This window comes from Streptomyces sp. NPDC048257 (genome assembly GCF_043201855.1).
Classification (GTDB): domain Bacteria; phylum Actinomycetota; class Actinomycetes; order Streptomycetales; family Streptomycetaceae; genus Streptomyces.
In genome coordinates, this window is sequence record NZ_JBICZI010000010.1 from 132,181 (window position 1) to 187,417 (window position 55,237).

A 55,237-nucleotide genomic window follows, 5' to 3' on the forward strand; every position below is an offset into this window, starting at 1 on the left:
GTTCGAGTTGGCGCCGGCCGCGACGGCCGGGCGGCCCTGCGCCGGATCGAGGCCCGCCGCGCTGACCGCGGTCCGGATCACCTCGTCCACGGCGTCCCGTGTGAGGGGCGGTGACGTCGACTCCGGTGTGGGCGCCCCCGTGGATGGGGACGGCATGGGCGCGGGCGCGCCCAGGTGGATGCGCCCGTCGTCGTCTATCTGTATGCGGTCCGGCACGACCACGGCGGCCAGACTCACGATCAAGGCCGCGGCCAGCCCGATCCACACCCTCTTCAACAGCGCGTTCAATGCGAAACTCCCCCCGAGTGATCAATCAGAGGGAGTCTCACACATACTGCTCGGCGCCCGGCAACCCTTACCCGCTGCTGAGCCGTGCATGACAAGCGGCGTGCGGCGGTGGGGGGTCTGGGCGACGAAAACCGGTGGACAGTCTGCCGGCCGGCCCATGATTTCGATCTTGACCATCCGTCACCCGACGGAGACACCATGGCAGAACCCGGGAGCGGGCGACCGAGCTCGAGGAACTCGGGATCGTCGGGGCACCGCCGACCACGGGTTCGAGCAGACCCTCGCTGCCGCACGGGCCTACTACGAGCTCCACGGGACGCTCGCGGCCCCACGGGGCGCCTTCGCGCTGGACTGGCGGTCGGGCAGTGGCTGACGAACGTCCGCCGACCCGACGGGCTGGGCAAGGACCCCGACCGGGTGCAGCGGCGGCCCGCTGCGCTCGCCGCGATCGATCCCGACTGCAAGGGATCAGGAACATCCGCCCTCACCTCGCCTGCCCGACCCGTGTTCCCGAACCCCGAGCCCGTTGACATGGTGAGGGAGAAGGTCCTGCATACCCTCGCCGGCACCCCGAGCCTGGGTTCGGGAGCGTTGGGTCCGGCGGGGGGACCCAGCCCGGCTTCGCTGTCATGAGTGAGAAGGGGCCGGACCCCATCGAAGGCTGAGTGCGCCGAAGGCTTGAGGTGCCTGGTCAGAGCATGGGTGGAAACCGCTCGGGGCCATTGCGTCCCTTGGTGATCCGGCGGGTCATGAAGGTGATGGCCGCCCAGGTGATGAGGGTTTCGGAGTGCCGGACGAGTCGTCGTAGTCCCGTGCATGTCTGCGGGCGCACCACCCTTCTGCCACCGCTGGGCACATCAGTGGGAACCACAGACAGGAGGCCATATGGTGCGCTTCGGGTCAACGGTGCCGTTGTCGTTCCGCAGTTGATGGTCCGCTGCCAACCCGTTGCACCGGCTGGTGACTCTGAACCTCACGGATTGGAGCCGGCAACGCACCGTCTGCGGCTGCTGCGCGTGGCTGAGACCGTGGCGATGGCCCAGGCCGTCACCCACACGGCTCCGACAAGCAATGCCGCGAGCGCTGTGGGCATGTGGGGAGGGGTGGCACCCAGGCTCGGTGCCAGGCCCGCCGCGCGGGCGCCGAAGCCGAGAACGCCCGCTCCCACCATCGCGATGCCCGCCCAGGAGACGACGAGCGCCGGCCAACGGACGAGCGGGGTCCCCGGCAGGCGGACGAGGAGCAGTGCAACGACGGCCATCAGCAGGCCGAGGGCCGCGTTGGCCAGTTGGGCGGTCTCGACGTTGGCAACGGCGGCGTAGGCCTCGGTCGGCGCGGGGAAGCCCGGCATGCCCAGCTCGCCCTCCCCCGCCAGGTCCACCTTGCTGAATGTGTAGGCGAGGGCGCCGAGGCAGGCGGTGAGGGCTGCGGCCAGGTGCTTCTTGTGGGATCGGGGCATGGGTTCATCCTGCGGCGAGCAGCGGCCGGGCCACCTCCTCCGCTCGTACCGACTCCCTCCCCCGTCCGGGGGAGGGAGTCTGGCTCTGACCCACCTGGCCGACCGCCCCCACGCTCCCACGCTCCCGGGTGCCGCCCTCTCTCGGTTCTGGCTCAAATCCCGGTGGCGCGAATGCACCGGCGGTCAGTCCGCCGCCTATGCTGCCGACCGCTTGCTCAGGAACTGCTCCGCTGCCTCAACCGCTTCCCCGTTGAGTTCCTCGAAAGAAGCTCCCCAGCTCTCCTCCCCGCCGTCCAGGCCGTGCGCGCAGTGGACGAGCGGTTCCAGCTCTTCGGGGTAGCCGAGGTCATAGGCGATGTCTGCCCAGATGAGGTGGGTCCCGGCGGCTGGATCCAGGGATCCGTCGGCGATCTGACCGGCGACCCAGCGGGCCATCGACCACTTCACGCCCGAGGATCAGAGGCGGGTGGAAGCGCAGCCCCAACTCCTCCAGCACGTGGTCGAAAAGTGCCGGAGCCTCAGGCTCTTCGCTCCGGAGGAGGCCGGCCAGCACGGCGAGGGAGGGACTTTCAATCCCGGCAATCAGCCCGTTCAGACCTGCCTCGATGAGTCGGTCAGACCCGACGTGCCTACCGAAGGCCCTCTCGCGCGCGATGTGGCTGAGCTGTTTGAGAGCGTCGTCGCGGGTCATCACAGTCTTCTCGATCGGTATCTGGGAGAAGAGGCTCGCATATCCGCAGACAGTGCTGCCATCGAGTGGTTGTGGCTCAACTTCTGTGGGGTCGCGTGTACCTGCGGCGGGTGCGGTGGTCGCCTCGCTCGACATCGCTCGCTGGGAGTTTCTGACACCTCTCCTCCTATGGACACTGCGGGCACGGCTGAGGAAATCGTCGAGAACGAGTGGGTGAGGCTTCTCGCTTCAGACTGTGTTGACGCTGGCCTGGTCCGCGTCGCCTTCGCCGAACCCGGGCTGCGACAGCTCTTCCCCCGGGTGGGCATGTGGGAATTGCACTTCAGCCGGTGCGCCGAGCATCCGTGCACGTGGGACGTCCCGTACATCGCGCCGCGACGGGGTGGGGGCTTCCTCGTGGCGGGGCCGTCCAGAGTGGAGTACGTCGGTGAGGCCGACACCGCTGATGCAGCAGTGGAGATGGTGGCGAACTGCGTGCCTCCAGACTGCGGTCCAGCGGTCGTACGCAACCGTCACGACCTGGCCGCGTTGGCACAGGAAGGCTGACGATCCGGCCGCGATTTCACAGAGCGACAGTCTTCACAGAAGTCGAGTCAGAACCTGTTCTCGTGAACAGAGCCCGGCGCAGGCCTCCCGATCCCCACCCGGACCGGTCGATCACCCGCACCTCGCCCCGGGGCCGCCTGCGGAGGAACCCCCGGGGGCGTCGGCCAGGCACTTGACGGTCAGACCGAGCGTGCCCGCTGCAGGGCGTCGAGGGTGTCGGCGTCCGTGTCGTTGGTCCAGCCGGACAGGCGCGCCCGGCGCCTTGGTCGTCGTCGTCGGCCAGGAGCAGGTGCGGGTCCACCAGCCGGAGCCGGCGCGCACCGCGCCCCCTGCTCCGACGACGACCAGGGCGCCGAGCGGCGCCTGCGCGGGTACGGAGATCTGGCCGCGGGCCCCGGGCCGAGAGACCACCTTGGCGCGGTCGAACGCCGGGCTCGTCTCCGTACCGCCACCAGCGCCGGCAAGTCGGCGTGCCGGCGCCGTTCGGTTCGCCACCGCGGCTCGGCCCACCCCCGCGATCCGTCCCACCAACGCCAGCAGCACCTCACCGCCTGCCTGCCCCTCTTCCAGGGGTCGGCCAGATCAGCCGGAGGCCGACCCTGCAGGCCGACGTGCAGTAACGAGCCCTCGGCCCCGCCAAGAGCTCGGCACGGGCTCCCGGTAGCGTCATCGGGTCACCCCCGCGAAGGAGAGCACCCACTCGTGAACCTGGGCATCATCGGGCAGGCAGCCGGACTGTTCGCCGTGACCAACATCGACGACATCCTGATCCTGGCGCTGTTCTTCTCCCAGGGCGCCGGCCACCCCGGCTCCACCCGCCGCATCGTGCTGGGCCAGTACCTGGGCTTCACTGCGATCCTCGCCGTCGCGGTGGCCGCCGCCTTCGGTGCCACCTTCCTGCCCGAGTCCGCCACCCCCTACCTCGGTCTGCTGCCGCTCGCCCTGGGCCTCAAGGCCGCCTGGCAGACCTGGAAGGACCTGCGCGAGGGCGGAGCGGACGAGGAACATGCGCTGCCCAAGGAGGGCGGGCCCAGCCCGCTGGAGGTCGCCGCGGTCACCTTCGCCAACGGCGGCGACAACATCGGCGTCTACGTGCCCGTCTTCGCCACCGCCGGCATCGGCGGGATGAGCGTGTACGCCGCGGTGTTCCTCGTGCTGGTCGCCGTGTGGTGCTTCGCGGGCCGGTACTTCGCCACCCGCCCGGTCATCGCCAAGGCACTCGCCCGCTGGGGCCACATCCTGCTCCCCGTGGTCCTGATCGCCATCGGCCTGCTCATCCTCATCGAGGGCGGCGCCTTCGGCCTGTGACCCGGCCCGCGCCCGCCGTTCGCATCCCTGGCGACATCCGGGTGCCTCCCGAGCCAGTGCCTCGCGACAAGGCCGGGCGGTCGTCGCGGGCCGGAAAGGAGTCAGTGTGAGCGGGGCGCGTACATGATCACGGCCATCCCGGCGAGGCAGACCAAGGCGCCGATCACGTCCCAGCGGTCGGGGCGGTAGCCGTCGGCGACCATGCCCCAGGCGATCGACCCGGCCACGAAGATCCCGCCATACGCGGCGAGGATGCGGCCGAAGTTGTCGTCGGACTGGAAGGTCGCCACCACCCCGTAGAGGCCGAGGGCGATGATGCCGGCGCCGATCCAGATCCAGCCCTTGTGCTCGCGGATGCCCTGCCATACCAGCCAGGCACCGCCGATCTCGAAGAGAGCGGCGACGACGAACAGGGCAACAGAGCGAGCGACGGTCATACCGCCGGACCCTACCCGCCGCCCGCAGCACTGCTGTTCAGGAGGTCGGCGGACGCCGCGCAGCCACACCTCGGCCGACAGGAGCAGGAGCGGCGGAGCCGGCCGTACCACCAGGTGCCGGCGGCGAGCACGGCCAGGACGACGGCGAGGGCGGGCAGCCACCCCACCACCGCCCGGGCCCCGGCCCGACGACACCGGCTGCGATCAGCACGGGTAGCACGCAGCACGCCGCACGCCGCACAAGCCATCGCGGCAGGTCCCCCGAGCGCCTTCGGAGCGCGCGGGGGGCGGGGGTCAGCAGCAGGGTCCGGCATGACGCTCCTTGGCGAGGTCGCGTGTCCGTCCCGCCCGGCGTGACCCCAGCGGGTCGGAGATCGGTGGCGGGATATGAACACCACCAACCGGACGCTTGCTGCTCTATCCCTTGGGGCTGCCGCTCTCCTCGGAGCCCAGGCCACCCCCGCCAGCGCCGCACCAGCCCCCGGGCTGGGGGGTGTCTGCACGACCCTCCACGGAATCCCGATCGTTGGGGCGGTCGGCGACGTCCCCTGTGCGCTCGTGAACGACCTCCCCCTCATTGGCGGTGGTGGCCCGATCATCGGCGGCGCACCGAGGTAGCCCGGCAGCCTCAGAACGGCGGCCCCTGCGGCCCCCAAACCCTCGCGCGCCGCGAGGTTGTGACGCGACCGGAGGGGCCCTAGCCGCCACTTCCTCGCCGCGTGGCGGGAACGGGCGGGGCGGGGCGGGGCGGGGGGGATGGTGATGCATCCGGGGGGGAGGCGGGCGGCGACCGTTTGGGGATCTGTTGTGCAGCTCGGGGGGAGTATGAGTTTGGGGAACAATCGAGTGCGGCTCAGCGGTGGTGCGGCGTGGCAGACGGACTTCCGTCGCCGGATTACAGGCCGGGCCCCCAGGTCGGCAATGGAGATCGCTACCGTCCGCCGCACGCTGAATCACACCCTGACCGAATCGAAGCGGGTCATCGACCGGTACGCGGTCGCGGTCGCCGCAAACCTGTACGCCCTGGCGTGGCAGCAGGCGGCCGGAGCTCCGCCGAGCGAGACCCGTGAGCAGCGGGCACAGCTTCAAGGCTTCAAGGGAGGCTTCGACGACCCGCAGGCCATGCGCATGATCCTGTTGCAGATCCTCACCGGACGGCGGGCCAGCGAGATCCGCACCACCCGCTTCGACTGCCTCTCCCCGGTCCCCGACCGGGCCGTCGACGCGGCCGAGGGCGAACAGATCGCCCGCTTCCACTACGCGCAGAGCAAGATCGACATCGCGCCGGACAGTATCCTCGTCGACGCCGAGGTCGTCGCGGTCATCGAGGAACAACGGCATTGGGTCCGCGACCACTTCCCCGGCATCATCCCGCGTCACCTGTTCCTGCAGCGGACCGGGAAGCGTCAGGGCGACAAGCCTTACCCGTCGGGCACCTACAGCTGGATGCTCCGTGAGTTCAGCAAGATCGCAAAGATCACCGACAGCAAGGGCAAGCCCGTCGGACTGAGCCACACCCACCGCTTCCGTCACACCAAGCTGACCCGGCTCGCCGAACTCGGCCTGCCCGTCCGCGGGTTGATGCGCTATGCCGGGCATGCCACCCCGTCGATGACGATGCACTACGTCGCCGCCCGCCAGGAACACGCCGAGCAGGCATTCCTGGCCACCGCGAAACTCCGCGCGGACGGCACCCACGTCAGCGTCTCCCGAGACGACCACGACAGCCTCCACCTGTTCAACCGGGCCGACCGCTTCCTGCCCCAGGGCTGGTGCCTGCTGCCGCCCCTGCAGACCTGCGACAAGGGAAACGTCTGCCTGACCTGCTTGGTCTTCGTCACTGACGCCTCCCACCAGAACGCGCTGGAACGCAGTTGACCGAGACCGAGACCCTGATCAACCGCACACCACCGCATTCCAGGAACGGCACGGACGCCCGATGCCCGAGGACAACGTCTGGCTGCTGCAACGGCGGGCCGAACACGCGGCCCTCACGAAGCTGCTGGACACCCTCCGCTCCAAGCCCGGACGCGCCGTCCAGGGCGCCGGCTGCGGCGCCGCCCCCACCGGCCCCGTCCCGCTCACCCTCGACCTCGACCGTCACCGAAGGACCCGCCCATGACCGACGACGCTCGCGCCAAGCGCACCCAGACACTCGCCACCGCCGCGAAGGCCAAGTCCCAGGCCAAGACCGCTGCGGCAGAGAAGGCGATCCGCACTCTGGTCAAACGCGGTGAGCCGATCACCTTCCAGGCCGTCCAGCGCGAGACCGGCGTCTCCCACGCGTTCCTCTATAACCACCCCAACCTGCGAGGACGCACCGAACGGCTACGGTCCCAGGCCCGGCCCGTTCCCGCACCAACGCCTGCGGCCGACGAGCAGAGCACCCTCGTCCTCGCGCTGACCAGTCAGATCACTCGCCTGAAGAAGCAGCACCGAGAAGAAGTACAGGCCCTGCGAGACGCGCTCGAACAAGCCCACGGCGAGAACCTCGACCTCCCACGCGAACTTCCCGCCGCGGAGGAGTCGCAGCAGCCCCTCAGTGACGGCCCACCCGATCAGCCAACCATGCGGCATGCTGACGGATTCGGGATAGATCATCGGGAAAGTAGCTCTCCCAGCCCTCGTCCAACCTCTTCCAAGCCACCGGCTGCCCGGCCTCCGGGACAAACGAGGCCACTGCATCAACGACGGCGGCATACGACAGCCCGAGCGTGACCGGCCAATCCGGGTGATAGGAGCGAACCGCAACCGCTGCCGGCTCAGCCAGCAGTTCCGCCCGAAGGCCCGTCTCCTCGAAAAGCTCCCGGGTCGCACCCTCGCGTGGTGTCTCGCCGGCCTCGACCTTCCCGCCCGGAGGAACCCAACCCCGCCAACGGTGCTTCACCAAGACCACCCGGGCAAGATCCTTGTCGAACACCCAGACCTCGGCCGCAAGAGGCTCCATCGGTCCCTGCCGGGCAGCAGCCAGCCACCGGCAGGCCCCGTCGAACTCGGCTATCGCCTGTTCAGCATCGCTCACCGCCGCTTCGACGGCCCGCTCGTCGACCACCTTCTGAATCATCGGGCCAACATACGAGGCTGCACTGACAACGCAGCCACGTCACATCGATCTCATGAAGGTCCCATCCAGCGGCAACATGCCGAATCTCGAACCGAACCCTCGATAACGGGCGGAGTCGGAAAGACACACATCGCGGTGGCTCTCTCGGTCGCTGCCTGCCAGGCCGGTTTCTCTGTCTACTTCACCAGCCTCGACGACATGGTCCGCCAGCTGAAGGCCGCCGAGGCCGCCGGCCGGCTCAACAGCAAGCTCCGTACTTACCTACGGCCCGGCGTCCTCGTCGTTGACGAGGACGGCTACCAGCCGCTGGAGCGAGCCGAGGCGAACCTGGTGTTCCAGGTGATCTCTAAGCGCTACGAAAAGGGCTCGACCATCCTGACCTCGAACAAGACCTTCAGTGAAAACCGACTCGCCGCCATCGAACGGGACAACAACGCGGCCTGACCCGGTCAACAGCCTCGATGGTCAAACGCGTCGCCAGAACCCGTTGTCGCGGTATCGCCACCAGTACAACACCGTGCGATCGTCAGGCCAAGCAGCCAACCGGGTCGCCCGGGACTCGAACCGGTCCCGCGACAAATCGATGGGCCGCCAGTTCGGGTCCAGCGGCTCATCACCATCAGGCGGTCGCACATGCTCCAGGAGTCGCTCCTCGCATGCACCAAATGCGATGAAGTCCTGCTGGGAGTCAAGCAACGACGACTTGTTGGCGCCACCTGCCCTGTCTGGCCAGCGCAACTGCATGACGTCGTCCTCCCAGAAACAGACAGGACAGATCTGATGCGAGCCAGGCCCATCGTTCAGGGTCAGATGGCCACAGCACACACAGGGGTACCTCAGAAGCATGCCTCCCATCTTCCGAGACAGTCGCGCCGGAGCCCAACGAGATTCCAGTAGGGCTTTCTCGCCCGACATCCCCGCAGACCTGCTGGCACCTGGGCACGTTCATCCGTACCTGCCTGAGCCCTTCAACAAGTACGCCGACACCAGGCCCCGGCCGTCGTCGTGGCCAAGACCTGGGGGTCGCTCAGTCGGTGTGGTTGTTGGCCTCCTTGGGCAGGCAGAACATCAGGGCCCACATCAGGGCGAGGAGGCTGCCGACCCACCACAGCACGGTGATGAATGCGTCGCGGTTGAGTCCGGCGTCGGGTGAGCCGCCGGTGGTGGCGAAGAACACCAGGGCGGTCAGCGCGGTGCCCAGCGCGATGCCCAGGTGAATCGCGGTGTTGAACAGGCCCGAGGCTGCCCCGGCGTCCTCGTGCGGGACCCTGGCCAGCGACAGGTCTGCGAGCGGGCCGCCGACCATGCCGAGACCGAAGCCGATCAGCATCACCGGAGCGGTCATCGCCAGCAGGGTCAGGTCCTCCTCGCCTGCGGCGGCCTGGAAACCGTAGGTGGCCATCGCAGCGATGGCGATGAGTGCTCCGGCCTGAGGCAGACGGCGAGCGAAACGCCCGGCGCTCTTTGCCGCGAGCGTTGCACCGGCCAGCTCTCCCAGGGAAAGCAGCACGAAGGCCAGGGCTGCCTGGAAGGGGCTCATGCCCAGGCCGCGCTGGAGGTAGAGGGTCCAGGTCATGAAGAACAGCCCGCACAGCAGGCCGTGCATCAGTTGCGCGGCCATACCGCCGGAGAACTGTCGCCCCCGGAAGAGGGACAGGGGCACGAGCGGGGCGTTGTTCTGCTTGCGCTGCTGGTGGCGCAGGAAGACGCCCAGCGTGAGGAGACTGGCGGTGAGCAGGGCGAAGCACCACAGCGGCCAGTGATGCAGGTGCCCCTCGGACAGGGGGAAGACGATCAGGACGATGGCCAGCGCGGACAATGCCATGCCGGTCAGGTCGAGCCGGTCGGCCTTCCGGACGGTCGACTCGGGGATGAACTTGCGTCCCAGGAGGAACACGGCGAGGCCAACGGGCACGTTGACCAGGAAGAGCGGCCGCCAGGACAGCCCGAACAGGTCCGCTTCGGTGAGCAGGCCGCCCATCACCGGACCCAGAACATTGGCGATGGAGAGGACGGCCCCGTAGAGACCGAACGCCTTGCTGCGGCTCTGTCCCTCGAAGGTGACGTGGATGGTGGCCAGGACCTGCGGGATCATCAGCGCCACTCCCACGCCCTGGAGCATGCGGGCGCCGATCAGCACGCCCGGTCCGGCAGCCAGGCCGCACAGCAGTGAGGCCGCGGTGAACACGACGGTGCCCATGAGGAGAAGCCTGCGCCGGCCGTAGAGGTCGCCGAGGCGTCCGCCGGTGATCAACCCGACGGCGACGGGCAGGGAATAGCCGGTGGTCAGCCACTGCAATGCGGATGGTCCGGTGCCGGTCGACTCCTGGATCGCGGGCAGGGCGGTCAGGACGACCGACTGGTCGAGGAGGTCCATGAGCTCGGCACCCAAGAGCACCAAGAGGGCGATCCGGGCGGCCAGGGCCATTTTCGGGTGATGAGGTGCTGGGTCGTCCGGGGACGGGGTGGTGTGCTGCGGCTCGTTGCCGAGCGTGGAGGAAGACACGACGGGGAGACTCCTGATCCCAAGGAATCGGGGAGCCCTGCCGACAGCCGCACCGGGGCCGGAAAACACGAAACCCGGGGCAGACGGCAGAGCTGCACCCGGGAAAGAAAACTGCGAGGAAGGGTGACGCAACTCAGGCCAGCGCGACGTCCGCCCCCGGACACGTGCGACAACACAGCACGCGGGGAACACGGACGACTACATGGCCCGGTTAATAGGACGTCACCTCAAGATCGACGCAGAAGGAACAGGGAAACCACTCACTGCCACCGACAGCTCGGCACAGCAACTCGCCCACGATACGACACTCCCGGGCACCGCCGCACACCAGATAACGGAGCCGCCCCGCTGGCCGAGCGACGCAGAGGACAAGCCCCGTTGCAGAAATGGACTGCCCGACCATGATCGCTCGCAGCACCAAGGGCTTGCTCTGTCCGGGCGCGCGGCGTGTACGTACTTCACGGCGATGTCGGGATGGATGCCGAAGAGGCGAACGAGGTGGACCGGATCGGCGGTCTCCCGGGCTTCATCCAGGACGCGGTCGGCCCATACCCGCCACGGCAGCAGTCCCATCTGGTCGGATGCGGTTCGTATCGCGAGGTAGCTGATCTGTGGAGAGCCCGGGGGGCGGTAGGTCTGGGAGTGAGGAACAAGTGCGCGTTGGTGGCCCGGGGCCAGCGGCGGCGACGCTCGCGCAGCCAGTCGGCCATCAGGTCGGTGCTCAGGTCGTCGAGGTAGACGCGGTGCGTGCGCTCACCCCGGCGTACCGCCAGAGTCCGGTCGGCGAGGTCCGGGTCGGTCAGGTCGAGGCGGGCCACCTCCACGGCACGCACGGCGTGGATGGCGACGAGACCGACGATGAGGCGTGCGGCGGGACCGTCAAAGCCCGTCCAGGGCTCCGGCCGGCCGATCGCTGGGCAAGGGCCGCGGAAGGTGTACTCCAGCGGGCAGCTGTAGCCCGGACGTGAGGTTGAGGAAGATCAGCCGCTCCTCTTCAGGGCCCGGAAAATGCTGCGCAGCACGCTGAGAGCAGGCTGCGGGCGACGTTGGCCGGATGGCGGGTGAGCTCGCTCGTGATGTGCTCGGCGGTGACTTGCCGCACGCAGGTCAAGCCCGGCCGTCATCCACGAGGTCAGAGTCGGCCAGGCGATACGCAGGCCGTGACGGATACGTCGGAAGCCGACCGGAGCGTGCCGGAAGGGGCTGCCTGCCGAGCACCGGGTGCTGGAGGGCCGGGCGGTGGTGGTCACGTTGACGAAGCGGCGGCGGGGCAAGGCCAACTCACGGACGACCGTGCACTGGAGCGTGGATGCGGATCCGGCCCGACGGCTGCGGGCGGCGGGCGGCGGGCGGCGGGCGGCGGGCGGCGGGCGGCGGGCGGCGGGCGGCGGGCGGCTTCTACCTGCTGCTGCACAAGATGATGACCCGCAGCCGGGCCCTGTCCAAGACGGCGGGCCTGTGGTCGATCTGGGCGGGCAACGGTCGCGGGCGGGTCAGCAACGCCGCCACCGGCGGGCACGTCGGCCCCTTCGACGCCGAGCTGACCCGCAAACCTCACCTCGGGCAGTGGGCTGCCCGCCACGGCCTGCGGGGCGATGGCGGCCAGCCGCTGAAGCTGCGGCTGACGCGGCTACGCACGACGGTGGAGGTCCGCTCCGCGAAGCAGGTGGGCGGCCATCTGCCCTCCGCCCGGCTGACCAACACGGCCGAGACCTCCTTCACCCACTACCTGCGCAAGGACCCCTTCGTCAGGGAGTGGTCGGCCGAGATCCTCACCGAGGCGATCACCGACGCCCACGACCAGACCCTCGCGGTCCTCGCTCCGTCCCTGCGGGAGGCAACCGGTGGCCGGATCCGCCCAGTGGCCTGACCACCCGCGTCGTACGAGCCGTAGGGGCCTGGTGTCTTCCTGCCCGAGGGCCGTCCAGCCGAGGCCGTTCAGGCACATGCACTCGGCCTGCCGGTCGTGCGCGTGCGGTCTCGATCACCTTCGTAACGGCCTCGTGGGCTTCAGTGTGTTTCCCACGTGTACCAAGGTCTGGCCCGGGGCGCCGCGCACCGGCACGCGGAGGGCGGTGGCCGAGGTGGCACAGGCCGACCGCTCGGGCGCGAGCGACGCCGAGGGCGTTCAACTGATCGGCGGCCTTCCTCTCCTCCTGCGCGGCCGGTGGACGTCTCCTGCTCCGCACGGTGCCCCCGCGGTCTGAGGGAGTCGCGACGTCCGGCAGCCCGTGGGACGGGCGTTCTCAGACGTTGCCGAGGTCCGAACTCACCCACCGCTGCGGGCGCATGTGGATCACGAGCTGCTCCCCGTGTTCCTTCCAGGCGAAGTCGACGTAGCCCTCGACCTTGTCCGCAGGCAGGTAGCGGGCGGAGATTTCCACCAGCTGCTCACGCGTGGCAGGCACGGTGGAGATGACCGGTCCCTCGACCGACACGTACCGGATCGTGGGCTCCAGACGGTCCACCATCAGGGTGAACCGGTCTGCGGCCCGGATCAGATCGGCCTTGCGCGAGTCCCGTCCGGTCATGATCCAGATGTCGCCGCCCGGTGCGTACTGGTACCAGATGGGGACCGCGAGCGGCGCACGGTCACCTTCCGCTCCCGCGTTCACCGCAAGCGCGGCGACGTGGGGCTCGGCGAGGAACTGCTCACGTTCGGTACGGGACAGAGCCACAGCACTCTCCTTCGACAGGCGAATCTTCTGAAGAGATTCCTTCACCCAAGAACCCTGCCCCGTTGCGCGCCCATTCCTCGCCCGGCCAGGAATCGCTCACCCAGCCCGGCGGGGCAGGCGGCCCATTCCGAACTCGAAGCCCCCTCCATCGTGTGGGGCGGGTGTCCCCGACGCGGCAATGAGGTGCGGAGCACGACGGCCTGCCTGAGCTTGGCCCTCGGGTAAGCCACGTGACGGCACCGTGTGGGTGGTGAGGGCTCCTCCCCGCCCGGTATGCCTCGCCGGAGGCGAGGACGCGTCCGACTTGTAGCGGATGGCGGGCCCCCGGTTCTTCGAGCCGATCGGGCGGCCGGGGCCAGGTCGTGTGCGTTTCGGTGCACCGGCTGGCGTGCCTGTCTTCGCGCGCAGGTTCCTGAACCCCCGGCGGACCCGGGCAGGGGTGAGTCTGTTCGGTTCCGCTGGCCTCTCCCACGGCCCGGCGCAGATCCCTCGCGAGAGGGCAAGCCAGGCCGAGCTGAGCGTGCGCGGCAAGGACGAGCCAGGTCCAGCGGTCAGCGGCCGCCGAGTCCCGCAGCTTCGGCCGCGTCCAGCCCAGGGTCTGTTTGAGAAGCCGGAAGGTGTGCTCCACGTCGAAGCGGCGGAGAAGGGACCGCCCGCACCGGTCGACGTCCTCGGGGTCGGCCCCGGTGCCCGACCACCACAGCCAGACGGGCTTGATCACCCCGCCGCTGGGCAACTTCTCGACCGACGGCCGGATCACGGTGCCCTCGATGATCGGAAGCGGTCCCTCGTGTTCGATCCACGCAGAAGGCTGTGTTGTGTCCCTGGACAACACGACACGAAGCCTCACATGACCGACGACGTGTCCGTTTGACGGTAGTTTCGCGCCCAGTCGAACAGAAGCGGAGAGGCCGGTGACCACGAGCGCCGCGACCGTCAGGTTCACGCCCGCCTTGCAGGCATTCGCAGCTCTGCTGGGAGCGGGGTCATTTGGCGTAGGAGCATTTGCGGTCTTCGCTACCCAGAACGGCACCGGCGCGGCGGCGCTGATCGTGTTCGGGGGCGTTTTGCTTCTCCTTGCCTTGCTCGGCAGCCGCATCGAGAGCCTTGAGTTCGGAGGGGCTACGTTGAGGATGCGGGCGGACGCGGCGGAGCGGTTCGCGTTGGCGGAGGAGTCCGAGCGCCGGGGAGACATGGCCACGGCTAACGAGCTGCGTGCGGAGGCTAGGACCCTGTTGGAGGCCGCGAGGCCTATCGCCGCCGACTACGGGTCAGTGCGCCGCTCGGTTCGTCCCAGTGCCTCACGTATCCGCGCAATGGAGGAGGTGGTGGCACGTGCTCGCCGATTGGCGCAGGAGGAGTCCTTCGAGCCGGCTGAAGTGTCGCGTTGGTTGAGGGAGGGTACGGACGAGGAGCGCATCACCGCCTTGGCAATGATGCAGGCCAGCCCTGAACTGTGGGACTTCGAGGCAGTCCTTGCCGCCATCACGCACGCGCACACTCCCTTTGAGCAATACCACGCCATACGGCTTGCAGCGCAAATGGCCGAGCTCCTCGATGCGGACCAGGCCGGAAGGCTGGCCGAAGGGGTGGAGGCGCAGCGCTTCGGGCCGGACGCGGATCGTGAGCTGCTTGGCGAGGAGATCCTGCGGAAGGTGCGTGGGCGCTCGCATGAGCGGTGACGGTCTGGGTGTGCCGTGTTGGTGGAGGCGGACGGATGCTCGGCGTCACAGGCCATCAGGCGTCGGGCGAACGTTGACGGCCTGGCTCCACGTCCCCCGGCGGCTCCTCCTGCTCAAGTACTGGCACCTCCATCCCCTCGCCTCGACAAGATCGAGGACCGCCTGCCAGTCCTCCACTGAACAATCCGGGACACGCACGTCCGGCAGCGACCCCGTCAGGTCCGGGTCGAAGAAAAAGCTCACGTCATCCCACAGAAGATCGGCCACACCGCCATGCCGCCTGGCCGTTCGATCCCACGCAGCCTCGATTCCCTTGCCCAAAGAGACCGGGACACCCCCGCCCCCAGTGGAGGCAGGGTTCCGGCAGGACTACCCGTACGTCCCCCTGCCAGGGTTCCCGAGGGCGGCGGCCAGGAGGAGCAGGGCCGACGGCCAGAACGCGGCCATCCCTGAGAAGAGGGCGCAGAACCCCCACGCGAGGAGGGTGAAACCGATGACCGCGCAGGTGCGGGAGAAGGCCCGCTGATGGTGCAGGAGGAGCAGTGGGACTGCGGTCGCCACGGCGGCCATGACGGTCGGCCGGAGGAAGTCGTTGGCGAGGGGCACGCGTACGGCGGCCAGCAACGCCACTGCAGCGAGGACCCGTTGAATCCAGTGGGCTCTTTCCATGACGCCATTGAACACGTTCAACTGAACATGTTCAATAGAGTGGGGTTGCTGGCGTGCCACAAGGGTCAGTCGAGCGGTGGCCGCCCCGGTTTTCATTCGGGCGGGCCCGTGAGCGCCCAGCCGCGCGATGGAAGAAGCCCCCGCAGCTCCTTCGCCGAGGACCGGCGAGAAGCATCACCGCTCGCACGACACCGTCAGCACGACTTCACAAGCGCTGACCGCCGCGGGCCGGTCCGATCACGCCCTGTCAGGCCGCCCTGGCCCGCACCGAAGACCGCCACCGCAGTACCGGCGAGTCCCACCAACTCCTGCACTCGCTGCTCGTCGGCGGCCACCAGGCGCTCACCATCCCCGCAGCCCGCCACCCGCAACAGGCACAGCTGGAGCCGCGCTCTTCCTTGCCTGCTGCAAGATCGGCGGCCTCTCACAGCACCCCCTGGGCATCGTGCAGGCGCGTCCAGACCATGACCAAACTCACCCTTCGGCTCCTCGACGATCCGTACGTCGTCCACCACTGGGCCGGGTTCCTCCTCCCCCGCCTGACCGGTGAGAGGAGCGATCACCCCGTCTCGGTGGTGGCCGGCCTTCGCCACCGGCGCGAGAGCGGCGGCATCAGCCTCCACCGCCCCGGAATGCCGACCCGCCTCCTGCTCACCGGTTTCAACCCGCGCTGGTGGGAGCGGATCGCCGGCCGGCACGCCAGCGGCCGACTACACCATTCGTCCACGGCATGCCGGATACCGGGGGATCACCACGGTATCGCTGCTCCTCAGGGGCGGCGACGGACGGGGCCGCGCCGAGGGCTGGTGGGCGGCGATGGCTAGGTGGTGGGGAGGAAACTGACGACGAGGACGGCGAATTCCTCGGGGTCGAGGATGCGGATGCCCAGTTCTTCGGCCTTGGTGCGCTTGGAGCCGGCCTTCTGACCCGCCACCAGGAGGGTGGTGCGCTTGGACACCGACGACGATGCCTTTCCGCCGGCCCGTTCGATCAGCTCGTTCATCTCGTTCCGGGTCAACACCGCAAGGGGGCCGGTCATGGAGCCGGTTACCACCACGGCCTGTCCGGCCAGCGGGCCGTCCGCCGACTCCTCGCCGCCCTTCGCGTCGGTCGCGAGCTTGTGCGGCTCGGTGACCTGCGTACCGACCAGCTGGGCCTGGAGCTTGTCGAGGAGCGAGGCGAGTTCGACGAGTTCGGCCGCAATGACGCGGGCCTTCTCGGTGCCGATGCCGTCGACCCCGGCCAGCGTGTCCGCGTCGGCGGCCCGGATCGCGGCCATCGAGCCGAAGTGCGCGGCGATCCGGCGGGACATCGTGCGCCCGGTGCCGCGGACACCGAGGGCGCAGAACACGCGGCTCAATGCGGCCCCGCGGACGGTCTCGATCGCGGCCAGGAGGTTGGCGGCGCTGGTCTCACCCATCCGCTCCAGACCGAGGAGCTGCTCGCGGGTCAGCGCGAACAGGTCGGCGATGTCCTTGACCAGACCGGCCTCCACCAACTGGATCGCGCGCGTGCCGCCAAGGCCTTCGATGTCGAGCTGGTCCCGGCCGGCCGCGTAGATCACCGAGGCCACGGCCTGACAGCTTCGGCCTCGTACGCACCGCCACCGCTGCTCGGAGGCGTCGATCGCATCCCCGCATCGGGGGCATGCCTCGGGGAAGACGATCGGGCTCTCGGCGCCGGTGCGCTGATCGACCAGCGGTGCCTCGACCCGGGGGATCACGTCGCCGGCCCGGTACACGAACACCTGGTCGCCGATCATGAGCCCGCGACGCGTGATGTCGGACGGATTGTGGAGCGTGGCGTAGGTGACCGTAACCCCGTCGATGACCACGGGCTGCAGAACGGCGCGCGGGGCGATGATCCCGGTCCGGCCGACGTTCCACTCCACCGCCAGCAGGCGCGTCACCTTGTGTTCGGCCGCCAGTTTCCGGGCCACCGCCCACCTCGGGGCGCGCGAGCCGTTGCCGGCCTGCCGCTGGTCCTCGGCCGTGTCGGCCTTGACGACGACACCGTCGATCCCGAACGGCAGCTCTCCGCGCAGACCCGCGATCACGTCGATACGTTCCTGCACCTGCTCCACGGTCTCACATCGCATCGGGGCGGCGGCCGTGCTGGCGGCCGTGTTCACGCCGAGCGCGGCCAGGTTCTCCAGCAGAGCCACGTGGCCGAGGTCGTCCAGGCCGATCGCGCTGTAGGCGAAGAAGGTCAACTCGATCCTGTAAGGGCGGTCCTTGGCCCGTAGGGTGCCGGCCGCTCCGCTGCGCGGGTGCGCGAAGGGCGTGGCCTCGTGGGCGAGCCGGATCCGGTTGGCTTCCTCGAACTGCGCGGTGGTCAGCAGCACCTCGCCGCGCAGCTCGACGTCGATCGGCCTGGTGAGTACCGGGGGCAGACCGAGGACGGCGTCGGCGGCGTGGGTGATGTCCTCGCCGGCCAGGCCGTCGCCGCGGGTGAGGACCTGCACGAGAGGCCGATCACACAGATGCACATCGTGACCGGCGGAGATGCCGCTCGTTCCGACATGTGGCCCGATTCCTACCGGCTGGCCTCAAGGGGATATTGTCCCCCGGTCACGGACGGCAATGGGATCGTCTGTTCAACCCAGGGGAACCGACATGACTGATCTGAACTCGCTGCGGGCAAGCCTTGCGTCAGGTGAGCACGAGTTCGCCGACACCCTGGCCTTCGTCGCCACGCACTACGCGTATCAGCCGCAGGCGTTCCGCAACGGTGAACTGGAAAATGCCGCAGGTGAGAACGAGGGTTCCTGCAAGACGCTGGGGCTGGCCCTGCTGGAAGGGCTGAGCGACCAAGAGGCGCTGCTGGCATTCGGTGAGCACTATCGCAGTGTGCTGGCGACGCCGAACGACACTGATCACGGCAACATTCGCAACCTCATGGCACATGGTCTGGCAGGGGTGAGCTTCGCCGGGCAACCGTTGGCCCGCAAGAGCTGAACAGCGAAATCCGGGCGAGCACCAAAAGTCACGCCCACCACCCCGTCCTGAAGGCCTCGCCTCGTGCCGCGTGCGCCGACAGCACTGCCTGCAGCGGCGGCGCGGGGTCGGGCCGGGGCTTGCCGAGGCCAGCGCCGCGCACGGCCGGCATGTGCTCGCAGCGTCCGGCCCGCGGTGTGAAGGCGGCGCCGGTGGACTGCCTCATAAGCTGAAGAACCGCTTTCCCTCGTGTGACTGAGGGGTAGTGCCCCAGCTGAAGGTCTCGTAGCCGCGCATCGCCCGCAGCGTCATGCGGGTTGCGTAGCCCTTGCCTTCCCCAAGGCCGGTGACGCGGATCTTGGCGATGAGAGCGTCTACCGCTGCGGCCAGGTGTGCACGTACGAGCTCAGCCGTGGGGTTGAACAGTTCCTCGCCGACCGCGACGAATGCGGGGTGGGCGCAGAGGTGACGAGGTAGGTGCGCTCCAGCTCCTCGTGCTCCCGCTTCTCGATCAGCTGTGGCTGCGTGTGCGCCCTGCCACCAGCTTGCGCTCGAAGTCCTGCAGGCGGCGATGTTGTTGTGGGCGATGGCCCTGTCGAGGTCGTCGCGCAGGCCGATGGCCTCGGACTCCCCTTCGTCGGCCATGATCCGGATCGACGTACCGCCGCGAGGTTGGTGACCTCAACGGGCCCCGGTTCGGCACTCCGAAGTCGGGCCCGCCGCATGCGGCGGTGCGGGCGCGCGTCAGAGCGAGGGGGCGAGCAGGGTCAGCCGCAGGAGTACGGCCACGGCCAGCACCGCCGGAGCGGCGAACCATCCCCGGCCCACCCACTCGGCCTTCACAAAGACCCACGCGAGCAGTGCCGTCACCAGGGCCAGGGCCAGGCCCAGGGCCGCCGCGTGGTTGGCGTGCGCGAGGCCCTCGGTGTCCCAGGGGCCGGCCGGCCCCACCGCGTGCGCCAGGAACGCCAGGTAGCCGGTCACCAGGTTGCCCAGGGCGAGGAGGAGGGCGCACACGACCGTGCCCACCAACCGGGGCCCGCCACCGGCGGGGCGTTGCCGGGCCGGGTGCGTCGTCTCGTTCACCGTAGTGCTCCCCCCGCGTTCGTTCAGGTTGTTGTCGAACAGTCGACCGTACGCCTGGGCGCCGTCGCTCTGGTAGGGGGCCCCGTTTTAGCCGGTGGCGAGTTCCCGCATCTGGTCCCGCGTCACCTCGTGCGCGGGCACATCGGCGAAGCCGCTCTCGGCCTTGAGCTGGCCGGGTCCTTCACCGCGTCCGCGAAGGTCGTACCCCAGCACTTCGGCTGCGCGGCGACCCTGGACGGACATCGGTCCCAGCGACGTCCGGTTGGGGTCCTCGCTCCCCGACACGATGCTGCGCACCAGGCGGGCGACGTCATCCACGACCGCGGGGCCACCCTCAACCTCCTGCCAGGCGATCCCTGCGATCATCTCGGGTCGAAGGCCCGATCCTCGCCGCGGCCTGGATGAGTTCGCTGTTGTGGGGATGTACGAGCGGCGGCCGTCGTCGGACGGCGAGGGCGACGTCGGCTTCGACGTGCTGGTCCCGTGCCCGCACGCCACCCGGTGCACCGCGCACGCCCGGGCACCCGCCTACAGCGTCACCTGCCTCTCTCTGCCCCAGCGTCCCAGGCGGCGGTGACGCACCCCTCCTCCCAGTGCCACCACCCCATTGCCTCACCGTGTACCAAGAGCTTGCGGATCCGCGGCAGGTCAGCCTCGGGCGGGACATCCAAGGCCACCATCCGGTACCGCTCAACGCCCTCACCCGTCGTGCCGAGGCGGTGGAAGACCTCCAGCACGCCCTGACGGGCAGCCGCTGAGCCGTGGTCCTTCAGCCCGATCGGCCGGCGAAAGCCTCGATGCTCGGCTGACGCTCGGAGAATCGACTGCCTTCAGGCGTCGCCGTGATCAAGTCATCGCATGACGCGGCCGGCGTCACACGGATAGTCGGGGAGGTCCACGGTCCTGCTGATTCTCTCCCCCAGCTTGAGCATTCCGTTCAGGAAGAAGGGGCGGGACAGCAGGGTGTTGCGGAGACGTATGCCGGTGGCGGTGCCGGGGGCGAGGAACCTGCCAGTGCGGTCGCCGCCCGCCTGGCAGCCCTGGGCGTACTTCCGAAGCCTGCCCTCGTACCGGGTGAAGGCCGCCCCGTAGTCGCCCTGGGCTCGTGCGAGTTCGCCGGCCAGCACGTAGGCGGCGACCACCGCGGTTCCTGTGCCCATACCGCCGATGGTGGCCCCGCAGGCGGCGTCACCGACCAGGCACACTCGCCCTGTGGACCAGGTATCCACGTCTGAGCGGCTGATCGAGTCGAAGTACAGGTCGGGGGCCCGCTGCAGTGAGGCGAGCAGGCGGGGCACCTCCCAGCCGAGACCGGCGAGCGCGTGGTCGATCAGACGCTTCTGCTGTTCGGGATCATGGCGGTCGTACGACAGTTCAGGCGAGGCGAAGATGACGAACGCTCCTGCCTGTGCCGGGTCCCTGTGGTCGGCGCCGACCGAGGCGAGACGCCCCGGCGCGTTGTATCCGACCGAGCCCTTTCCCAGACCCAGATCGTTGGGCAACGGCCAGGTCGCGGCGTAGTAGCCGAGGTGGCTCACGTACTTCTCCGCTGGGCCGAAGGCGAGGCGACGGACGTTGGAGTGCAATCCGTCCGCGCCGATGACCAGGTCGAAGTCCCGTGAGACTCCCTGCTGGAAGTCGACCCGTACGCCGGTGGGGGTCTCGGTGAGGCCGGTGATCGAGTCGCCGAAGATGTACTCGGTGTGTGGGCGGCTGTGCTCGTACAGCACCCGGGCCAGGTCCCCGCGGAGCACCTCGATGTCGCCGCCCGCGAACTCGGCGGGCAGGTGCAGCAGTGTTCGGCCGCGTTCGTCGACGAAGCGCATCGGGCTGCCGCCTGTCTCGATCCGGCGCAGTTCGGGGATCAGGCCCATGCGTTCCAGGACGGTCAGGTGTGTTTCGCCGCGGAAGTCGACGGCCTGACCGCCGCCGCGCAGGGCTGGGGCCAGTTCGACGACGGTGGGCTTGAAGTTGTGCCGTCCCAGCCAGTAAGCGAGCGCGGGGCCGGCGATGCTCGCGCCGGAGATGAGGACGTTCCTGTTCACGGATTTCTCCACTCTAGAAACTGCGTCCTGCGGACACTGTTATTTACTGTGTACCGTAGACACAGTTGATTCGGCAAGGTCGATCAGGAGGGGCGGCAGACATGGGTGACGAGCACGCCGAGGTGGTGCGGCTGCTGTGGGGTCCGCACCCCAAGCCCGCACGGGGGCCCAGACCGACACTCGACCTGGACCGCATCGCGCAGGCCGGGATCGAGATCGCCGACTCGGAGGGGTTCGCCGATGTGTCCATGCAGCGGGTCGCCGCGCAACTGGGCGTGACCAAGATGGCGCTGTACCGGTACGTGCCGGGCAAGGCTGAGCTGGTCGCTCTGATGGTGGACGCCGCGATCGGCCCATACCCGCAGGTGAGGGCACGACACAGTGGCTGGCGGGAGCAGCTGGAGGAATGGGCCCGCGAGCTGATTCGCGTCTTTCGCCAGCACCCCTGGACGTTGGACGCCACCGTCGGGCCGCGGATCATGGGACCCGCGGAGCTGTCCTGGATGGAGCGTGCCGTCTCCGCCCTGGACGGCACGGGGCTGAGCGGCGCCGAACGGATGGACGCGGCTGTCCTGCTGGTCGGTCATGTACGCGGTATCACCCAGCAGGCCCGCGCAACGGGCCCGGCGGGCAGCCCCGAGGCCCAACTGGGCGCCATCCTCGGCGACCTGATGCAGGCACACGGTGAGCGATTTCCCGCCCTCACCTCAGCCCTCACTTCTGCAGCCCAATCCCACGGCCAGGACCAGGCATGGGAGTTCGGCCTACAGTGCATCCTGGACGGCTTGGCCGTCCTCATCGATGAGCGCGCACGCTGACCCCCATCTCATCGGCGATACCCCCACCTGAAGGCAGCCCACTCACCGATGACCGCCTGCGTGGACGACAGTGACCCCTCACGTCCCGCAGCCAGCCGCATTCGCCTGACCGGCGCGTATCAACATGATGGGTGACTCGGAAGAAGGGCCTACGGGCCGGCATCGCCTGGACGGGGGTGGTGTTCGGTTCCGGGCTGGCGATGTGCTGACGCTGCAATGCCCGCTCACCGAGACCACAGTCGCTTCGGTCCCTCACTTCTACGTGTCCGTGCGATGGCCGTGGAACGACGTCGATCCGGAGGCGCGCGGCTTCTGCTGGAACGGCGAGACCGCGCTGCCCACGGCGGAGGCCTTCGACTGGGACCGTACCCACTTCCGTACCGTGCCGGCGGAAGCAGACCTGAAGGCCGGCGACGCCTGCCTGGTAGGCATCGCGCCGACCGTGGTGCACGTCGCGTCTGTCCACCACTTCGATCCACCTCTGGTGACCGGCACGCTGCCCCGCCCCGCCTGCTACCTCGAAATCCTGCGGCAGGGCGAAGCCCACGATCCCGAGCTCGAGGACCAGGGATATGCCCTCGATCCGGTCGGCGGTGAACCGATCCGCATCGAGTTGCTGTTCCGTCCCTACGCCTTCCTCGAGGCAGGCGACGAAGTCGTTGACCATGACGGGCGTGCCTGGCGGTTCGACGGCCCCTGGGACTGGCATCCCTTCGACGGCCAGCAGCCCACCATCCCGGCCTGGCCACTGGGGCTCCTGTCCCGCACCGGCGATCCGGCACCCGAGGAGACCGCGGCGGTCGCCCAGCAGACGGAGACAGGCAGCCACGAAGAGGAGCTGCAGCATTGGATCCGTCTCGCTCTTGCCAGGCCGTCCACCAACCAGCCGTAGTCGAATGGCCCGAAAGTCGTTGCCCCGCTTCCTCCCGAGGTGGCATGTGCGCCTTAGGGGCTTTGGCTCGACTTCTGTGTTCCTGCTGCAGCGGTTGCCGGTGCTGGATAAAGGCTCGCTGTGCACCGGGCGATCGCCTACCTTGAGCCGGAGCGGGATGGCGCGCATTCTCGCAGGCTGCGGTGCCGTGGCAGAGCGGCCCATTGCGATCGACGTGGGTGAGGTCCCGCTCACGGCGACTGACGGAGACGGGGTGGGCCTGCCCCCATCTGTCCGCGGGTTCAAATCCCGTCGGTACCGCAGCCGACCTTTCACTTTGTCCAGCGCACGTCTGCCACTTCGGTCCAGGTCCACAGAAGTTGAGCCAGACCCGTGGATGCTCCGCGGCAACTGGCGTCGTCTCGGTCGGGGAGTCTCTCCGAAGTGCCGGTTCCCCGGTGGGATTCCGGGCAGCCGTTGGCGGGAGAGGTAGAGAGTCACATCCGTGTTGTTGCGGATCGGTTCGCCGTCGACGGGGTCGTGCGCGCACACGCGCCAGGCGTCGTACCTCCCTCGTCGGACAGTGGGTCGTTGACATACGCTTCCCCGGCCCCGACGTGGTCGGCGGGCACCCCGAGGGCGATGACCTCCGCGCGGGCCTGTGGCCAGGTCTTCCGCACCAAGTCGGCCATGGTGGGCAGGGGCAGGGGACCGCCGTCCTGCGTCGGGGCACGGGTCACCCCGGTGTACGGCGCTGAGGTCCACCATGCGGTCTGCGCCGTCCCCTGACTCCCTCTGGAAGCAGACCGGCCGCAGTCTCCGGGAGCTGAACTTGATGTCCTCGTCCCTGTCGGACGCGTGGAAAACGACCCTGGCACCGGTCTTGGTGATCCTGCCGTAAGCGACTTCCAGACTCTGGCCCCGGACGTCCTGCAGCGGCCTTCTCGAGACCACGGGGGCAGCCGGCGCGGCGAGGGTCGGGTCGGCGGGGTGCTGTGCGCGGCCGGCTTGCGGTCCGGTGGCCCGTCCTTGTCAGGAGCAGGGGCGACCGCGCCCACAAGAGCCCCGGCGCGATCGTCGCCACCCCCTAGCTCTGCTTCGGCCAGGGATTCTCCCGCCACAGGGCAACTAGGGCACATAGCAGCGCGACCACACCCAGCCCGGGCGCGATCAGCCCGCAGAGCGGCACAGCGGCACAGCCGCGATGAACCCGAGACGGGCACGATTCGTCTGCCACCTCCGCCTTCCTGGCCGACGAGCTTGAGGAAGGTGTCTTCGGGAGGCACCGAGAGGTCGATGTCCGGGAGGTCTCCCGAGGATGCGCGCCGCCGGCCGATCGTGATCCGGCCGCCGGAGAGCGCGCCGGGAGAACGGGCCGGCATCGTCAGCACCGCCGGGTGCTCCGTGTCGGTCGGGTGGTGGGCTCGGAGTGCTCGCCGGCGGCCGGCCCTCGCGCTGATTGGCGGGGAGGGCCGGCCGCCGGGTGTGTCACGGCCTGTCAGCAGGCTGGTTACAGGTACCAGCTCTGGGTCGCGAAGGACGGGTCGGACGAGTGCGCCCACTGCTGGGCGGGCGCGCCGTTGGCCAGGCTGGAATCAGCGATCTCGAGGGTCTTGCCGCTGTTCACGTTCCTGATGTCCAGGCCGACGGTGCTGCCGGCCTGCTTGATCGTCCAGAGCATGGTGGGGATGTCGTGGCAGGTGTACTGCTGCGCACGGGCCCCGTTGTCCTTGCTGGAGTTGACGATCTCCAGGCACTTGCCACTGTTGACGTTGACGATCTGGTAGACACCCGCGGTGGCCGTCGGGCGGAACTCCCACTTCGCGCCGGCCTGCGCCCCGCAGGTCCACTGCTGGGCGACGGCACTGTTGTCCTTGCTGGAGTTGACGATCTCCAGGCACTTGCCGCTGTTCGCGTTGCGGATCTGACCGCCTGCGGGCAGGGGGAGGGGCGAGGGCCAGGCGTTGACGCCTGCGGCGACGGCGCCTTGACCGGTGCCCTTGTAGAAGTTGAAGCGCTGCTGGTCGCTCCACAGGCCACCGAGGTCGGTCCTGCCGTCGCCGTCGAAGTCACCGGCCAACATGACGGGCATGTTGTTCCAGGTCTTGTCGTGCCACATGGAGGCACCGGCGTCGAGGCCGCCGGCGGCGTTGCCGCTGTAGCGGCGCAGGGCGCCGTCGGCGGCGATGGCGACGACGTCGTCCCGGCCGTCGTTGTTGAGGTCACCGGTGGTGATCTTCTGGATCGTCAGCCAGGTGGTGTCCGGCCACATCTTCCGGCTCTGGCCGGTCAGGACGCCATCGGGGCCCGTGGAATAGGCGTACAGGGACCCCTTGGCGTCACCCGTACCCCAGACGGCGAGGAGCCCGTCGCGGTTGGAGCCCGCTGCCCGATACCGCTCGAGCTGGCGCATGGCGTCCCAGTTGGCGCTCCCGCCCGTCCACATCGCCTTGCCGGCGGCCAGGCTGCCGTCGGGCCGTCCTGCGTACAGGCGCAGAGCACCGTCGCTCCAGACGGAGGCGATGTCGGTGACCCCGTCCCCGTTGAAGTCACCCCCGATGATCTTCTTGGCGGGACCCCAGGTGCCGTCGGCCCGCCACAGCAGGCGGCCGTACTCGAAGGTGCCGTCGGGGCGGCCTGCGAAGGTGTGGAGGTTTCCGTCGGTGGTGACGGCGGCGACGTCGTCCCGGCCGTCGTTGTTGAAGTCGCCCGAGGCCATCACCTCGGTGACGCTGGGTACCAGGGCCGGCAGACGCACCGCGGGGGTGGTCTTGCGGACCTGGTCCACCCAGGCCGCGACGTCGTCGACACGGACGGCGAGCCCCCCGGTGCGGGTCTCGGCCGGATCCGTGCCGAGGCAGCCACCCTGCCAGGAACGCGAGTTGACTGCCGCCAGCTCCAGACCGCCGTCCTTCTGACGAAGAGCCGGGCCACCGGTGTCACCCTTGCAGACCACCGCGTCGCCCGATGCGTTCAGTCCGAGCGCGCCCCCGTCGACGGAGGCCACGGTGAATGCGCCGGTGTGTGCCTTGTCCGGGACCCATTCCGACTTCGTCCGCCCGAACCCGAGCGAGGTGAGCTGCTCACCGATCGCCGGGGCGGTGGTGGCGATCTTGACCGGTTCCACCCCGACGACGCGCCAGCCGAGCCTCACCATCACCAGGTCGCGGTCCGCGTGAGGGACCAGCTCCACGGCCTCGACCACGGTGCCCGTGGACTGGGTGAGATCGGTGCGGCCCACGGTCACCGTCGTCTTCACGGCGGGCTTGCCGGGCTGGACCGGCGCGGAGCCGTTGCGGAAGCAGGACGCGGCGGTGATCACCCACTGGGCATCGACCAGCGCGCCTGAACAGGCCGCCTTGTCATCCATGTTGAGCTTTGCCGCTGAGGCGTAGCCGTTGCTCGGAGCATCGCTCCCGCCCAGGGCCGCGGCGGGACTCGCGGCGAGAAGGCCGCTGCCCACCGTGGTGGCGATCAGCATGGCAGCCCACGCGCGGCGTGAACTGGTTAGGGGCATATCAATCCTTGTCGTGTGGGGTGGAGTGGTGCCGGGTCGGGCCGGCGGTGCGGAGTGCTATCGCGTGGCGGTGGCGGTGAGGTCGGTCGGCGTGGTGAGAGTGCCCGGGACCTGACGCCAGGCGGTCCACTTGCCCTGGGTGGTGTCGAGGGTCGTGCTCTGGACCTTGCCGGCGGCGCCGATGGCGTAGACGTTGATGTTGCCGGCGGCGGAGGTGCTGGAGAGGCGGGTCAGTCCAGCGCCGCCGATCTTGGTCCAGGACGGCTTGAAGGCGCCGGCGAGGTAGTCGCCCGACTGGCCGTACAGGGCACCGTCGGAGCCGATGACCTGGATCTGGACGGTGGCTCCGACACGGGAGACCGTGATGTCCTTGGCGCCGGTGATGCCACCGGGGATGTCACCCCAGTTGTTCCAGGTGTTGCTGCGGGTGTCGAGGTCGCGGCCGTAGACCTTGCCGCCGGCGATGCCGTAGAGACGGACGTAGGGGCCGGCCTTCACGGAGGTGAGGCTGGTCAGGCCGGTGAATCCCGGGACGGCGGTCCAGTTGTTGTTCCAGCGGCCGGCGTTGTAGTCGCCGACCTGCGTGTGGAGGTCGCCGTTGCTTCCCACGATCTGGACGTACAGGACGTTGTCGATCATGGTGGCGGAGATGTCCTTGACACCCGCGGCGCCGCCCGGCACCTCGGTCCAGTTGCCCCAGACGTTGGTGGCCGGGTTGTACACGCGGTCGTAGACCCTGCCGCCGGCGACACCGACATAGCGGATCGTGCTTCCGGTGTCGACGCTGGTCAGGTTGGTGATCGGGAGGCCGCCGACGCTGTTCCACTGGGCGCCGAAGGCACCGGTGGCCAGGTTGCCGTTCTGGATGGCCAGCGCGTTGGTCGCCGTCGCGGCCAGCGTCACCTTGGAGGGCGCGGCCAGGATGGCGGCGGACACGTCGGTGGTGCCGGAGATGCCGCCCTTGAGTTCCTGGAACGCGCTCCAGGTGCCGGCGCCCGTGTCGAGCCGGGCATGGTTGATCCGGCCCGCGGCGTCGGTTGCGTAGAGTTCGACGGCGTTGCCCGAGGGGGCGCTGGTGATGTTCGTCAGGCCGGTGCCGCCGACCCGGCTCCATACGTCGTTCCAGCGGCCGGCGTCGTAGTTGCCGAGCTGGGTCCACAGGGCGCCGTCAGCGCCGACGATCTGCACCTGAACGTTGTTGCCGATCATGCTGGAGGCGATGTCCTTGACGCCGCTGGCGCCACCGGGTACCTCGCCCCACGGCGTCCAACTGTTGTTGCGGGTGTCGAAGTCGCGGCCGTAGACGCGCCCGTCGGCGACGGCCTGGACGCGCACGATGGGACCGGCGGGCGCGCTGGTGACACGGGTCAGCCCGGACGCTCCGACCGCGGTCCACCGGTCGTTCCAGCGGCCCGCCCGGTAGTCGGCCACCTGCGAGTGGAGGTTGCCGTCGGCGCCGACGATCTGCACGTGGACGCTGCTGCCCACCAGGGAGGCGGCGATGTCCTTGGCGCCGGCGGCGCCACCGGGCACCTCGCCCCAGCCGGACCACTTGCCGTTCGCTGCCAGGTCGAGGTCCTGGCCGTAGACCCGACCGTCGACGATCGCGTAGGCACGCACCGTGTCGCCGTCACGGACGGTCGCCACCCGGGACACGTCCTTGCCGTCGACCTTGGCCCAGGACTGGCCGTACTCCCCGTAACCGAGGTCCCCGAACTGGGACCACATCGCTCCGCCGCCACCGGCCAGCAGGGACACCTGGTTGCCGGTGCGCGGGGCGATGATCGGGTCGATCCACGCCGCGAGGTTGTCGGTGCGGGCGGCTAGGGCGCCGGTACGGGTCTCGGTTGCGGGCACCCCGAGGCAGCCACCCTGCCAGGAGCGGCTGTTGATGCCCACGAGCTCACCGGCGGCGTTGAGGAGGGGGCCTCCCGTGTCTCCCTTGCAGAGGGCGTCGGTGCCCTTGCCGGTGATCGAGAGGGTGGCGGCGTCGGAGGAGTTCGCGGTGAACGTACCGGTGTGGACCTTGCCCGGCACCCAGTCCGTCTTCGTCCGGCCGAAGCCGGCTGCCGCCAGGTCGACGCCGGCCGCGGGAGCGGCGGTGGCGCGCTTGACCGGAGCGATGCCGGTGACGGGGGCGGCCAGCCGGCCCAGGACCAGGTCGCGATCGGTGGCGCTCGCGGAGATTTCCACGATGTCGCGGGCCTGCCCGGAGAACGTGGCGGCGGTCTTCAGCGCGGGCTTCCCGGCCGAGACCGGGCTGCCGGGTGCGGTGGCCAGGCAGCTGGCGGCCGTCAGGACCCAGCGAGGGTCGACCAGGACCGCGCTGCAGCCGCGGCTGCCGGCCTCGTCGCCGATGACGAGTGCCGCGGTGAAGGCGTACCGGTCGGCCGGTGCTTCGGGACCCGTGACGGCCTGGGCAGGGGCAGCCGATACGAGGCCCGCCGCGACCGCGGTGGCCGTGACGAGCAGACCGGTCGCCCGCGCGGGGAGACGAGTTTCAGGCATGGTCTTCTTTCGGAGTGGGAAAGGTTGCCGATCTCGTCAGGTGCGACGCCCGACGAGCGAAGGAGATTTCCGCGGTGGCGATTACTTGGAGGTCCTGATCTCCAGAAGCATGAAATCGCGGCCCTTTTCGTCCGCGGTTTCGCCCACTGCCGTCCAGGCGTTCTTGTCGACGTTGAAGGTCTTTTCCTCGGTGCCCGTGGTCATGTTGACCTGCGAGGCGTATTCATTTCCCTTGATTCCGAACACCGACGGAATCTCCAGGCTCAGGTATCCCTTGTTTCCGGTTGTGCGGAAGCACACCTTCTCGTTCTTGTGGGAGAAGACCTCCATCTGTTCGGGTGCACCCGTGCACTCGGTGAGGAGAATGTGGCCGTCTCCGCTCTTGAGCTTGATCTTCTGCTCCGCGAGGATTTTGTCGGCGTTCGGGTAGGAGAAGTCCTCGATGGCGTAGCCCGGGCCCTCATCGGCGATCGCCTTCGTCGCGAGACCCTCCGCGCCCGCTCCGCCGGTCACTCCGCCCACAGCAACCCAGGTCAGAGCCCCGGCAGCCAGAGCTGCGCCGACGATCCGCAGGATTGCGCTACGTGCCTTCATATTCGTCCTTAGTGTCGATCCAGGAGGTTCGCGAGCGCACGCAAGCGCGCTGCGAGTGAAATCGTTTTGCCTGAGTCCAGAGGCCGCGCGTAATTGCGATTTTCCCCGGGCGCGGCTGATCGCCGCATTCGAAACGAGATTGCTTCTCGGTTCTGCCGAGTGGCTGACGATCTTCTGAATGAAACCAAGACATTCGCGCTCCAGCCAATGGGATAAATACCCTATATCGGGACAGACTTGCCACCGTGAGCGTGACTTGCGCCACCCTCCGGAATGGTTGTGACGATTTTTCGAAAATCCGTGGACGAGATCCAGCCATCTTTCGGCCGCAGCGCCAGTCGGGTTCTATTCGAGTGCGTTCCGGCCGTGTGGGCTGCATATGGTCGAGCCATCGCCGTCCGGTGAAGAATCACGGACGGGTTTTACCCTCGGCCTCGACGAGGAATGACAGTTGAAGAGGTTCTTCGGTGCAGGAAACATTCTGGAGTCGACGCCGATGCGCGACCGCGATGGCGGCCGGCGTGGCAGCTGTATCGACCCCGCTGCTGCTCACCACCCCGGTCCGGGCGGCCCCCGGAGCAGCCGCTCCGGCCGGCGACGCCCTGATCCTGTCGGACACGGACCGGGCCAAGGTCGTCAAGGCGTGGATTCTGGGCGGCCGTTCGGTCAGGCAGGCGGCTGCCTGCGCACTGGGCGGTACCGACCAGGAGATCAGGACCTTCCCCACCGAGCAGTCACTGAAGGACACGCGGACTCGGCGGACAAGTCAGCCGCTGATGCCCAGGCCTCGGCGAACAAGGCCAAGGACGCCGCCGCCACCGCCCAGAGCGCCTCCCGCGCGGCCAACCACTCCGCCAACCGCGCCGTCGACGCGGCCCGCAGCGCCCTGACCTCCGCCTACAACGCCCAGGCCTCCGCCGCCAACGCCCACCAGTCCGAGCTCGCCGCCGGCCGCGACGCCAAGACCGCTGCCACCGCCGCCGCCGAAGCACGCCAGATCGCCGCGGACAAGCGGACGGCCGAGGTGCGCGAAGCCGCGCGCGTGGCCGCCGAACAAGCACAGAAGGACCGGGACGCCAACCGCAACCCCTCCGACACGACACACAACGACACGGTCAACCCCAAGGGAAGCCAGTCCGGCAAGGACGAATGGTGGAACGACGCCAAGTGGTGGGCTGACACCGCCGACAAGGTGAGCACGGCCGCAGGACTCCTCGCGGCAGGTTTCGCCGTCTCGTGCGTGTTCTTCCCGGCAGCACCCGTTCTCGGCAGCATCGCCGCAGTCTGCCTCGGCGTCTCCGTACTCGCCGCCGGAGTCAGCGCGATCGCCACCGGAATCGAATACGGCTTCACCAGCGGCGAATTCGCATCATCCGCCGGCCGCGCAGCACTGGGACTGCTCACCCGCGGCGGCGGACGTGCCGCCGCCACCGTGGCCAAGCCGGTCGTCCGCACCGTGGAAAAGGCCGCCGGGGCCGCATCCAAATTGCTCTACGACCTCGTCTCCTGACAGCCGAACCGTCACTTCCTCCCCCTCGCCATGCCGACCGCTCCGAGTGGTCTGCACAATCGCCAGGCGAATCGTTTCAGCCAACCCTTGTGACAGACCGTCAATGACCGTTCAACCGGCCCGATTTCCGAATGGGTCGCGCTGATGGCACCAAGCGACAGAAAGCGACATGGACGGCAATTCGGTTCAACTGAACCTGCATTCCGGTCAGATGTCGCTCGGGTTGGCTCCCTCCCGAGAGAAAACATGATTTCACCACGCAGGAGGCGGATTCTTTCCGGCCTCTTCCTCGCCATGAGTCTCACAACCACCGGCACAGCCGCCGCCGACGGCCACGTCGCACCGGCCCAGGCGCCGGCCGCGGTCGCCCCGGCCGAACCCACCGGCGTTCCCGCCCCCGCCAAGACCCAGCCCACCAAAACCCAACCCGCAACGATGAGTTCCGGCGAGGACTGCCGGCCCACGGCCGCCGGCTCCCACGAGCGCAAGGCGGGCGCCGTGCAGGCCTGTGTCACCACGAGCACCACGCCGGTGACCCCGCTCTGGCGCAAGCCCCGCGCCGCCGCGCCGCCGGCGGCAGCCCCTGCCGCCGCCGCCGACCCGGGCAGCTGCGCGATCACAACCCCCGGGACGTGGTGGCACGCCCGCTTCCAGTACTGCGTGCACGGCCTGACCGTGCTGTACACGCTCAAGGACACCAACGGCGCGGTGGTCGGCACCGGAACGCTCAACGTTTCGAGCGGTGCCGTCCTGCCCGCCAAGGACACAAAGTGGACTGAACTCGTCTCGGTGACCATGACCGGTGCGACTCAGGCCGTGACGGCCCTGAGTGTGCGGTTCAGGCCTGCGTGCTCGGCCGGTTGCAAGGTCACCAAGTCCCCCCGGTGGACGGGTAAGATCCTCATCAAGGACCAGGTCCTCTCCGGTGATGTGGGCTACGAAGCCACCACCCCGGCTCCCGGCGCCAAGGTCGAAATCACGACGTCGTACGAGTTGTTCGTGACGTCTCCCGGCGCCCAGATCACGGACCCGAGCGCCTCCTGGAGCAACCCCGAGAAGATCCGCTGCGACGACGACGTACGGGATGCGGCCACCACCGGCACGGCCGACCCCGGCTGCGTCGTGCCCAGCATCATGCCGGTCGTCAGGATGAGCGACCAGCCGACCCCGCAGGGCGCGGGGGCCGCGGCGGCCGGCTACCTGTGGGCCCAGAGCAACCTCCCCGACGGCTGGGGACGCGCCAAGCCGCTGACCCGGGCACGGGGCGACATAGCCGGCCGGACGGCCCGGACCTGCGGAACCTTCCAGGCCCGGACGGACCTCGTGCCGGACGACAGATGCGACGAGTTCCCCTTCTCGGAAACCAGCGAAGGTGGAACCGACGGCGCTCGGTGCGCCGAGCTCCTCCCCCGTCACAGCGCCAACGGGTGGGTGGTCGATGTGCTCGATGGGGGCACGAGCAGCCCGTGTGCGCGCGCTCACGTCCCGCTCGAGGACAAGAACGCTGCCAAGAATCAGCTCGCCGCAGGCTTCGCGAGCCAGCGAGTGGTGGATGGCGAAAAGTTCGAGGTGGAGGTATCCGGTTCGATCGCCGAGCCCAAGGCCGTCTGCCGTCAGAGCACTCCGGCCGGGGCGTTCACATCCGGCAACGGGTGGATCAAGAACACCACCGAACCGGTCCCGCACGTCAACAAGACCACCACCCCGCTCGGCCCGCCCGGTGTTCGGGCGAGCGTGGCCCAGGCCTGCCTGGGTTCGCCGACGGTAGAGGGCAGCGTTGCGACGGGGGACATCACGGGCTGGGCGGACGCCGAGTTGTTCCGCCGGAACAACTCCTCCACAGCCGGGCTTGCCCGGTGCCACCTGATCGCCAAAGCCCTCGGTGGAACGGGCGCGGTGCGGGACGGCGGACAGATCAATCTCGTTCCCTGTTGGCAGTCCGGCATGAACACCGGAACTCCCAGCATGCGGACCTACGAGGCCGTTGCCCAAAATGCGTCGAGGCCCGCGAAGGACGGCGGCATCCTCGGGCCGAATGACGCGATCTTCTACGAGGTGACGCCCGACTACCAGAGCCCCGACAGCACGATTCCCCAGGGCGTCAAGATGACCGCTAGGGTTGAACGTTCGAACGGAACAACCCAGCCGCTGTTCCCCGATATCTACATCTCCAACACCTATAAGAAGACTGGGCTGCTGAACCTCGGAAACTAGCCCATCTGATGCGCACCATCGGGAGCCGGAATGAGCCGTACCACCCCGCAGCGGTCGATTGACGTCACCGCGTTCTTCCCTCAACTGGCCCCGCTGGCGCGCACAGCGACCCGGCTGCATCCCCGCCCCGGGTCTCCGACACCGCACGACAGCTCCGTCGGCGGGCCGCTGCTGTGGCCCGCCGACGAGCCGTGGCCCCACTGCGACGAAGGGCACGGGGGACCGGGTCCGGTCGCCATGGTTCCCGTGGCACAGCTGTACGTGCGCGACATACCCCTGCTGCGGCCGCCCGGCGGGGCCGATCTGCTCCAGGTGCTGTGGTGCCCCTTCGACCACGAGCCGGATGACAAGCCGCTCACGGTCCTGTTCTGGCGGACCGCCGCCGAGGTCACCGACGTCCTCGCCGCGCCGCCCGAGCCGTTCGCGGTGGAATACGACGGCTATGTGCCCAAGCCGTGCCTGCTCGAGCCGGAGCAGATCACGGACTACCCCAACCGCATGGAGCTGAGCAAGGAGTTGCAGCAGCAGCTGGCAGACTGGAGCAGATGGCAAGAAGCTGGGGTGGACAGCGGATATGCTCCTGCCCCGGACGAGTTCTACTGGGACGAGCTGTCCGTCGTTCCCGGCTGGAAGGTCGGTGGGTGGTCCCGCTGGGGCCTCACCGATCCAGTCCCCCGGCCCTGCCCCGCTTGCGGCACCGAGATGGACCCGCTGCTGACCATCGCCTCGTCCGAATGGGCATCCAACACCCGCAGTTGGATCCCCTACGAAGACCAAGCCCTCTCCACGGCCACCATCGACAATCCCCAACCGTGGAACCCGACCCGGCTCGACCTCGCCCGAGGCTACGATCTGCAGCTGCACGTCTGCCCGGTCTCCCCGGATCATCCGCACATCGGCCTCATCCAGTGAGGTCATCTCCGCGGTCACTCCGGCTGATTCGTGTCCGCAAGATCAGCTCCGGTCGGCGGGGGGCACGTGTCGGGACGATGAGCCGGTAGATCTCTCGTGCGTCGTAGCGGTTGAGTTTGAGGCAGCGGATGATCTCGCGACGTGTCTTGCCCTCGGCAAGAGGTCGCCGCAGATGGTCCCGGCTGCAGCGGCTCCCGGACCCGCCCCGAACCGGGGCACGTCCTTCGTGGGTCACGTCCAGGCGCAGCCGCTGGTAGCGCAGCGCAGCGCGAAAGACGCCGCCGTGGCGGTACGGAGCGGCCGACCGCGCGCAGCCGGCCGTACATGTCGGGGCGGCCGAGGACGAGTAGCCGACTCCGCGTCGCGACTGTCATAAGTGTCGTCCGACATGGAAATGTCAGTGGCCCGGCATCGGAAACGTCAGTGGGGTCCGTGCTTCGGGGGTGAGCCGGTTCTCGCCGGTCCGTCCAAGGAGTCCAGGTAGGTGGAGAGCTGACCAGCGGCGTACAGCTGGGCCAATCCGCGCGCCGTGAGGTCGCGCCGCCACGGTTCCAGGGTCCTGGCCAGCGCATTGAGGCTGCCGGCGTCGCGGAGTTCTCCGAGGATGGCGGCGATGGTGCCCAGGGGCCGGCCTCCCCGGCGCAGCAGGTGCGCCAGTTCGGCGTCGCGCACGTCCTGCGCAAGGTACAGGCGGTGCCCGGTGCGCGAGTCACGTTGTGGCGTGAGGACTCCAGCGCGTTCCCAGGCGCGCAGGGTGGCCGGGTTGAGCGCGAGGTGGGCGGCGAGTTCACCGATGCTGTACGGCGTCCGAGTGCCGCCCGCTGCATCCGGGGTGGAGGCGCCGAGATGTGAGAGCGCTGCTTCGACGGTTCGCAGCGTGTTGCGGTCGCGCGCCAGGAGCGCGTGCCCGTCGTCGACGTACTCCAGTGCTTCGTCGAGCCGGCCGCCGGTGACGGCATGCATGATGCGTCGGCTCGTCGAGTAGCCGAAGGCCGGGACGAGCGCCAGGTAGGCCGCGAGGCCGGCGGCATGAGCCGCGGTGTAGTCCCGGTACCCCGTCCGGCTGCGGTGGGCCGGCGGGATGATGCCGGCGTTCTCGTAGTTGCGGACCGCCTGCGTGGAGAGGCCATGGCGACGGGCCAGGTCCACGGGCCGCATGTGACCTCCGGTTGAGGGTTCTGACGCAGGTGAGCGGAGAATGCGTCGCAGAGTCTCCACCGAGTGTTCAAGGATACGATTCAGGGCCATGGCACAGAGCACGCACACCGTGTACGGAGACTTCGATCTGACGATGGACGAGCTGCGCGTCGTGGCGCGTTACGTGGTCCGGCACGCAGAGGACGTCCTGTCGGTCTTTGAGCAGGCTGTTCCAGATGATCCGCGCCCCCGTGCGGCGATCGACGCGGCCTGGGCGTTCATCAACGGCGCCAAAAGGACGAAATTGCAGCGCGTCACTTCCATCGACGCTCATCGGGCCGCCCGGTCCGCACCCTCCGAAGCCGCGCGACTGGCCGCGCGATCCGCCGGTGACGCCGCATCGGCCGCGTACCTGCATCCCATCGCCCAGGCCGGCCAAGTCGGCCACATCCTGCGGGCCTGCGCGAGCGCTGCGCGCATCGGGGAGATGGAGGCAGGCGGTGATCCCGCGATCGGAGATGGCCTGCTGGAACGGTCGCGGCAGCGTGCGACCCCGGTGCTCATCGATGTGCTCCGCCGCTACCCGCCCGCAGCGGGCGGCAGCAGTCGTGTCGCTCGGCTGATGCGCACTCTGGATCATTCCCTGCGCCAGGCGGCTGACCGGCCGACGGGGCACACCGCAGCGAGCGGCGCCGATGCGTGCAGGAGGGAGTGCACGTCGTGATCCTCCCGACGGTCCGCGACCCTCGCTTCGTGACGATCCGCCGTGGTGGGACTCTCACTGATGCGGATCACCGTCTCCTCGCTCTCTGGGCTGCCACCTGTGCGGAGCACGTCCTTGGCCTCTTCGAGGCGGCCCGGCCCGGGGACCCGCGACCGCGCCGGGCGATCGAGCATGCCCGTGCCTGGGTACGTGGCGAGGTCAAGATGATGCAGGCCCGCGCGGCGGGCGGCCATGCGATGGGGGCGGCCAGAGATTTGCGTGGGGCAGCACGGCATGCCGCGTACGCCGCCGGCCAGGCCGGGGCCGTCGCCCACGTCGCCGCGCACGAGCTCGGCGCGGCCGCCTACGCGATCAAGGCCGCACGTGCGGCGGCACCGGAAGGCGAGAGCGAGACCGCAGGACGACTCGAGTGCCAGTGGCAGCGCAATCAGCTCCCGGAGGCGATCCGTCAGCTCGTACGTGATGACCAGCGGCTGCGCAACGACATCTGCTGGTCGGTATTCGACTGCTAAGCCGCACGACGACCGCTGCAGCGACTGTCTTGCGGGAGACGTCTCGGCGCTCTGCCGTGGACTTCGAGGAGCCTCGCTCGCGCGTGCGGAGGCATTGCATCTGGGCGGCGCGATGTCGGCACGGCACGGGTGAACAGGGTGCGCTCCGCGCGTCCCGGGCCATCGAGAGGCTTGTCGCGCAGCAGGGCCCGCCCTGCGGTGGTGTCGTTGCTCAGGAACGGATCTTGGGTGCCTCCGCCTGTGGACAGCGTCCAGCCGGCCTGTTCGCCGACTACCGGTCGAGGTCGCAGCCGGCCAAGTTGGTGTGGGCGCGTCAGCGAGCCTCACACCCGTCCGGGGGAACGCCACGTCAGGATGGGGAGCCCCGAGGGCCCCGGCGCCCCGGGCGGGAGGAGAGCGCATTGATCACCACGAATGTCCAGCGCCACGGCACGGTCCTGGTCAGCGTCACCGGGACACTCGATGAGGACACGGGTCCGGCGCTCCAGCGGGCGCTGGACGACGTCACCGCCGACGAGCGGGACCTCATGGTTGACCTGCACGGCACGACGTCCATGGACGCCGACGGGCTGCTCCACCTCCTGGCCCTGCACCGGCGGGCGGAGAACCTGGGCCTGCGCGTACTGGTCGTCGGCTGGCAGCCCCAGCCCCAGCAGCTCATGGCCGATGTCGCGGGCATCCGCGGGCGCGGCTCGGCCACCGGCGAGCGGTACGCCGTGGCGGGCTTTCGCCGGCTGATCGAGGCACGGGCGCAGCGCGCGCGAGACCTCTCGGATTTCGGTGCCGGATGGCTGTCCGGCGTCTAGCGAAACGGCTCGCCGTTCTTCACACGGACGGTTCCCGCTCCTTGAGCCCCGGTAGTTTCCTGCCACTTGCTCTTGACCGGGGCGGGGAAGCGGTGGCTGCTGCCGCGTCCCGAGGGTGTCCGCTTTCGCGGGCTCCACTTCTCAGCAACGGTGAGCGAAGCGGCCACGGGGGTTACGAGCCGTGGCCGGAGCGGGACCGGCTGGTCCTTCTGGACCGTGAGCCCGAGGTGATCGGGATGGCCTCGTAACGGGATGGCACCGCTGACCGCATCGGCCCCAGGGTGTAAACCCGCGGGCCGATGCCCGCGCGAGTGATCAATCGGTGGGCCGATGCTGCACGGGCGGGGTGCGTGACAGCGTTTCCCTGTGCCCACGGACTAGCCGTCACGGCACGATTGACGATCCGTCATCACGGGAGGGACCACCCATGACCACTACGCCGTTCATCAGCCGGAAGGGCATGACGCGCCGCCGCATGCTGGGCACCGCGCTGGCCACCGGGGCCGCCGTGCCCCTTGCCGCCGTTGCCGGCCCCGCGTGGGCGGACTCGGCCGCAGCCGCCCCCGCCTCGACGCGGCTCATGCTGCCGGCGCCGACCGGGCCGCACCCGGTGGGCACGGTCCAGCTGCACCTCGTCGACCGGTCGCGTCCGGACGACATCGCGGGCCCCGGGCACTTCCGCGAGCTGATGGCCACCGTCTGGTACCCCGCCCGGGATGTCGAGCGGTACCCGGTGGCACCCTGGATGCCGGCCGGCGCACTTCAGGCGTTCCTCGCCGACGCCGGATTCAGCGCTCTGACCCCCCTGGGGCCGCTCACTGCCGGCCACGTGGGCGCTCCGGTGCGACGGTCGGACCGACGGCTGCCCGTCGTCGTGTTCTCGCACGGCGCGCACAGTCACCAGGGCGACCACACCATCGTGGTCCAAGAGCTCGCCAGCCACGGATACGCGGCTGTGACGGTGGCTCACCAGTACGACACGTACACCGAGTTCCCCGACGGTCGGGTCGCCGTCCCGCTCCGCGACAGGCAGGCGCCGACGCTGCCCGGGGACTTCGCCGCTGACGTGCGCTTCGTCCTCGACTGCATCGAGCAGCTCGCCGCCGGGTGCAATCCCGACGCCGCCCAGAGGAAGCTGCCGGCCGGACTGCTCGGCTCCCTCGACCCTCGGCGCATGGGCGCGTTCGGCTGGTCCAAGGGCGGGACCGCCACCGCCTGCGCCACACTCGCGGACGAGCGCATCCGGGCCGGGCTGAGCCTCGACGGCCCGATGCAGATGAACCCGCCGCTGGCCGGCGACCTGGACCGGCCGTTCATGATGATGTCCGCCGTGTTCACCCGGGCCACGGGTCCCGAGGCCGCCGCATTCTGGTCGCACCTGCGGGGCTGGCGGCTGGACATCCAGGCCCAGGGCGCCGCCCACGTCTCGTACGGCGACAACGAGGCGCTGTTCCCACAGGTGGCGAAGCTGTTCGGATGGAGCGGGCAGCAGCTGCAGGACGTGATCGGCACCCTCGATCCCGATCAGGGGGTGAAGATCCAGCAGGCGTACCCGCTCGCGTTCTTCGACGAGCACCTGCGCCACCATCGGGGGCACCTGCTCGACGGGCCGTCCCCAGCCTTCCCGGCGGTGACGTTCCTCCCTTGAGCACCCGGGGCCGCCCGCACTGCGGTCCCCCGCAGGCGCTTGCGTCGCGCGCCCGCCCGGGGTTGCGGGACGGCCCGTAGGTCTGCCGGGGAAAGGTCACTGGGCGATGTACTTCGTGAAGGCTTCCTGGCAGTCGGGGACGAACGGCCACTGCTGCAGAACCTCCCGGAGAGTGGATTCGGACAGCCAGTCGTGCCAGGCGATCTCCGACGGATCCGGTGCCACGTTCTCCTCGATGACGGCTTCGTGCACGCCGAGCCAGTACGGGCTGATCACGCCGTGGCAGAGGAACGTGAAGGCAAGCCGCACCGGGGCGCGGACGCCGAGCTCTTCCGTCAGTTCCCGCGCCGCGGCATCTTCGTAGGTCTCGCCCGCGTTCACCGCGCCGCCGAGCAGCCAGTTGTACTGGCCCGGGAACCGCGAGACGTTCTCCGGCCGCCGGTGCACGAGTATCCGGCCCTCCGCGTCGCGGCACACGATGGCTGCCACCCGGTGCAGCCACTTCCTGCGGATGGCCTCACTCCGGTCGACGATCCCCAGTATCCGGTCCCGCTCATCCACACGCTCCACCAGCTCACTCATGAGGCCCACGATGTCAAACGACGTCGGCGGTGCCGCCACCGATGGTGAGGAACTCCGGCAGCAGAGGTGAGCTGTCCGACAACGACTGCGTCACCTCCTGCTGCGGAGGCATCTTCGTCACCATCCGGCGCCAGGGCGACCGGGTGCTCTGGACGTCCTGGGAGAACACACACGACAGCCGGATTCCGGTCCCCACCGACCTGCACTTCGACGCAGCCCGGTACGACGCCGAACTGGCCAGGAAGGCGCGGACGTCAGCTGGGAAGAGCCGGTGGACACCGCCGCCCGGCCACTGGTCCAGGAACTTGCGGACCGGACAGGCCCAGAGCACCAGAGCCGTGAGGTGCGCGCCATCACGCCGGAGCGTACGGAGCCCGCACAGGGCAGTGTCCCCGTCCTTCACCGCGGAGATCAGAGCGGACTCGCTCTCCGCCCCGTCGTCCGTACCCGTACCCTCGCCCATACATCTGCTCCCCCGTCGCGTTCTCCCAGCTCAGTCTGGGTACGCCACCTCGGCCGGACGCGAGACCGGGCCCGGCAGGCCTGGCCGCAGCCAGACAGAAGCCGTCGCACGTATGGCAGGACCGTGTTTCGGACATCTTGCGCTCGATGTACGCGGAGAGGGGCGTGCGCGGCTTTTGCGGGCAGACGAAGGCCAACTACCGCCATGCACCGCCTCCGAGCCCAGCTCCGGCCGAACGCCCGGCCAGGCGGTGTTCTGTTCAAGGAGGATTCACCATGCTGATCACCGTCACACGCACCGGCGGGTTTGCAGGCGGGGAGCAGACTGCTTCCCTCGAAACGGAGTGCCGCGGCGACAGGCTCGAGCTGGAGCGGCTGGCTGAGCGCGCGCTCAGCGGTGAGGCCCCTACGGGGCAGTCCCCCGTTCCGGACGGCTTCAGCTACGTCATCCGCGTCGACAGCAAGCTGGTGGAGTTACAGGATCCGTACCTCACCGAGGACCAGCGGCAGCTGATCGACATTGTTCTGGCCACCGTGGCCTGACCGGCCGGACCGGGGCCGGTACGGCGCTGGTCCCGGTCGTTCACCCAGCAGCCTTGATCCTCGACTCAAGCCGACAACTGTCTCTCTGAGCCGTGGAGAAGGGAGCAGAGTGCGGGGCCGGTCGCCCTCTCGTCCGCCCTGGGCAGGAGGGGGCTGTGCACCGGGATCGGCGGTGCGCCGCCCCGCGCGACCTCGGCGCCGGCGCCCCTCACCTGCCGACCTCCCGCGCCGTGAACGGCAAGCGCGGGCTGCGGACTTGGCCGCGGTCCACTCTGCCCCGTAGCGGCACCCTCACGTGTACCGGGCGCAGTTGCCGCAGGAACCGTAGCGCGTCGACCTCCTGCGGGTCCGCAGTGGCGACAGCCCGTCGGGCAGGGCGCTCACGTCACCAGGTGCAGCGACGTTCCCGCGATGCCCAGCCGTACGCTCTGGCCGCAGGTCAGCTCCAGCGCGTCGCTCTCCATTCCGTCGCCGAAGACCACGATCCGGTCCGACTCCACGGTCAGCTGCAGCCCCTGGCCCCGCCCCAGCTCACCGGCGACCTTCGTCGTTCCGGTCGTAGGGGAGGGCCAGGCCTCGCGCACGAACCACAGGAGCCGCCGGTCGCAGGGTGCGGGCAGCCGGGCGGGGCTGCCGCGCTCCAGCCACAGGGAACGCAGCCAGCCGGTGGCGCCCGTGCCGGTTCCCACCAGCACCCCGGAGGACGCCTGGGCCTCGCCCGGGCCCGTCTCGCCGTCGGAGCCCAGGCGGTAGCGGGCCGTCTGGTGACCGGGCGAGCCCAGGTAGATCTCGTTCAGCGCGAGAAGGCGCTGGGTGTCGTCGGCGACGGCCTCGACCATGGTCAGCTCCTCTGCCCGGCCCCCGGCGGAGGTCGCCGCACGCAGCAGGGCGGCCGTGTCGGCGCAGCGGTGACGGACCAGGACCCCCGGGTTGCGCCCCGGGTCGGTGTCGATGCCCACCACCGGCTGTCCGCGCAGGTACTTCGCGGTGTTGGCGACGAGGCCGTCCTGGCCGACCACGACCACCACGTCCTCCGGGGCGAACAGGAAGCGGTCCAGGTCCGCCCGCTCCACCCGGGAGCTGCGCCAGGTGAGCGGCACCGCCGCCGCCACCTCCCGTAGCGCCTGCCGCGTGCGCTCGTGGCGGCGGACCACCTCGTCGATCGACCGGCCCCGGCTGGAGAGGAAGAACGCGGCCTGCCCGTGCGTCCCGTACCGGGCGAGCAGCTCCTCGTATTCGGTCCTGCGGTGCACGAGCACCGCCCGCGGGGCCAGGCTCACGCGCCAGCGCCGCCTTCCGGACGTCCGAGCTTGGCGAGGAGCCCGGTGAGGACGTCAGAAGAGAGCGTGATGCTCTCGATCCGCGGCAGGTTCTCCGCCAGCCGGGTCGCCGCCAGGGCGTGCAGTGTGCCGGGGCCGGCTTCGTCGTGCACGCGCAGCCAGGCAGCCTGGACCTCGGCGCGCGCGGCGCCCGTCTCGCGCGCCGCCTCGGCGTCCGCGCGGGCCAGGCGGACCTTGCGGGCCGCCTCGGTCTCGGTCCGTATGCCGTCCGCCGCCGCCTTCTCCTCGGCCTCGCGGCGGGTGTTGGTGCCGCGCTGGTCGATCAGCTGCTCCTCGCGCCGGGCCAGTTCGATCTGACTGGCCAGCTCGTTCTCGGCGATGGCACGCTCACGCTCGACGGCGACGGCCCGCCGTTCGTAGGTGGCACGGTCCGCCTCCTGCTGGATCTGCTCGCGGGCCGGGGTGCGCAGGGCGCGCTCCACCTCGGCCTCGGGGCGGATCGCCACGACCCGTACGGTCACCACTTCGATGCCGGTGGCCGGGAGCCTGGGCTCGGCGGCGAGACCGGCGGCGACGCTCCCGCGCACGGAGGCGACCCCGTCCACCAGGGCGACGGCCAGCGGGGTCCGGGCCAGTACGTCCAGCGTGTGCTGCTGCGCGGTCTCGGTGAGGAGGGTGGCGATCTGCTCCAGGGGTGCGCCGCGCCAGCTCCCGGTGTCCGGGTCGACGGAGAAGTCGAGTCGGTTCGCGGCCTCGGCCGGGTCGCTGATCCGGTAGGTGACGGTGGCCTGCACGGCGACGTCCTGGAAGTCGGACGTACGGGCGTGGAACGCCATCGCCAGCTCCCGGTCGTCGACCGGCACTTCGGAAAGCGCCGCCGACAGCGACCGGTACCAGAAACTGAGCCCCCGTCCGTCGTGGACGAGTCGGCCGCGCTTGTGGTGGCGGACGTGGGCGGTGGGCGCGGAGCGCAGATGACGCCAGCCGAAGCGCCGGGTGATGTCGGCCATGGCGAACCCCTTTCATTTCGTCAATGCGACGATAACGAGACGTGCCCATATCGTCAAGAGGACGAAAAGGGGGCTTGCGGGTCGCTGCCCCGCAGCAACGGAAGCCGCTCGAACGGGTCCTCGGCCTGCGGGACGGACCACCCCGAGCGGTTTCATGGTCCGTGCGTCCGCTCCGGCCCCGTTCGCAGAGGAAGCCCGCCGCCGTCCGATGGTCGTCCTCGTGGACCGCTTCCACGGGGCGGACTCGTCCAACGCCACCGCCCTCCTCGCCCTCCTGCACCAGCGGATCGCCGGCCTGCGGACGGCCATGGCGTGTACGCCGCCGGTCGACGGCTCCGCAGACCGACCGCGCGGCGGCGCCGGTGTGGTCAGGGCCTGATGGCTCGTGCGTCCTGAGCTCACGCCGCCTTGGGCCCGGAGTCTGGAGGAGTACGCGTACTCATGTGTCCGGGCCCCGAGAGGCTCGGGGCCTTCCTGCTGTCTGCGGACGAACAGCCATCGGACTGCCGGCGCGGCATGTGCGTCATGCTCCGCTGCGCACAGCGAGGTCTGTCGAATGAACTCCGGCCTCGGCATCCGTCGCTGCCCAAGCTGCGCCGGCCGGGGCCGGGCCCAACTCCATCGGGTGACCTCCGGCCCGGTGACGGAGGCGCGGCGGTATGGGCCGCTGTCCAGAGGGGTTGAGGCGCTCAGGCTTCGACGTACGCCACGATCGTGATCGTCCGCAGGGCGGTCACGTAGTAGATGACGCGTACCCCGTCGATCTCGTCCGCGTAGTCGCGCAGCAGGGTTCCGGGGACTTCGGTGCCGAGTTGCGGGTTGACGCTGACGGCGACGATCGCGCGGTCCAGGCGATGTGTCTCGTTCGCGGTCAGTTTGGTGAGCTGGGTGAGGGCGGGCTCGACCACGACGACGCGCGAGCGCCGGGCGGTGGGGTCAGGCGACACGGGGCTGCCCGTCGGCGAGGCGGGCGAGGTGGGCGTCGCGGGCGGTCTCCCACAGGACGCCGGTCTCCGGGGCGGGGTAGCCGTGGGCGGCGATGTCCTCCAGCACCGAGGCGAGGACGTCGATCTTCGCCCGCTGGTCAGCGGCGTACGCGAGGACGGACGCGGCGGCGTGCTCGTCGAGGGGCAGGCGTTCGGGCACGGGCGAGGTGGCCGGCTGCTGGCTCATCCGGGGCTCCTGGACTGTCATCTGGCGTGGTGTCACCACGGTATCGCCCAGCCCGCGGCCCGGGATCCGCTCCGGCGAAACCGAAGACCAACAGGCGGGACGCTGTGGTGCGTCCCGTCACCTGTCCTGCGCGGGCAGGAGCAGGACCCGGGCCTTGGAGTGGGAGGTGCCGGGGGCGCGTTGCCACCGCTTCGGCGGACAGGTCTTCGTCGCACGGCGCGCCGGCGGTCTCCCGGCTCACCCCGGCGGCGATCCGCTCCGGCACACCGGCGGCGCGCAGCGCGGCCGGCGGCGCATCCGCGGCCGTGGCAGTCGGCTGCTCGACCGGCAGCGCAGCCAACGGCTCGGGCAGCGGCACGGCCGCCTCGCGGACGGCAGACAGGTGCACGGTCCAGTCCGCGAGCGGTCCAGCCCTCTCGTACCGGACCACTGCGCCCACCAGCCGGTCGCGGCCAGCACCGTCCCCGCCAGCACGCTGCCACCAGCAGGACGCTCCCCGACCGACATCACCACCACCCCCTCCCCCGCAACGCCGTCGTCACTGGCCGGGGGCAGCGACGAGTTGCCTACGGATCCGTCGGCGCAGGAGTCGGCCTCGGCCTCGGGCTGGTCAAGGGCCGGGCGCCGTGGGCCATGGCATCAGGTCGTCAGCGTGGCTGTGGCGAGCGAACCCCGCAGGATCTGCTCGCGAGGCAGGGAGAGATCGAAAAGACGGCCGAGGATCCCCAGCAGCGTGCACCGCATCTGCTCCTCGTCCTCTTCGCCTGTGTAGCCTTCTCGGCCGGCAACGGGCAGTCCGGCCTCTGCTACGGCCGCTGTCACTTCCGCCGCCACCGCCGGGTCCCCGTCGATACCGTCGTATCCCCATGACCCGTCCAGATGCAGATTGAACGAGCAGGCGAGGTGCCCATCGCGGTGGTACTCGAAGAACGGCGGCACGGGCTTGCCGTTGTCCTCTTCGAACATCACCTGGAAGACGTGCGCGCCGCCCGCCGAGACCGGGCCCAACTCGTCAAACTCGCCCCACCACGGGCCGTACATGACCGCGAACGACAAGCCCGCGTACTCGCCGTAACGCAGGTGCACGTCTGAGTCGACATCGAAGAGGTCAGGGTGTCCGACCTCCGCGGCGGTGTGCTCGCCGGACGTCCGGTGAACGACGGCGGGCACCCCCCAGAAGGCCGTCGCCGCCAGCCGCTCCACCAGCTCGTCCGGGGTCAGCCCCCGGGCCATCACCACGTTGTATCCGCCGAAAGGAATCCAGCGGGGCGCCGCGAGCCAGGTAATCCCGGTCTCGGGTCCGACGGGAACAGAGTCGTGCGTTCGATAAGTCACCCGAACATGATCCAGGACGCCACCGACAACCCGGCGCAGTCGGTATACCGGCCCCCTCCCCGGCTTCGAGCTGAACGCAGGAGGCAGCAGCCCTGGGAGTACCGCCCCTGCCTAGCTTGAGAGGGTGTAGCGGAACATGTGCAGAGTCCAGGATGGCTCTGCGGTCGGCTTCGTCGCATACTGCACGGCCCCCATGGCTGCGTAGAACGGGGCGGCGTTCGGATCCGAAGCAACGATGAACTCCGATCGCCCAAGCTCGCGCGCAGTCTGGATCGCATCCTTCCAGAGGAGCTTCCCGTAGCCCTTGCCGATCTCGTCGGCGTCAACAAAGAGCTTGTCCAGGAGCAGGTCGCCGTCCGCCTCGGTGAAACCGTAGAAGCCAAGGCTCTTGCCGTCCTCCTCCAGGACGAAGACCGGGTTGTTCCGGACATAGGCGTCCGGAATCGCCCGAGCCTCACCCGCCCAGTCAAAGTAGCCCGGTGGGTACCCCCAGTGAGTCGACGATCGATCCTGGAGCCCTTCAAGCTCGCCGGCTTCGTCAGGTTCGGCGCGTCGGATCCGCCGGGCACCGTTGGTTGACACGGCAGGGGCCGCCCTTCCGATCGCTGCCTGAAGCTGTCGGTCCGACTAGATCACGGTTCCTTGCCGGCGAGCCACACCATCCGGAGAAGGGGGCCAGTGCCCTCTGCTACGGGAGCCGGCAGGAGCGCCCGCTCGGCTTCCGCGGACGCGGTTGCTGCGGTCTGCCGCAGCCCTGCCCTCGTATCCCACGCGCGCCAGCCTGCCGAAGGCGACTGGACCTCGCTCAGCGCGTCGTGGCTTTGTTCACGAGTGGCGGTGCCGTTTTGACACGGCGTTGAAAGTCGCGCACTTGCGCGAATGGGTGCCCTTCATGAGACGGGAGGCACCCCCGACCGTGCGGGGGCCGCTCCCCTATGGCAGGACGACGCCGGGGCGAGGGCCTGTGAGTCTTCCGGTGCCGACAGCCGGGGCGTCGCCGGGGCAGGGATCCGGTCTGTTCAGGCGGGCTGGCCGTTGATGCGTGCGGTGTCGGTGTTGGCCTGGCCAGGGGTGCACTGGGGTCGGCCGTGCCGGTGCCCAGGCTGGTGCCGAGACCGGTGCCGGCCCCGCCGCCGTGGCCGGCCGGGCCTGCGGTGACGGTGACCTTGCCGGCTTGGGCGTTGACTTCGCCGGTATTGGCGGCGCCGCCGCTACTGGCATCCCCGCCGAGGCAGCCCTGGCCGGCATCCTCCCGGCCGGCTGCGCCGTTGCCGCCGGCTCGGCCGGTGATGGGGAGGTCCGCGGTGGTGGTGACGGTGCCGGGGTTGCCCGTGCCGCCGGTTCCCGTCGCATCCCCCTTGCCCTGGGTGCCGCCGGCCGCGCCGCTGGTGATGGTGGCGGTGGCGGTGGTGACGTCGGTGATCGTCCCGCCGGGGGCGATACCACCGGAAGGCGGGCTTGCCGGTGAGGCCGGTGCCGTAGCCGCCGACGGCCTCGACGTGCGGAGCGCCGGTGATCTCGCCGGTCGCAGCGTTGTCGACGGCGGCCGTTCCATCGGCGTTCGACCCCAGCGCCCACGAGCTCAGTAACAGCCCCGACAGCGCTGAACCCCACGACGAAATCAGGCCGTCAACGACGATGTGGCTCCCGTCGCCCTCGCACAGACGCAGCCACCGCCGGCATCAGCCGGCGGCGGCTCAGCCGGAGCACCATCGCCCCGGTATTCCCCCCATCGGATCACCGGAACTGCTCAGCCCCGGCTCCACCGCCGAGGTCCCCACCTTGCTGGCTCCCCGGCTCGTTCACAGGATTCGAGCCCGTGCTCCCGCCCGGCTCCTCCCCTGGCACCTGGCCCGGCGCCTTCCCCGGGTCGTTGCCGGGGCCAGCGCCCGAATCCTGGCCCGGCGCCCTCCCGGGATCCTGGCCCTGCTCCTTGCCCGACTCGTTCCCGGGCGCCGTTCCGGGATCGCTGCCGGCGCCCTTGTCCGGGGCCTGGCCCGGCTCCTGGCCGGAGCCCGGCGCCTTCCCAGGGGCGTGGCCCGGCTCGTGACCCGGCAACCTCCCGGATTCCTGACCGGTGTCCGTGCCCGTGTCCTGACCGGGGGCCTTGCCAGGCTCGTGGCCGGACTCCGGCACCTTCCCGGGAGCCGTGTCCGGGGCCTGGCCCGTCCCCTTGCCAGCGTCCCTGCCGGGCGCCTTCCCGGGACCCTCGTCCGACTCCTGACCTGGCACCTTCGCCGGATCGTGCCCTGGCTCCCGACCCGGAATCTTCCCCGAGTCCTTCCCAGGGGCCTTGTCCGGGCCCTGGCCGGACTCCTTGCCCGGCTTCTCGCCCGACTCCTTGCCCGGCTTCTCGCCGGACTCCTTGCCCGGCTTCTCGCCCGGCTTCTCGCCCGACTCCTGACCCGGCACCTTCGCCGGATCCTGGCCTGACTCCCGACCCGGAACCTTCCCCGAGTCCTTCCCAGGGGCCTTGTCCGGGTCCTGGCCGGACTCCTTGCCCGACTCCTGAGCCGGCACCTTCTCCGGATCCTGACCGGGCGCCTTACCCGGCTCCTTGCCCGCTTCCTTACCCGGCTCCTTGCCTGCTTCCTTGCCCGGCACCTTCTCCGAGTCTCCGCCGGGGTTCTCGCCCGGCTCCTTGCCAGGCGTCTGCCCCGGATGCTTGCCAGATTCCTGCCCCGGGTCGTTCCCCGAGTCCTTGCCCGGCACCTTCTCCGGGGCCTGGCCGGACTTCTCACCCGGGTCCTCGCCGCGCTCCTTGCCTGCGTCCGGGCCGGGCGCCTTGCCCGGCTCCGGGCCCGACTCCTTCCCCGGGTTCTCGCCTGACTCCTGGGCCGGGTCATTCCCCGAGTCCTTGCCCGGCACCTTCTCCGGGGCCTTGCCCGGGTCCGTGCCGGATTCCTGACCTGGTGCCTTGCCGGGCTCCTGGCCCGGTACCTTCTCTGAGCCCTCGTCCGGGTTCTCACCCGAGGTCTGGCCTGAGATGTTGCCCGGGGTATTGCCCGGGCTCTGCGCGGGGGCGTTCCCCTTGGTCTGGCCCGGGGTGTGGCCTCGGGTCGTCAGCGGGGGCTGGTTCGGGGTCGTGTCAGGGGGTGACTGGACTGATGCCGAATGGGCCGCCGGCAGTACCGGGTAGGCAGAGCCGGTGGTCTGGCCCTTCGGGGGCGGGATCTCGCGGTCGTTCTTGCCCTCCGCCGCTCCGCTCGGGCGCTCGTACCATCCCCTCCGGTCCTGGTCGAAGACCGTGACGGTCTTCACGGGCTTCACCGCGGGCTTGACCGCGACGAGGCCGGAGGACCGGAACGACGACCACTTCGCGCCGCTGTACGTCTGCCCGCCTCTGACCGCGACGGGCGGATCCAAGGGGTTGCCGCAGGCGCAGCGGACCCGGGGCACGCCCCGGCCGTCGACCAGGACGGGAGTGCCGGCCTGCAGGACCGCCTGGTAGCTGGTGGGCGCGCCGTTCCGGTATCCGTGATTGGTGACCCTGGTGTCCCAACCCAGCCGGACGGGCGTCAGCGACCGCAGGTACGAGGGAACCTCGGGCTGCCGGATACCCAGCGAGGCGGCAAACGCCCTGCCCTTGTCGGGGTGCTGCGTGAGGAAGCGGATCTGCTTCTCCACGTCACAGCTCGCAACGTTCCGCGTTCCGCCGTACAGCCCCGGATACCCGCCGTCGACCTCAAGCGTGCGCGCAGCGCTCGTGGCGCTCGCAGTGCCCGTGGTTCCCTTGGGGCTCGTACCGTCCTTCGCATTCACCCCCGGGGTCATGGGCATGACCTTGGCGACGCTCTCGGCCGGTGTGGCCGTCGAAGGAGTGAACGGGTCGGGCCCGGCCTCCGGAGCGGCCTGGAGGAAGACCTCACCGCTCACCGCGGTGTTCCCGCTCAGCACGGTGAAACTGAGGACCACAGCCGACACCACGGCCACCGCCGTACTCACGCTCAGCAGGGCCGTGCGCGATCGCCAGCTGCGAACCCGCCCGGCACCGCCCGGCAGCGGAACCCCGCCGGAAGAGACCGGAAGAGGCCCCGACGGGGGCCCCGAGGGAGGCGGAGGACCTGGCGGCCGAGAGGGCGGCGGGGGCGGTGGCTCTGCGTGCGTGCCCTGGCCCGACAGCGGGCCGGGCGGCGGGCCAGTGGGACGCTCGGAGGGAGGAGGCAGGGAATTCACGACACTCGCCCCCCGACACAGCGCAGCGGGTAGATCATGGTGACTCGCATGCGCTCACTCCTTCCGAACTGTCAACGCCTCCACATCCCGGAGGCGGAACCTGGATAACCTGAAAACTCTGGACATCTGGAACCGCCCATACGCGGGTGTCCATCTCCTGAGTAGGCCCTCTCCCCCGCACCTTCGTCATGCCGCGACCTTTCGGGGCTTGACAAACCACCTGCATAAACCGAGGGCGTCTATCTGCTGACCATCGTCAGCCCGCGTAGAGGCGTGGACGGGCTCCAGCTGGGGCCGCGGGCAGAACGGGTTCACGACGGATTCGGACAGGGCAGAGCCCCGAGAGGAGTCAGGACGAGCCGCCGGAAAACGGGGGCAGACCCCCGGGCGCCGGGCCCGCAGATGTCGGCGCGCACGGCGTTCATGCGGCTGCTTGGAGCTGGCACGCCGGGCGAGCGGCCGGACTGAAGGAGCAGCTGTCGTTGGGTTCCGCGCCCCAAGGGCGGGCGGGCTTCAACCTTGCCGCCAGACGGCTTCGATCCGGTCCATGTGAGATGTCAGGTATCCGTCACGACGGTCGGGCAGACCACGGTCACCTGGCGCGACGGCACGGTGGGAAGCGTCTCCGACGCCTCCGTACGGCTGCCGGCCCCGGCCCGACGCCGCGGGCGTCTCGTCGCCGGCCGTCCCGGTCGGCTTGGACCCGCAGGCCTCTCCGGAGATGCCGAGATCCGTACAGACCTCCCTGAACTGCTCGTACAGGAGGTCCTGTTCGGCGGCCGTGAGGTGGGCCGGACAGTGCGTGCATCGCCGCCGTCATCGCCTGGTGCAGGGCGACCATCACCAGGCACGGACCTCCGGGTCCTCGGCGCTGTAAGGGCGCCCGGCCTCATCGGCGCCGCGGATGCGGCGGTGGGCGCGCTCCAGCCGGGCGATCTCCACCGTGCGCTCGTCGGGCCGGTCACCGCGTGGATCACCCCCACGTGGACCCGTACGACACCCGCACGCGTGGGGACTCACCTCCAAGCGAAGAGCAGGTTGACCGAGTTGTAGTAGTTGGGCAGGTGCACCATCTCCGATCCCGGACGCGGCGGGTCGGCCTTCGGCCAGTTCCGCGGGCCCAGCAGATGGTCGGCGTAGTCGCTGTGCGGGACCTTCGGCACGAACCAGACGCGGTACACGCCGGGTCGTGCGTCCGGCTGGAACCGCCAGAGTTGCGTCGCGCGGTCCGCGCCGCTCCGGCAGGCGCGGAGGGTGACCGCCGCGAGATTCCCGCCGCCGGTGGTTCCGTCGAGGCAGGTGCCGGTGTCCGCGTTGCGGAGCTGGTACGTGTTCTGCGGGGCGGGCAGCCGCTGCCACCCCTGGTCTGCCTTTCCGGTGCACTTCTCGAGCTGCAACGGACCGTCAGAACCGGGGCCGCCGTGGCCGACGCACAGCCCCGAGGCCACGTTGACCAGGGCCGCGCCGCTGCGATCCGGCGAGGGCGACGCCGAAGTCGGCGGGGCGGAGGCCGAGGCCGAGGCGGACATGGAGGCGGACGGGAGGCCTGTGGCGGGGGCCGTGGCGAATGCCGCAGGGCCGATGGCCACGATCGGTGCTGTCTCCGGGAGCGCGCGGCCCGGGGCCGCGGGCGTTCTGGCAGGGGCTGCGGCCTGGCCGGACCAGTCGCTACCGGAGTCGGCCGGCAGCAGGGCGACCACGGTGGCCGCCGTTCCCACCACGGCCGCCGCCGCCACCCATTTCACGGCGCCGCCCTTGGCTCCGGCGAGCTGCGTCCCGTTCAGTGTCGCTGCGACGAGATGCGAGCCGTTCCCGCCCAGGGCCGACAGGAAGGAAGCGGGGTTCCACAGCAGGATTCCACCCAGCAACAGCACGCCCAGACGGCCGTTGACGTCGCGCAGGTCACGCTCGGCCCGTGCACAGTCGTCGCACCCCTGAAGGTGGCGGCCCAGGTCCCGGGTGAGGCGCTTGCCCGGCCGGCGCAGTCTCGCGGCGATCTGCCCCCCGTAGTGCCGGCATTCGTCGCTCGCGGTCTGGTCCAGGTGGGCGCGCAGGTACGCCTCCCTCAGGCCTTCCCGTGCACGCGCGGCCAGTGAGCCGACGCCTCCCGCCGATATCCCGAGGCGTGCCGCGGTCTCGGCCGCCGGCTCGTGTTCGACGACGGAGTGCCACAGCACGGCCTGCCAGCGCTCCGGCAGTGACCGGTAGGCACGCAGGACCAGCGATCCCTCTTCCGCCGTGAAGACGGCGTCCTCGGCGTCCTGGCCGTCCGAGAGGTGGGCGGCCCATTCCTCGAAGTCGTCGGACAGCCGGGTACGGGCGGCCTCCCGCGCCCATGTGGCCGCCAGACGGCGCACGCAGGTCAGCAGGTAGGGTCGCCAGGCGTACTCGGGTCCGGCACCCCAGGCGATGGCTCGGTAGGTACGGGCGAAGGCCTCGGCGGCGAGGTCCTGGGCGGTGGCCAGGTCTCGGCAGCACGTGCGGGCGTAGGCGAGCACCGAGGGATGGTGACGGGCGAACACCTCGTCCATCACATCGCTGACCGCGGCGTCGGACTTCGAGGTGTGCCCGCGCAGCAGGGCACAGAGTTCCCCGTCGCTGACGCTTCGGAGATGCTGCTGACGGGCGGTACCCGGTGTACTCAACACGTGCTCCCGTGTGGCTTGTTGATGACCCGGGCGCCGGTTCCGGGTGCATCCGTCCTGAGGGTGCGACGCTGCGCCCGACCGGAATTCGCGCAAGTGTGCACCCTTGCAGGGCCGGAGGCAAACAGGCCGCCGACGGCGCGAGGCGTGGACGGCATCGGTGGACGCGGGCCGACCGACTGAAGCAACTGCGCGGACGGGCCCGGTGTCCGATGCGGTGATATGCGCGGCGGCGCACCAACAACCTTGCACACTAACCCTGTTGAGGTGGTCGTCCCCGGATCCGTGAACGCGTTGAGAGTAATGTCCGTCGCCGGGGCCGCCGCCCTCGTGCGCAGCCGCAACGTTCTCCCGGGCGGGCTTGCATTCCGTAGATTCCTCCTCTCCAGCCTCCGAGTCGGTCAGGAGGATCACACGAACCGGAGTGTCCCGCGTGCCGCGAGGACACGTCCTGCACATCGTGCTGGGGGAGGTCCCCGTTGGCGTCCGACGATGACGACACCGGCACGTGCCGATGCCCGAACTCGACGGTACGCCGCGACAGCAGAGATCAGGACCATGCCCGCATACGCTGGTCTTCCCATCGTCTCGATCCTGGGCTGCCATAGCGCTGCTGCCGGAGCAGACGGTCGGCGTCTTCGTGACTACGAACAGGGCCACGCACAGCGGAAGGCCACCAGGTCCCACTCGTCGTTGGCCCTCGCTGCGCCGCCGGCTCCCGACTCGGAGGCCACGTCACCCTCTTGCGCTTCGGCGAGCCGGGCCGCGTCCGATGCGCTGAGGTTCGGGGCCGGCAGTGTTCCCGGGCGAACCGGCCAGGCGCAGGTGGAGGAAGACGTCGCCGAGGGCGAGGAGCTGGTCGACCGGGGACCGCCCCCGCACCATATGTTCTGCGCTGCGTCTCGGCAGAACGGAACGGCAGGGGCGAAGTACCCTCACCGGCACCAGCGGACGAGGCAGGCCACCATCCCGGCCGTCGCCGACCGGGTCGATCACGTCCCCCACCCGGCTGACTCCCACACTTCGGCTTCGCCGGGAAGGCTCACCCCGGCGGTCAGTCGAATTCGGGGTTCCCCGTCACGTCCCCGCGGGTGCGGATCCGGTAGCGGACCTGGACCCCTTCGGGTCCCTGAGCGCGGATCGCTCCCCACGGGAGAGTCTGGGCAGTCTTGAGCGTGGTGAAGTTCGGGTCCTCGACCACCTGGATGGACACCCCGTTCACCTTTCGCGTGAGGGTGAGTACGTCGCGCGGTTCACGGATCTCAACCGAGGCTTTGTGGCCGACCGCCACGTGCAGTACCACCAGGCCGTTGCGCCCGATGACCTCGCTCTTGTCCCGAACGGCCACCACACCACCTCATCCGCTAGGGGTGCACCCCGCCATTGGCGTGGCGCGTACTCCACTGCGCCAGCGATGCTAGCGCCAGCGCACGGGAACAGCGGGGAGGCCGCGCCCGGCGACGCGCCGATTGCCTGTCAGAAGACCTGCCTGACACACGATTCCGAGTGGGTTCGCGGGGGCCATGAGGATGAGCGGGCCCAGGGCGCGGGCGACGCGTCAGGACGGGGACGTCGTGTGGCGGCGGGCTCGGCCGGCGTCGACGGCCTGGTGCTCGGCCTCGGTGAGCATGTCGAGCCGCCATAGCCGCGCGTACTCGTCCAAGCTCGCCCACTGGTGCCGGCTGAGGTCAGGGCCGATGACCAGGTCGACGGTCGGGTCGAAGGCGCCGAAACCTGCGGCCGTGCGGACGGTGAGGCGCTGGAAGTGCCGCGTCGGGGACGAAGGAGGCATGGATGGGCCGAACCATGCGCTCGGAGGCTTCCAGAGCAGCAGCTCGGTCTCTGCCGCCGACTGTCCGCGAGCTCCCGCTCCCCCGTCGCCACCGCCACCGCCATCGCCTCGAACGCGTCGGTGCGCACCGACCGGTCGCCGTCGGCGCGGGCGTCGGCATGCAGGTCGGGCCAGCGGGCCTCCGCTCCTGGCCCGCACGCGGTCACCAGCGCCTCGCCCCTGCCGGCGATGACCCGTAACGCCTGCTCGCTCCACACCCGTCCGGAGCGGTGCACGCCGCGCTGTGCGACCGTCTCACCTGTCTCGAGGTTCCGCACCGTCTCCTCGTGCAGGGCCAGGTCCTGGCGCTTACCGACCATAACCTCCAGTGCATTGTCGGGGCCGAGAGTCCGGGCCCAAGGCGTGTACTGGAAGTGGATCTCAACAGGTGCCGAGTGGTAGTTCCAACAGTTCCTCTGGGGACTGGAAGCCGAAGCCCTGATAGAGCGGGGTGCTGCGCTCTGACGGCCAGACGATCAAGCCCTCGAGGTCAGCGCTGTGTGAATGCTGCTTCAGCGCCTCAAGGAGCGCCGAGCCGGCTCCCTTGTTCCGTTGTGACGGCAGGACGAAGAAGTTCGTGACGTAGCCGACCGGGTTGTTGTCCAGGTAGGGCTACGGCATCCGATCCACCAGACAGAGGAAGACGTGACCGCAGATTTCGCCTTCGACCTCCGCGACCCAGGCCAGCCAGTGGCCATCCGTGAGACGGTCGCGGATCCAGTGTTCTGCCTCTCCCAGGGGCCGCGCCGGAGCCGGTGGCCGCCCTTCATGGTCCTCTTGCTTGAACGTCCAGCGCAGTTCGGCCAAGCGGCCCGCATCGGCGGGTCGGGCCGGGCGCACGGTGAAGTCCGTGGTCATGTGGCGAGTTTCCCGGTCGCACCGCGGTGGGGCCAACTGATTTCCGTGCCGGTCACAGCCATTCGTTGACGGCTGCGACGAGGAGGGTGGCTTCGTAGCGAACGGCAAGTTTCCCGTAGCGGGTTGTCCCCGTTTACGCAGGTAGGCGCGGTTCTTGCGGGAGGCGTACGCCTCGT

Annotated in this window: 56 protein-coding genes, 1 tRNA gene and 4 pseudogenes (1 of these 61 cut by a window edge); 24 read left to right on the top strand and 37 right to left on the bottom strand. The window is 69.7% G+C overall.

Going from position 1 to position 55,237, the window contains the following annotated elements; all coding sequences use genetic code 11:
• The 4 genes and pseudogenes from ACGFZK_RS21165 to ACGFZK_RS21180 form a co-directional block, all read right to left on the bottom strand.
• Window positions 1-288 carry the beginning of a hypothetical protein gene (locus ACGFZK_RS21165; protein WP_393850421.1) on the bottom strand. 294 nt of this gene lie to the left of the window's left edge, so only the first 288 of its 582 coding nucleotides appear in the window; the start codon lies at window positions 286-288; the stop codon falls past the left edge of the window.
• A 715-nt stretch (window positions 289-1,003) separates the two neighbouring features.
• A pseudogene (locus ACGFZK_RS21170) lies at window positions 1,004-1,116 on the bottom strand (IS5/IS1182 family transposase); the annotation flags it as partial.
• Between the two features lie 145 nt (window positions 1,117-1,261).
• Window positions 1,262-1,747 carry a hypothetical protein gene (locus ACGFZK_RS21175; RefSeq protein ID WP_393850422.1) on the bottom strand — a complete coding sequence of 162 codons (486 nt, stop codon included), beginning with the start codon at window positions 1,745-1,747 and terminating at the stop codon, window positions 1,262-1,264.
• Between the two features lie 195 nt (window positions 1,748-1,942).
• The gene (locus ACGFZK_RS21180) at window positions 1,943-2,194 is read right to left on the bottom strand and encodes a hypothetical protein (protein WP_393850423.1); all 252 of its coding nucleotides are present in this window, start codon (window positions 2,192-2,194) and stop codon (window positions 1,943-1,945) included.
• A gap of 19 nt (window positions 2,195-2,213) precedes the next feature.
• Between ACGFZK_RS21180 and ACGFZK_RS21185 the strand changes: the two genes are divergently transcribed.
• Window positions 2,214-2,984, top strand: a complete 771-nt coding sequence (locus tag ACGFZK_RS21185; RefSeq protein ID WP_393850424.1) for a DUF6193 family natural product biosynthesis protein — start codon at window positions 2,214-2,216, stop codon at window positions 2,982-2,984.
• A gap of 702 nt (window positions 2,985-3,686) precedes the next feature.
• Entirely contained in the window at window positions 3,687-4,292 is a 606-nt protein-coding gene (locus tag ACGFZK_RS21190; protein ID WP_393850425.1) for a cadmium resistance transporter, read from the top strand.
• Between the two features lie 101 nt (window positions 4,293-4,393).
• Here ACGFZK_RS21190 and ACGFZK_RS21195 read toward each other — a convergent pair whose 3' ends face one another.
• Window positions 4,394-4,729 carry a YnfA family protein gene (locus ACGFZK_RS21195; protein ID WP_393850426.1) on the bottom strand — a complete coding sequence of 112 codons (336 nt, stop codon included), beginning with the start codon at window positions 4,727-4,729 and terminating at the stop codon, window positions 4,394-4,396.
• Window positions 4,730-5,650: 921 nt separating this feature from the next.
• On the opposite strand from ACGFZK_RS21195, the gene ACGFZK_RS21200 reads away from it, so the two are divergent.
• The 3 genes and pseudogenes from ACGFZK_RS21200 to ACGFZK_RS21210 form a co-directional block, all read left to right on the top strand.
• Complete coding sequence (locus ACGFZK_RS21200; RefSeq protein ID WP_393850427.1) at window positions 5,651-6,607, top strand: tyrosine-type recombinase/integrase; 957 nt, start codon at window positions 5,651-5,653, stop codon at window positions 6,605-6,607.
• 61 nt (window positions 6,608-6,668) lie between these two features.
• Entirely contained in the window at window positions 6,669-6,851 is a 183-nt protein-coding gene (locus ACGFZK_RS21205; protein ID WP_393850428.1) for a hypothetical protein, read from the top strand.
• Window positions 6,848-7,108 (top strand): annotated as a pseudogene (locus ACGFZK_RS21210) (DUF6262 family protein); the annotation flags it as partial. The gene ACGFZK_RS21205 and the pseudogene ACGFZK_RS21210, both read left to right, overlap by 4 nt.
• Here ACGFZK_RS21210 and ACGFZK_RS21215 read toward each other — a convergent pair.
• Together ACGFZK_RS21215 and ACGFZK_RS21220 are read right to left on the bottom strand one after the other, a co-directional pair.
• Window positions 7,058-7,210 carry a hypothetical protein gene (locus tag ACGFZK_RS21215; protein WP_393850518.1) on the bottom strand — a complete coding sequence of 51 codons (153 nt, stop codon included), beginning with the start codon at window positions 7,208-7,210 and terminating at the stop codon, window positions 7,058-7,060. The pseudogene ACGFZK_RS21210 and the gene ACGFZK_RS21215 overlap by 51 nt on opposite strands.
• Before the next feature lie 58 nt (window positions 7,211-7,268).
• A complete protein-coding gene (locus tag ACGFZK_RS21220) occupies window positions 7,269-7,793 on the bottom strand; it encodes an NUDIX domain-containing protein (protein WP_393850515.1) in 525 nt (174 codons plus the stop codon).
• 108 nt (window positions 7,794-7,901) lie between these two features.
• On the opposite strand from ACGFZK_RS21220, the pseudogene ACGFZK_RS21225 reads away from it, so the two are divergent.
• A pseudogene (locus ACGFZK_RS21225) lies at window positions 7,902-8,237 on the top strand (ATP-binding protein); the annotation flags it as partial.
• 21 nt (window positions 8,238-8,258) lie between these two features.
• Here ACGFZK_RS21225 and ACGFZK_RS21230 read toward each other — a convergent pair.
• Together ACGFZK_RS21230 and ACGFZK_RS21235 are read right to left on the bottom strand one after the other, a co-directional pair.
• Window positions 8,259-8,708 (bottom strand): CPCC family cysteine-rich protein, encoded by a 450-nt coding sequence (locus tag ACGFZK_RS21230; protein WP_393850429.1) that lies wholly within the window; start codon window positions 8,706-8,708, stop codon window positions 8,259-8,261.
• 112 nt (window positions 8,709-8,820) lie between these two features.
• Entirely contained in the window at window positions 8,821-10,299 is a 1,479-nt protein-coding gene (locus ACGFZK_RS21235) for an MFS transporter (protein WP_393850430.1), read from the bottom strand.
• Between the two features lie 1,309 nt (window positions 10,300-11,608).
• On the opposite strand from ACGFZK_RS21235, the gene ACGFZK_RS21240 reads away from it, so the two are divergent.
• Window positions 11,609-12,169, top strand: coding sequence for a hypothetical protein (locus ACGFZK_RS21240; RefSeq protein WP_393850431.1), 561 nt, complete (start codon window positions 11,609-11,611; stop codon window positions 12,167-12,169).
• A 376-nt stretch (window positions 12,170-12,545) separates the two neighbouring features.
• Here the strand turns inward: ACGFZK_RS21240 and ACGFZK_RS21245 are convergent, their stop codons facing one another.
• Together ACGFZK_RS21245 and ACGFZK_RS21250 are read right to left on the bottom strand one after the other, a co-directional pair.
• A complete protein-coding gene (locus tag ACGFZK_RS21245) occupies window positions 12,546-12,977 on the bottom strand; it encodes a pyridoxamine 5'-phosphate oxidase family protein (RefSeq protein ID WP_393850432.1) in 432 nt (143 codons plus the stop codon).
• Window positions 12,978-13,283: 306 nt separating this feature from the next.
• Window positions 13,284-13,794 (bottom strand): annotated as a pseudogene (locus ACGFZK_RS21250) (transposase); the annotation flags it as partial.
• Between the two features lie 97 nt (window positions 13,795-13,891).
• Between ACGFZK_RS21250 and ACGFZK_RS21255 the strand changes: the two are divergent.
• On the top strand, window positions 13,892-14,659 hold the full coding sequence (locus tag ACGFZK_RS21255; protein ID WP_393850433.1) for a hypothetical protein: 768 nt from the start codon (window positions 13,892-13,894) through the stop codon (window positions 14,657-14,659).
• A 369-nt stretch (window positions 14,660-15,028) separates the two neighbouring features.
• On the opposite strand, the gene ACGFZK_RS21260 is transcribed toward ACGFZK_RS21255, so the two are convergent.
• A complete protein-coding gene (locus tag ACGFZK_RS21260; RefSeq protein ID WP_393850434.1) occupies window positions 15,029-15,328 on the bottom strand; it encodes a hypothetical protein in 300 nt (99 codons plus the stop codon).
• Between the two features lie 464 nt (window positions 15,329-15,792).
• On the opposite strand from ACGFZK_RS21260, the gene ACGFZK_RS21265 reads away from it, so the two are divergent.
• Window positions 15,793-16,152, top strand: coding sequence for a hypothetical protein (locus ACGFZK_RS21265; RefSeq protein WP_393850435.1), 360 nt, complete (start codon window positions 15,793-15,795; stop codon window positions 16,150-16,152).
• Here the strand turns inward: ACGFZK_RS21265 and ligA are convergent.
• The gene (gene ligA / locus ACGFZK_RS21270) at window positions 16,149-17,792 is read right to left on the bottom strand and encodes an NAD-dependent DNA ligase LigA (RefSeq protein WP_393850436.1); all 1,644 of its coding nucleotides are present in this window, start codon (window positions 17,790-17,792) and stop codon (window positions 16,149-16,151) included. The genes ACGFZK_RS21265 and ligA overlap by 4 nt on opposite strands.
• Before the next feature lie 151 nt (window positions 17,793-17,943).
• Between ligA and ACGFZK_RS21275 the strand changes: the two genes are divergently transcribed.
• Window positions 17,944-18,285 (top strand): HopJ type III effector protein, encoded by a 342-nt coding sequence (locus ACGFZK_RS21275; RefSeq protein ID WP_393850437.1) that lies wholly within the window; start codon window positions 17,944-17,946, stop codon window positions 18,283-18,285.
• Between the two features lie 201 nt (window positions 18,286-18,486).
• Here ACGFZK_RS21275 and ACGFZK_RS21280 read toward each other — a convergent pair whose 3' ends face one another.
• The 5 genes from ACGFZK_RS21280 to ACGFZK_RS21300 form a co-directional block, all read right to left on the bottom strand.
• A complete protein-coding gene (locus tag ACGFZK_RS21280; RefSeq protein WP_393850438.1) occupies window positions 18,487-18,909 on the bottom strand; it encodes a hypothetical protein in 423 nt (140 codons plus the stop codon).
• A gap of 99 nt (window positions 18,910-19,008) precedes the next feature.
• Window positions 19,009-19,350, bottom strand: a complete 342-nt coding sequence (locus ACGFZK_RS21285; protein WP_393850439.1) for a hypothetical protein — start codon at window positions 19,348-19,350, stop codon at window positions 19,009-19,011.
• Between the two features lie 87 nt (window positions 19,351-19,437).
• Complete coding sequence (locus ACGFZK_RS21290) at window positions 19,438-19,668, bottom strand: hypothetical protein (protein ID WP_393850440.1); 231 nt, start codon at window positions 19,666-19,668, stop codon at window positions 19,438-19,440.
• A gap of 218 nt (window positions 19,669-19,886) precedes the next feature.
• Window positions 19,887-20,087 carry a DUF4265 domain-containing protein gene (locus ACGFZK_RS21295; RefSeq protein ID WP_393850441.1) on the bottom strand — a complete coding sequence of 67 codons (201 nt, stop codon included), beginning with the start codon at window positions 20,085-20,087 and terminating at the stop codon, window positions 19,887-19,889.
• 114 nt (window positions 20,088-20,201) lie between these two features.
• Window positions 20,202-21,395 carry an FAD-dependent monooxygenase gene (locus tag ACGFZK_RS21300; protein ID WP_393850442.1) on the bottom strand — a complete coding sequence of 398 codons (1,194 nt, stop codon included), beginning with the start codon at window positions 21,393-21,395 and terminating at the stop codon, window positions 20,202-20,204.
• Window positions 21,396-21,496: 101 nt separating this feature from the next.
• Here ACGFZK_RS21300 and ACGFZK_RS21305 point away from each other — a divergent pair, with 101 nt between their 5' ends.
• The 3 genes from ACGFZK_RS21305 to ACGFZK_RS21315 all read left to right on the top strand — a co-directional run bounded on the left by ACGFZK_RS21305 (window position 21,497) and on the right by ACGFZK_RS21315 (window position 23,405).
• Window positions 21,497-22,213, top strand: a complete 717-nt coding sequence (locus ACGFZK_RS21305; RefSeq protein ID WP_393850443.1) for a TetR/AcrR family transcriptional regulator — start codon at window positions 21,497-21,499, stop codon at window positions 22,211-22,213.
• A gap of 202 nt (window positions 22,214-22,415) precedes the next feature.
• Window positions 22,416-23,105, top strand: coding sequence for a hypothetical protein (locus tag ACGFZK_RS21310; RefSeq protein ID WP_393850444.1), 690 nt, complete (start codon window positions 22,416-22,418; stop codon window positions 23,103-23,105).
• Window positions 23,106-23,286: 181 nt separating this feature from the next.
• A tRNA-Arg gene (locus tag ACGFZK_RS21315) sits at window positions 23,287-23,405 on the top strand.
• A 1,189-nt stretch (window positions 23,406-24,594) separates the two neighbouring features.
• Here ACGFZK_RS21315 and ACGFZK_RS21320 read toward each other — a convergent pair.
• From ACGFZK_RS21320 to ACGFZK_RS21330, 3 genes are all read right to left on the bottom strand, one after another.
• Window positions 24,595-26,601, bottom strand: a complete 2,007-nt coding sequence (locus ACGFZK_RS21320; RefSeq protein ID WP_393850445.1) for an RICIN domain-containing protein — start codon at window positions 26,599-26,601, stop codon at window positions 24,595-24,597.
• Window positions 26,602-26,658: 57 nt separating this feature from the next.
• Window positions 26,659-29,109, bottom strand: a complete 2,451-nt coding sequence (locus ACGFZK_RS21325) for a trypsin-like serine protease (RefSeq protein WP_393850446.1) — start codon at window positions 29,107-29,109, stop codon at window positions 26,659-26,661.
• Window positions 29,110-29,190: 81 nt separating this feature from the next.
• Complete coding sequence (locus ACGFZK_RS21330) at window positions 29,191-29,703, bottom strand: hypothetical protein (protein ID WP_393850447.1); 513 nt, start codon at window positions 29,701-29,703, stop codon at window positions 29,191-29,193.
• 509 nt (window positions 29,704-30,212) lie between these two features.
• Between ACGFZK_RS21330 and ACGFZK_RS21335 the strand changes: the two genes are divergently transcribed.
• The 4 genes from ACGFZK_RS21335 to ACGFZK_RS21350 all read left to right on the top strand — a co-directional run bounded on the left by ACGFZK_RS21335 (window position 30,213) and on the right by ACGFZK_RS21350 (window position 34,339).
• On the top strand, window positions 30,213-30,593 hold the full coding sequence (locus ACGFZK_RS21335) for an ALF repeat-containing protein (RefSeq protein WP_393850516.1): 381 nt from the start codon (window positions 30,213-30,215) through the stop codon (window positions 30,591-30,593).
• 134 nt (window positions 30,594-30,727) lie between these two features.
• Window positions 30,728-31,213 (top strand): hypothetical protein, encoded by a 486-nt coding sequence (locus ACGFZK_RS21340; RefSeq protein ID WP_393850448.1) that lies wholly within the window; start codon window positions 30,728-30,730, stop codon window positions 31,211-31,213.
• A 246-nt stretch (window positions 31,214-31,459) separates the two neighbouring features.
• Window positions 31,460-33,427: a DNA/RNA non-specific endonuclease gene (locus tag ACGFZK_RS21345; protein WP_393850449.1), complete on the top strand. Its 1,968-nt coding sequence runs from the start codon at window positions 31,460-31,462 to the stop codon at window positions 33,425-33,427.
• A gap of 30 nt (window positions 33,428-33,457) precedes the next feature.
• Window positions 33,458-34,339, top strand: coding sequence for a hypothetical protein (locus ACGFZK_RS21350; protein ID WP_393850450.1), 882 nt, complete (start codon window positions 33,458-33,460; stop codon window positions 34,337-34,339).
• A gap of 420 nt (window positions 34,340-34,759) precedes the next feature.
• Here ACGFZK_RS21350 and ACGFZK_RS21355 read toward each other — a convergent pair whose 3' ends face one another.
• Window positions 34,760-35,497 carry a MerR family transcriptional regulator gene (locus tag ACGFZK_RS21355; RefSeq protein WP_393850451.1) on the bottom strand — a complete coding sequence of 246 codons (738 nt, stop codon included), beginning with the start codon at window positions 35,495-35,497 and terminating at the stop codon, window positions 34,760-34,762.
• 88 nt (window positions 35,498-35,585) lie between these two features.
• Between ACGFZK_RS21355 and ACGFZK_RS21360 the strand changes: the two genes are divergently transcribed.
• The 4 genes from ACGFZK_RS21360 to ACGFZK_RS21375 all read left to right on the top strand — a co-directional run bounded on the left by ACGFZK_RS21360 (window position 35,586) and on the right by ACGFZK_RS21375 (window position 39,166).
• Window positions 35,586-36,200, top strand: a complete 615-nt coding sequence (locus ACGFZK_RS21360; protein WP_393850452.1) for a putative immunity protein — start codon at window positions 35,586-35,588, stop codon at window positions 36,198-36,200.
• Window positions 36,197-36,712, top strand: coding sequence for a putative immunity protein (locus tag ACGFZK_RS21365; RefSeq protein ID WP_393850453.1), 516 nt, complete (start codon window positions 36,197-36,199; stop codon window positions 36,710-36,712). The genes ACGFZK_RS21360 and ACGFZK_RS21365 overlap by 4 nt, the downstream gene beginning before the upstream one ends.
• Before the next feature lie 401 nt (window positions 36,713-37,113).
• Window positions 37,114-37,518, top strand: a complete 405-nt coding sequence (locus tag ACGFZK_RS21370; RefSeq protein ID WP_393850454.1) for an STAS domain-containing protein — start codon at window positions 37,114-37,116, stop codon at window positions 37,516-37,518.
• Window positions 37,519-37,945: 427 nt separating this feature from the next.
• Window positions 37,946-39,166 (top strand): alpha/beta hydrolase family protein, encoded by a 1,221-nt coding sequence (locus ACGFZK_RS21375; RefSeq protein WP_393850455.1) that lies wholly within the window; start codon window positions 37,946-37,948, stop codon window positions 39,164-39,166.
• A 96-nt stretch (window positions 39,167-39,262) separates the two neighbouring features.
• Here the strand turns inward: ACGFZK_RS21375 and ACGFZK_RS21380 are convergent, their stop codons facing one another.
• Together ACGFZK_RS21380 and ACGFZK_RS21385 are read right to left on the bottom strand one after the other, a co-directional pair.
• Complete coding sequence (locus ACGFZK_RS21380; protein ID WP_393850456.1) at window positions 39,263-39,748, bottom strand: NUDIX hydrolase; 486 nt, start codon at window positions 39,746-39,748, stop codon at window positions 39,263-39,265.
• A gap of 13 nt (window positions 39,749-39,761) precedes the next feature.
• A complete protein-coding gene (locus ACGFZK_RS21385; protein WP_393850457.1) occupies window positions 39,762-40,211 on the bottom strand; it encodes a hypothetical protein in 450 nt (149 codons plus the stop codon).
• Between the two features lie 275 nt (window positions 40,212-40,486).
• Here ACGFZK_RS21385 and ACGFZK_RS21390 point away from each other — a divergent pair, with 275 nt between their 5' ends.
• On the top strand, window positions 40,487-40,753 hold the full coding sequence (locus ACGFZK_RS21390; protein ID WP_393850458.1) for a protealysin inhibitor emfourin: 267 nt from the start codon (window positions 40,487-40,489) through the stop codon (window positions 40,751-40,753).
• Between the two features lie 380 nt (window positions 40,754-41,133).
• Here ACGFZK_RS21390 and ACGFZK_RS21395 read toward each other — a convergent pair whose 3' ends face one another.
• Entirely contained in the window at window positions 41,134-42,033 is a 900-nt protein-coding gene (locus ACGFZK_RS21395; protein WP_393850459.1) for a hypothetical protein, read from the bottom strand.
• Complete coding sequence (locus ACGFZK_RS21400; RefSeq protein WP_393850460.1) at window positions 42,030-43,043, bottom strand: SPFH domain-containing protein; 1,014 nt, start codon at window positions 43,041-43,043, stop codon at window positions 42,030-42,032. The genes ACGFZK_RS21395 and ACGFZK_RS21400 overlap by 4 nt, the downstream gene beginning before the upstream one ends.
• Window positions 43,044-43,197: 154 nt before the next feature.
• Between ACGFZK_RS21400 and ACGFZK_RS21405 the strand changes: the two genes are divergently transcribed.
• Window positions 43,198-43,422, top strand: coding sequence for a hypothetical protein (locus ACGFZK_RS21405; RefSeq protein WP_393850461.1), 225 nt, complete (start codon window positions 43,198-43,200; stop codon window positions 43,420-43,422).
• 310 nt (window positions 43,423-43,732) lie between these two features.
• Here ACGFZK_RS21405 and ACGFZK_RS21410 read toward each other — a convergent pair whose 3' ends face one another.
• The 4 genes from ACGFZK_RS21410 to ACGFZK_RS21425 form a co-directional block, all read right to left on the bottom strand.
• A complete protein-coding gene (locus tag ACGFZK_RS21410) occupies window positions 43,733-43,990 on the bottom strand; it encodes a hypothetical protein (RefSeq protein ID WP_393850462.1) in 258 nt (85 codons plus the stop codon).
• Window positions 43,980-44,216, bottom strand: a complete 237-nt coding sequence (locus tag ACGFZK_RS21415) for a hypothetical protein (RefSeq protein WP_393850463.1) — start codon at window positions 44,214-44,216, stop codon at window positions 43,980-43,982. The genes ACGFZK_RS21410 and ACGFZK_RS21415 overlap by 11 nt, the downstream gene beginning before the upstream one ends.
• A gap of 639 nt (window positions 44,217-44,855) precedes the next feature.
• Window positions 44,856-45,551, bottom strand: a complete 696-nt coding sequence (locus ACGFZK_RS21420) for a hypothetical protein (protein WP_393850464.1) — start codon at window positions 45,549-45,551, stop codon at window positions 44,856-44,858.
• 111 nt (window positions 45,552-45,662) lie between these two features.
• Window positions 45,663-46,133, bottom strand: a complete 471-nt coding sequence (locus ACGFZK_RS21425; protein ID WP_393850465.1) for a GNAT family N-acetyltransferase — start codon at window positions 46,131-46,133, stop codon at window positions 45,663-45,665.
• Between the two features lie 722 nt (window positions 46,134-46,855).
• Between ACGFZK_RS21425 and ACGFZK_RS21430 the strand changes: the two genes are divergently transcribed.
• The gene (locus ACGFZK_RS21430; protein ID WP_393850466.1) at window positions 46,856-47,140 is read left to right on the top strand and encodes a hypothetical protein; all 285 of its coding nucleotides are present in this window, start codon (window positions 46,856-46,858) and stop codon (window positions 47,138-47,140) included.
• Window positions 47,141-47,288: 148 nt separating this feature from the next.
• On the opposite strand, the gene ACGFZK_RS21435 is transcribed toward ACGFZK_RS21430, so the two are convergent.
• From ACGFZK_RS21435 to ACGFZK_RS21465, 7 genes are all read right to left on the bottom strand, one after another.
• Window positions 47,289-49,496, bottom strand: a complete 2,208-nt coding sequence (locus ACGFZK_RS21435; RefSeq protein ID WP_393850467.1) for a DUF6777 domain-containing protein — start codon at window positions 49,494-49,496, stop codon at window positions 47,289-47,291.
• A gap of 1,071 nt (window positions 49,497-50,567) precedes the next feature.
• Window positions 50,568-50,747, bottom strand: coding sequence for an oxygenase MpaB family protein (locus ACGFZK_RS21440; RefSeq protein ID WP_393850468.1), 180 nt, complete (start codon window positions 50,745-50,747; stop codon window positions 50,568-50,570).
• On the bottom strand, window positions 50,744-52,372 hold the full coding sequence (locus tag ACGFZK_RS21445; protein ID WP_393850469.1) for a sigma-70 family RNA polymerase sigma factor: 1,629 nt from the start codon (window positions 52,370-52,372) through the stop codon (window positions 50,744-50,746). The genes ACGFZK_RS21440 and ACGFZK_RS21445 overlap by 4 nt, the downstream gene beginning before the upstream one ends.
• Window positions 52,373-53,426: 1,054 nt before the next feature.
• On the bottom strand, window positions 53,427-53,720 hold the full coding sequence (locus ACGFZK_RS21450; protein WP_393850470.1) for a hypothetical protein: 294 nt from the start codon (window positions 53,718-53,720) through the stop codon (window positions 53,427-53,429).
• A gap of 210 nt (window positions 53,721-53,930) precedes the next feature.
• Window positions 53,931-54,164: a hypothetical protein gene (locus tag ACGFZK_RS21455; RefSeq protein ID WP_393850471.1), complete on the bottom strand. Its 234-nt coding sequence runs from the start codon at window positions 54,162-54,164 to the stop codon at window positions 53,931-53,933.
• A gap of 420 nt (window positions 54,165-54,584) precedes the next feature.
• On the bottom strand, window positions 54,585-54,809 hold the full coding sequence (locus ACGFZK_RS21460) for a GNAT family N-acetyltransferase (protein WP_393850517.1): 225 nt from the start codon (window positions 54,807-54,809) through the stop codon (window positions 54,585-54,587).
• A 6-nt stretch (window positions 54,810-54,815) separates the two neighbouring features.
• On the bottom strand, window positions 54,816-55,061 hold the full coding sequence (locus ACGFZK_RS21465; RefSeq protein ID WP_393850472.1) for a GNAT family N-acetyltransferase: 246 nt from the start codon (window positions 55,059-55,061) through the stop codon (window positions 54,816-54,818).
• Between the last annotated feature and the right edge of the window lie 176 nt (window positions 55,062-55,237).

Bases quoted from the DNA above. Each gene is read 5' to 3' on its own strand.
- ACGFZK_RS21175 (WP_393850422.1), bottom strand. From the start codon at position 1,747: ATGCCCCGATCCCACAAGAAGCACCTGGCCGCAGCCCTCACCGCCTGC.
- ACGFZK_RS21195 (WP_393850426.1), bottom strand. From the start codon at position 4,729: ATGACCGTCGCTCGCTCTGTTGCCCTGTTCGTCGTCGCCGCTCTCTTC.
- ACGFZK_RS21200 (WP_393850427.1), top strand. From the start codon at position 5,651: ATGGAGATCGCTACCGTCCGCCGCACGCTGAATCACACCCTGACCGAA.
- ACGFZK_RS21205 (WP_393850428.1), top strand. From the start codon at position 6,669: ATGCCCGAGGACAACGTCTGGCTGCTGCAACGGCGGGCCGAACACGCG.
- ACGFZK_RS21220 (WP_393850515.1), bottom strand. From the start codon at position 7,793: ATGATTCAGAAGGTGGTCGACGAGCGGGCCGTCGAAGCGGCGGTGAGC.
- ACGFZK_RS21230 (WP_393850429.1), bottom strand. From the start codon at position 8,708: ATGTCGGGCGAGAAAGCCCTACTGGAATCTCGTTGGGCTCCGGCGCGA.
- ACGFZK_RS21240 (WP_393850431.1), top strand. From the start codon at position 11,609: ATGCGGATCCGGCCCGACGGCTGCGGGCGGCGGGCGGCGGGCGGCGGG.
- ACGFZK_RS21260 (WP_393850434.1), bottom strand. From the start codon at position 15,328: ATGGAAAGAGCCCACTGGATTCAACGGGTCCTCGCTGCAGTGGCGTTG.
- ACGFZK_RS21265 (WP_393850435.1), top strand. From the start codon at position 15,793: ATGACCAAACTCACCCTTCGGCTCCTCGACGATCCGTACGTCGTCCAC.
- ACGFZK_RS21275 (WP_393850437.1), top strand. From the start codon at position 17,944: ATGACTGATCTGAACTCGCTGCGGGCAAGCCTTGCGTCAGGTGAGCAC.
- ACGFZK_RS21280 (WP_393850438.1), bottom strand. From the start codon at position 18,909: ATGGCCGACGAAGGGGAGTCCGAGGCCATCGGCCTGCGCGACGACCTC.
- ACGFZK_RS21305 (WP_393850443.1), top strand. From the start codon at position 21,497: ATGGGTGACGAGCACGCCGAGGTGGTGCGGCTGCTGTGGGGTCCGCAC.
- ACGFZK_RS21320 (WP_393850445.1), bottom strand. From the start codon at position 26,601: ATGCCCCTAACCAGTTCACGCCGCGCGTGGGCTGCCATGCTGATCGCC.
- ACGFZK_RS21325 (WP_393850446.1), bottom strand. From the start codon at position 29,109: ATGCCTGAAACTCGTCTCCCCGCGCGGGCGACCGGTCTGCTCGTCACG.
- ACGFZK_RS21330 (WP_393850447.1), bottom strand. From the start codon at position 29,703: ATGAAGGCACGTAGCGCAATCCTGCGGATCGTCGGCGCAGCTCTGGCT.
- ACGFZK_RS21335 (WP_393850516.1), top strand. From the start codon at position 30,213: ATGGCGGCCGGCGTGGCAGCTGTATCGACCCCGCTGCTGCTCACCACC.
- ACGFZK_RS21345 (WP_393850449.1), top strand. From the start codon at position 31,460: ATGATTTCACCACGCAGGAGGCGGATTCTTTCCGGCCTCTTCCTCGCC.
- ACGFZK_RS21350 (WP_393850450.1), top strand. From the start codon at position 33,458: ATGAGCCGTACCACCCCGCAGCGGTCGATTGACGTCACCGCGTTCTTC.
- ACGFZK_RS21355 (WP_393850451.1), bottom strand. From the start codon at position 35,497: ATGCGGCCCGTGGACCTGGCCCGTCGCCATGGCCTCTCCACGCAGGCG.
- ACGFZK_RS21360 (WP_393850452.1), top strand. From the start codon at position 35,586: ATGGCACAGAGCACGCACACCGTGTACGGAGACTTCGATCTGACGATG.
- ACGFZK_RS21375 (WP_393850455.1), top strand. From the start codon at position 37,946: ATGACCACTACGCCGTTCATCAGCCGGAAGGGCATGACGCGCCGCCGC.
- ACGFZK_RS21380 (WP_393850456.1), bottom strand. From the start codon at position 39,748: ATGAGTGAGCTGGTGGAGCGTGTGGATGAGCGGGACCGGATACTGGGG.
- ACGFZK_RS21385 (WP_393850457.1), bottom strand. From the start codon at position 40,211: ATGGGCGAGGGTACGGGTACGGACGACGGGGCGGAGAGCGAGTCCGCT.
- ACGFZK_RS21390 (WP_393850458.1), top strand. From the start codon at position 40,487: ATGCTGATCACCGTCACACGCACCGGCGGGTTTGCAGGCGGGGAGCAG.
- ACGFZK_RS21400 (WP_393850460.1), bottom strand. From the start codon at position 43,043: ATGGCCGACATCACCCGGCGCTTCGGCTGGCGTCATCTGCGCTCCGCG.
- ACGFZK_RS21405 (WP_393850461.1), top strand. From the start codon at position 43,198: ATGGTCCGTGCGTCCGCTCCGGCCCCGTTCGCAGAGGAAGCCCGCCGC.
- ACGFZK_RS21415 (WP_393850463.1), bottom strand. From the start codon at position 44,216: ATGAGCCAGCAGCCGGCCACCTCGCCCGTGCCCGAACGCCTGCCCCTC.
- ACGFZK_RS21455 (WP_393850471.1), bottom strand. From the start codon at position 54,164: ATGCCTCCTTCGTCCCCGACGCGGCACTTCCAGCGCCTCACCGTCCGC.
- ACGFZK_RS21465 (WP_393850472.1), bottom strand. From the start codon at position 55,061: ATGACCACGGACTTCACCGTGCGCCCGGCCCGACCCGCCGATGCGGGC.